General features: G+C 59.7%; 52 protein-coding genes and 1 pseudogene (1 of these 53 running past the window's edge). 15 read left to right on the top strand and 38 right to left on the bottom strand.

Going from position 1 to position 57,671, the window contains the following annotated elements; genetic code table 11:
- A partial coding sequence (locus tag N434_RS26130; protein WP_286172385.1) for a hypothetical protein occupies positions 1 to 371 on the top strand: 371 nt, incomplete at its 5' end.
- Between the two features lie 42 nt (positions 372 to 413).
- Here the strand turns inward: N434_RS26130 and N434_RS26240 are convergent.
- The 6 genes and pseudogenes from N434_RS26240 to N434_RS23170 all read right to left on the bottom strand — a co-directional run.
- A pseudogene (locus tag N434_RS26240) lies at positions 414 to 698 on the bottom strand (BapA/Bap/LapF family prefix-like domain-containing protein); the annotation flags it as partial.
- Positions 699 to 1,292: 594 nt separating this feature from the next.
- Positions 1,293 to 2,567 carry a TolC family outer membrane protein gene (locus N434_RS23150; RefSeq protein ID WP_286172379.1) on the bottom strand — a complete coding sequence of 425 codons (1,275 nt, stop codon included), beginning with the start codon at positions 2,565 to 2,567 and terminating at the stop codon, positions 1,293 to 1,295.
- A 551-nt stretch (positions 2,568 to 3,118) separates the two neighbouring features.
- Positions 3,119 to 4,618 carry an HAL/PAL/TAL family ammonia-lyase gene (locus N434_RS23155; RefSeq protein WP_110760502.1) on the bottom strand — a complete coding sequence of 500 codons (1,500 nt, stop codon included), beginning with the start codon at positions 4,616 to 4,618 and terminating at the stop codon, positions 3,119 to 3,121.
- On the bottom strand, positions 4,611 to 5,441 hold the full coding sequence (locus N434_RS23160) for a quaternary amine ABC transporter ATP-binding protein (protein ID WP_110760465.1): 831 nt from the start codon (positions 5,439 to 5,441) through the stop codon (positions 4,611 to 4,613). The genes N434_RS23155 and N434_RS23160 overlap by 8 nt, the downstream gene beginning before the upstream one ends.
- Positions 5,434 to 6,291 carry an ABC transporter permease gene (locus N434_RS23165; protein WP_065116601.1) on the bottom strand — a complete coding sequence of 286 codons (858 nt, stop codon included), beginning with the start codon at positions 6,289 to 6,291 and terminating at the stop codon, positions 5,434 to 5,436. Before N434_RS23165 ends, N434_RS23160 begins: the two co-directional genes overlap by 8 nt.
- Before the next feature lie 103 nt (positions 6,292 to 6,394).
- Positions 6,395 to 7,372, bottom strand: a complete 978-nt coding sequence (locus N434_RS23170; protein WP_286172383.1) for an ABC transporter substrate-binding protein — start codon at positions 7,370 to 7,372, stop codon at positions 6,395 to 6,397.
- Positions 7,373 to 8,065: 693 nt separating this feature from the next.
- Here N434_RS23170 and hutC point away from each other — a divergent pair.
- The 6 genes from hutC to N434_RS23200 all read left to right on the top strand — a co-directional run bounded on the left by hutC (position 8,066) and on the right by N434_RS23200 (position 15,047).
- Positions 8,066 to 8,806 carry a histidine utilization transcriptional repressor HutC gene (gene hutC / locus N434_RS23175; protein ID WP_065116603.1) on the top strand — a complete coding sequence of 247 codons (741 nt, stop codon included), beginning with the start codon at positions 8,066 to 8,068 and terminating at the stop codon, positions 8,804 to 8,806.
- Positions 8,807 to 9,135: 329 nt separating this feature from the next.
- Positions 9,136 to 9,633 (top strand): Csu type fimbrial protein, encoded by a 498-nt coding sequence (locus N434_RS23180; RefSeq protein WP_065116604.1) that lies wholly within the window; start codon positions 9,136 to 9,138, stop codon positions 9,631 to 9,633.
- Positions 9,634 to 9,654: 21 nt separating this feature from the next.
- Positions 9,655 to 10,374: a fimbrial biogenesis chaperone gene (locus N434_RS23185; RefSeq protein ID WP_110760467.1), complete on the top strand. Its 720-nt coding sequence runs from the start codon at positions 9,655 to 9,657 to the stop codon at positions 10,372 to 10,374.
- Positions 10,346 to 12,784 (top strand): fimbria/pilus outer membrane usher protein, encoded by a 2,439-nt coding sequence (locus N434_RS23190; protein WP_110760468.1) that lies wholly within the window; start codon positions 10,346 to 10,348, stop codon positions 12,782 to 12,784. Before N434_RS23185 ends, N434_RS23190 begins: the two co-directional genes overlap by 29 nt.
- Positions 12,781 to 13,731: a Csu type fimbrial protein gene (locus tag N434_RS23195; protein WP_110760469.1), complete on the top strand. Its 951-nt coding sequence runs from the start codon at positions 12,781 to 12,783 to the stop codon at positions 13,729 to 13,731. Before N434_RS23190 ends, N434_RS23195 begins: the two co-directional genes overlap by 4 nt.
- Before the next feature lie 551 nt (positions 13,732 to 14,282).
- Positions 14,283 to 15,047 carry a hypothetical protein gene (locus N434_RS23200; protein ID WP_286172384.1) on the top strand — a complete coding sequence of 255 codons (765 nt, stop codon included), beginning with the start codon at positions 14,283 to 14,285 and terminating at the stop codon, positions 15,045 to 15,047.
- Between the two features lie 61 nt (positions 15,048 to 15,108).
- Here N434_RS23200 and N434_RS23205 read toward each other — a convergent pair whose 3' ends face one another.
- The 5 genes from N434_RS23205 to N434_RS23225 all read right to left on the bottom strand — a co-directional run bounded on the left by N434_RS23205 (position 15,109) and on the right by N434_RS23225 (position 20,234).
- On the bottom strand, positions 15,109 to 16,389 hold the full coding sequence (locus N434_RS23205) for a TRAP transporter large permease (protein ID WP_065116609.1): 1,281 nt from the start codon (positions 16,387 to 16,389) through the stop codon (positions 15,109 to 15,111).
- Between the two features lie 2 nt (positions 16,390 to 16,391).
- Positions 16,392 to 16,958, bottom strand: a complete 567-nt coding sequence (locus N434_RS23210) for a TRAP transporter small permease (RefSeq protein WP_065116610.1) — start codon at positions 16,956 to 16,958, stop codon at positions 16,392 to 16,394.
- A gap of 124 nt (positions 16,959 to 17,082) precedes the next feature.
- Entirely contained in the window at positions 17,083 to 18,177 is a 1,095-nt protein-coding gene (locus tag N434_RS23215; protein ID WP_210206054.1) for a DctP family TRAP transporter solute-binding subunit, read from the bottom strand.
- A gap of 76 nt (positions 18,178 to 18,253) precedes the next feature.
- Positions 18,254 to 19,021 (bottom strand): SDR family oxidoreductase, encoded by a 768-nt coding sequence (locus N434_RS23220; RefSeq protein ID WP_110760471.1) that lies wholly within the window; start codon positions 19,019 to 19,021, stop codon positions 18,254 to 18,256.
- A 13-nt stretch (positions 19,022 to 19,034) separates the two neighbouring features.
- Positions 19,035 to 20,234: a mandelate racemase/muconate lactonizing enzyme family protein gene (locus N434_RS23225; RefSeq protein WP_110760504.1), complete on the bottom strand. Its 1,200-nt coding sequence runs from the start codon at positions 20,232 to 20,234 to the stop codon at positions 19,035 to 19,037.
- A gap of 217 nt (positions 20,235 to 20,451) precedes the next feature.
- On the opposite strand from N434_RS23225, the gene N434_RS23230 reads away from it, so the two are divergent.
- A complete protein-coding gene (locus N434_RS23230) occupies positions 20,452 to 21,171 on the top strand; it encodes a FadR/GntR family transcriptional regulator (protein ID WP_286172381.1) in 720 nt (239 codons plus the stop codon).
- Positions 21,172 to 21,341: 170 nt separating this feature from the next.
- Here N434_RS23230 and dgoD read toward each other — a convergent pair whose 3' ends face one another.
- The 3 genes from dgoD to N434_RS23245 are packed head-to-tail and all read right to left on the bottom strand — an operon-like array spanning position 21,342 to position 24,350.
- The gene (gene dgoD, locus N434_RS23235; RefSeq protein WP_110760506.1) at positions 21,342 to 22,490 is read right to left on the bottom strand and encodes a galactonate dehydratase; all 1,149 of its coding nucleotides are present in this window, start codon (positions 22,488 to 22,490) and stop codon (positions 21,342 to 21,344) included.
- A gap of 42 nt (positions 22,491 to 22,532) precedes the next feature.
- On the bottom strand, positions 22,533 to 23,306 hold the full coding sequence (locus tag N434_RS23240; RefSeq protein WP_110760472.1) for an SDR family NAD(P)-dependent oxidoreductase: 774 nt from the start codon (positions 23,304 to 23,306) through the stop codon (positions 22,533 to 22,535).
- A gap of 12 nt (positions 23,307 to 23,318) precedes the next feature.
- Positions 23,319 to 24,350 carry an L-idonate 5-dehydrogenase gene (locus tag N434_RS23245; protein WP_110760473.1) on the bottom strand — a complete coding sequence of 344 codons (1,032 nt, stop codon included), beginning with the start codon at positions 24,348 to 24,350 and terminating at the stop codon, positions 23,319 to 23,321.
- Positions 24,351 to 24,572: 222 nt separating this feature from the next.
- On the opposite strand from N434_RS23245, the gene N434_RS23250 reads away from it, so the two are divergent.
- Positions 24,573 to 25,334 (top strand): GntR family transcriptional regulator, encoded by a 762-nt coding sequence (locus N434_RS23250; RefSeq protein ID WP_065116617.1) that lies wholly within the window; start codon positions 24,573 to 24,575, stop codon positions 25,332 to 25,334.
- A gap of 45 nt (positions 25,335 to 25,379) precedes the next feature.
- Here the strand turns inward: N434_RS23250 and N434_RS23255 are convergent, their stop codons facing one another.
- The 5 genes from N434_RS23255 to N434_RS23275 form a co-directional block, all read right to left on the bottom strand.
- Complete coding sequence (locus N434_RS23255) at positions 25,380 to 26,540, bottom strand: ABC transporter ATP-binding protein (RefSeq protein ID WP_110760474.1); 1,161 nt, start codon at positions 26,538 to 26,540, stop codon at positions 25,380 to 25,382.
- 15 nt (positions 26,541 to 26,555) lie between these two features.
- Positions 26,556 to 27,386, bottom strand: a complete 831-nt coding sequence (locus tag N434_RS23260; protein ID WP_110760475.1) for a carbohydrate ABC transporter permease — start codon at positions 27,384 to 27,386, stop codon at positions 26,556 to 26,558.
- Positions 27,383 to 28,306 carry a carbohydrate ABC transporter permease gene (locus N434_RS23265; protein ID WP_174032536.1) on the bottom strand — a complete coding sequence of 308 codons (924 nt, stop codon included), beginning with the start codon at positions 28,304 to 28,306 and terminating at the stop codon, positions 27,383 to 27,385. Before N434_RS23265 ends, N434_RS23260 begins: the two co-directional genes overlap by 4 nt.
- A gap of 40 nt (positions 28,307 to 28,346) precedes the next feature.
- On the bottom strand, positions 28,347 to 29,591 hold the full coding sequence (locus tag N434_RS23270; RefSeq protein ID WP_110760476.1) for an ABC transporter substrate-binding protein: 1,245 nt from the start codon (positions 29,589 to 29,591) through the stop codon (positions 28,347 to 28,349).
- Between the two features lie 274 nt (positions 29,592 to 29,865).
- Positions 29,866 to 30,753 carry a LysR substrate-binding domain-containing protein gene (locus tag N434_RS23275; RefSeq protein ID WP_110760477.1) on the bottom strand — a complete coding sequence of 296 codons (888 nt, stop codon included), beginning with the start codon at positions 30,751 to 30,753 and terminating at the stop codon, positions 29,866 to 29,868.
- 107 nt (positions 30,754 to 30,860) lie between these two features.
- On the opposite strand from N434_RS23275, the gene N434_RS23280 reads away from it, so the two are divergent.
- Complete coding sequence (locus N434_RS23280; protein WP_110760478.1) at positions 30,861 to 32,114, top strand: aromatic ring-hydroxylating oxygenase subunit alpha; 1,254 nt, start codon at positions 30,861 to 30,863, stop codon at positions 32,112 to 32,114.
- A complete protein-coding gene (locus N434_RS23285) occupies positions 32,104 to 33,195 on the top strand; it encodes an FAD-binding oxidoreductase (protein ID WP_110760479.1) in 1,092 nt (363 codons plus the stop codon). Before N434_RS23280 ends, N434_RS23285 begins: the two co-directional genes overlap by 11 nt.
- 99 nt (positions 33,196 to 33,294) lie before the next feature.
- Here N434_RS23285 and N434_RS23290 read toward each other — a convergent pair whose 3' ends face one another.
- The 19 genes from N434_RS23290 to N434_RS23380 all read right to left on the bottom strand — a co-directional run bounded on the left by N434_RS23290 (position 33,295) and on the right by N434_RS23380 (position 53,835).
- Entirely contained in the window at positions 33,295 to 34,305 is a 1,011-nt protein-coding gene (locus tag N434_RS23290) for a GlxA family transcriptional regulator (protein ID WP_110760480.1), read from the bottom strand.
- Positions 34,306 to 34,337: 32 nt separating this feature from the next.
- The gene (locus N434_RS23295; RefSeq protein ID WP_110760481.1) at positions 34,338 to 35,336 is read right to left on the bottom strand and encodes a 4-hydroxyproline epimerase; all 999 of its coding nucleotides are present in this window, start codon (positions 35,334 to 35,336) and stop codon (positions 34,338 to 34,340) included.
- Between the two features lie 9 nt (positions 35,337 to 35,345).
- Positions 35,346 to 36,203 carry an ABC transporter permease gene (locus tag N434_RS23300; RefSeq protein ID WP_110760482.1) on the bottom strand — a complete coding sequence of 286 codons (858 nt, stop codon included), beginning with the start codon at positions 36,201 to 36,203 and terminating at the stop codon, positions 35,346 to 35,348.
- A complete protein-coding gene (locus N434_RS23305) occupies positions 36,203 to 37,048 on the bottom strand; it encodes an ABC transporter permease (RefSeq protein ID WP_110760483.1) in 846 nt (281 codons plus the stop codon). Before N434_RS23305 ends, N434_RS23300 begins: the two co-directional genes overlap by 1 nt.
- Positions 37,049 to 37,070: 22 nt before the next feature.
- Positions 37,071 to 38,162, bottom strand: a complete 1,092-nt coding sequence (locus N434_RS23310) for a quaternary amine ABC transporter ATP-binding protein (protein ID WP_110760484.1) — start codon at positions 38,160 to 38,162, stop codon at positions 37,071 to 37,073.
- A gap of 85 nt (positions 38,163 to 38,247) precedes the next feature.
- On the bottom strand, positions 38,248 to 39,099 hold the full coding sequence (locus N434_RS23315; protein ID WP_065116628.1) for a glycine betaine ABC transporter substrate-binding protein: 852 nt from the start codon (positions 39,097 to 39,099) through the stop codon (positions 38,248 to 38,250).
- Between the two features lie 78 nt (positions 39,100 to 39,177).
- The gene (locus N434_RS23320; RefSeq protein ID WP_110760485.1) at positions 39,178 to 40,524 is read right to left on the bottom strand and encodes an NAD(P)/FAD-dependent oxidoreductase; all 1,347 of its coding nucleotides are present in this window, start codon (positions 40,522 to 40,524) and stop codon (positions 39,178 to 39,180) included.
- Positions 40,521 to 42,038, bottom strand: coding sequence for an aldehyde dehydrogenase (locus N434_RS23325; RefSeq protein WP_110760486.1), 1,518 nt, complete (start codon positions 42,036 to 42,038; stop codon positions 40,521 to 40,523). The genes N434_RS23320 and N434_RS23325 overlap by 4 nt, the downstream gene beginning before the upstream one ends.
- Positions 42,031 to 42,945: a dihydrodipicolinate synthase family protein gene (locus N434_RS23330; protein ID WP_065116631.1), complete on the bottom strand. Its 915-nt coding sequence runs from the start codon at positions 42,943 to 42,945 to the stop codon at positions 42,031 to 42,033. The genes N434_RS23325 and N434_RS23330 overlap by 8 nt, the downstream gene beginning before the upstream one ends.
- A complete protein-coding gene (locus tag N434_RS23335) occupies positions 42,942 to 43,658 on the bottom strand; it encodes a GntR family transcriptional regulator (protein ID WP_110760487.1) in 717 nt (238 codons plus the stop codon). Before N434_RS23335 ends, N434_RS23330 begins: the two co-directional genes overlap by 4 nt.
- 672 nt (positions 43,659 to 44,330) lie before the next feature.
- Positions 44,331 to 45,278 (bottom strand): LysR family transcriptional regulator, encoded by a 948-nt coding sequence (locus N434_RS23340; protein ID WP_110760488.1) that lies wholly within the window; start codon positions 45,276 to 45,278, stop codon positions 44,331 to 44,333.
- 65 nt (positions 45,279 to 45,343) lie between these two features.
- Positions 45,344 to 46,846 carry a carboxylesterase/lipase family protein gene (locus tag N434_RS23345; protein ID WP_110760489.1) on the bottom strand — a complete coding sequence of 501 codons (1,503 nt, stop codon included), beginning with the start codon at positions 46,844 to 46,846 and terminating at the stop codon, positions 45,344 to 45,346.
- A 1-nt stretch (position 46,847) separates the two neighbouring features.
- Entirely contained in the window at positions 46,848 to 47,636 is a 789-nt protein-coding gene (locus N434_RS23350) for an ABC transporter permease (protein ID WP_110760490.1), read from the bottom strand.
- A 9-nt stretch (positions 47,637 to 47,645) separates the two neighbouring features.
- Complete coding sequence (locus N434_RS23355; RefSeq protein ID WP_020811707.1) at positions 47,646 to 48,521, bottom strand: ABC transporter permease; 876 nt, start codon at positions 48,519 to 48,521, stop codon at positions 47,646 to 47,648.
- On the bottom strand, positions 48,521 to 49,576 hold the full coding sequence (locus tag N434_RS23360; RefSeq protein WP_110760491.1) for an ABC transporter ATP-binding protein: 1,056 nt from the start codon (positions 49,574 to 49,576) through the stop codon (positions 48,521 to 48,523). The genes N434_RS23355 and N434_RS23360 overlap by 1 nt, the downstream gene beginning before the upstream one ends.
- A 20-nt stretch (positions 49,577 to 49,596) precedes the next feature.
- Entirely contained in the window at positions 49,597 to 50,670 is a 1,074-nt protein-coding gene (locus tag N434_RS23365) for an ABC transporter substrate-binding protein (RefSeq protein ID WP_110760492.1), read from the bottom strand.
- 30 nt (positions 50,671 to 50,700) lie between these two features.
- The gene (locus tag N434_RS23370) at positions 50,701 to 51,702 is read right to left on the bottom strand and encodes a dipeptidase (protein ID WP_110760493.1); all 1,002 of its coding nucleotides are present in this window, start codon (positions 51,700 to 51,702) and stop codon (positions 50,701 to 50,703) included.
- On the bottom strand, positions 51,699 to 52,343 hold the full coding sequence (locus N434_RS23375) for a 2-hydroxychromene-2-carboxylate isomerase (RefSeq protein WP_065116640.1): 645 nt from the start codon (positions 52,341 to 52,343) through the stop codon (positions 51,699 to 51,701). Before N434_RS23375 ends, N434_RS23370 begins: the two co-directional genes overlap by 4 nt.
- Positions 52,336 to 53,835: a SidA/IucD/PvdA family monooxygenase gene (locus N434_RS23380; RefSeq protein WP_110760494.1), complete on the bottom strand. Its 1,500-nt coding sequence runs from the start codon at positions 53,833 to 53,835 to the stop codon at positions 52,336 to 52,338. The genes N434_RS23375 and N434_RS23380 overlap by 8 nt, the downstream gene beginning before the upstream one ends.
- Before the next feature lie 379 nt (positions 53,836 to 54,214).
- On the opposite strand from N434_RS23380, the gene N434_RS23385 reads away from it, so the two are divergent.
- The 4 genes from N434_RS23385 to N434_RS23400 all read left to right on the top strand — a co-directional run.
- Positions 54,215 to 55,540 (top strand): LLM class flavin-dependent oxidoreductase, encoded by a 1,326-nt coding sequence (locus N434_RS23385; RefSeq protein WP_110760495.1) that lies wholly within the window; start codon positions 54,215 to 54,217, stop codon positions 55,538 to 55,540.
- 153 nt (positions 55,541 to 55,693) lie between these two features.
- Complete coding sequence (locus N434_RS23390; protein WP_110760496.1) at positions 55,694 to 56,689, top strand: aliphatic sulfonate ABC transporter substrate-binding protein; 996 nt, start codon at positions 55,694 to 55,696, stop codon at positions 56,687 to 56,689.
- Entirely contained in the window at positions 56,686 to 57,555 is an 870-nt protein-coding gene (locus tag N434_RS23395) for an ABC transporter permease (RefSeq protein WP_110760497.1), read from the top strand. The genes N434_RS23390 and N434_RS23395 overlap by 4 nt, the downstream gene beginning before the upstream one ends.
- A protein-coding gene (locus N434_RS23400; RefSeq protein ID WP_110760498.1) for an ABC transporter ATP-binding protein crosses the window boundary here: on the top strand, positions 57,552 to 57,671 show its start. It continues 609 nt past the right edge of the window; the window shows 120 of its 729 coding nt (coding positions 1-120); its start codon is at positions 57,552 to 57,554; the stop codon falls past the right edge of the window. Before N434_RS23395 ends, N434_RS23400 begins: the two co-directional genes overlap by 4 nt.

Genomic DNA, 57,671 nt, shown 5'->3' on the forward strand with positions numbered 1-57,671 from the left:
GCATCAGCATCCGCGTCAGCATCGGCATCCGCATCTGCGTCAGCATCGGCATCCGCGTCGGCATCAGCATCTGCATCCGCGTCGGCGTCAGCATCGGCATCCGCGTCAGCATCTGCATCCGCGTCTGCGTCAGCATCGGCATCCGCGTCAGCATCCGCATCCGCATCTGCATCGGCATCCGCGTCAGCATCGGCATCCGCGTCAGCATCCGCATCTGCGTCAGCATCCGCATCGGCGTCAGCATCGGCATCCGCGTCGGCATCAGCATCGCCATCATCATCAGAAGACCCGCCACCTCCGCCTGCGATAGCGCCGCCGGCAGCCAGCAGGCCCAGCGCAGCAAGGCCGAGAATGGAGCCGTCATTCGTTGACGCACCAACAAGTTGGTCTACGCCTTCAATCTGCGAAAAGCGGAAATCCGCCAAACCGTCACTGTGTTCGCCGAGCCAGAGATTGCCGTCCTCGTCTTCCAGCACCAGCTGGCTGTGGTCGCCATCGACCTCGCGATAGAAATTTCCGATCCGGATTGTCTCACCGGATCGCATGCGAAGCAGCAGATCGTCGCCATCACGCACGAAGTCGGAGACCTCGTTGCGGCTGGCGCGAATCTGCACAATGCTGGGCTTGTCTATGTTCAAGTTGTCGAGCGACACGGTCCGAGAACTTCCGGCGGCCTTGTCGGTTATTATCGCAACCATGAAACTGTCCTCCTGCAACGCGGCAACATCGGCGACAGAAATTCACTGTCGCCCGGAACACCAAGCAACATTCAAGAAACTGGATTTTTGCGAACGGCTAACCGCTGCGACGTACAGAGCCTGTAATCAAATGGCTCTCATCTCTTGTCTCAGGGGAATTTCCCTCTCAGGGGCCCTCTCCCATCCTCATAATTGCATAAAAACCAAACATCGCAAGGAAAAAACAACCGGGGAGAGCATTAGCATATTCTGTTGTATGGACTCCTCCGAAATCCCAGGGCTAACATCCCCTCAAAATCCATGGGGGAACTGAAGGGCGCAGCGCGTGGCCAGCCGTCGTCAAAATGCCGGGCTGCAGACCCTGTTCGCGACCGGAAAACCAGCCGGCATTTTTCCGCTGCACACGGATGTTTCGGCTTCGGCCGGTGCAAGTCCAGCTCCGCCCAAGAGGGCTGAAAAAGAGGGGGTATGTAGCCAGAAAGCGAGACGACGCAAAGCCCTCTTCAATCGGAACGCGAACGTCCCTATCGTTTAAAAATTGATAAAAATCAAATAGATAGGCCGTCACCCGCGAGGGGTCGCAACAAGTTGCGCCTAGAGCGATATGCCTTGAACGGTCTGGCCTTCGAGCGCGAAGGCTTCGCGCATCCGCCCGGCATTGAACGTGCAGTCGATGTTCAACCTATGCAGGTCATATTGGATGTTGCTGATATCGAACCTCGCGGCATGAAGTTCCTGGTCGGCATTGAGCAGATCGAGCAGGCTGCGTGTGCCCAGTTCAACATATTGTGTACGGTAGAGATCGCGGGTCTGTCTCATCGTCGATTGACGCGTCGAAAGCGAGCGGCGCAGACTTTCCTTGCTCGAAATCTGACTGCTGGCTTCCGTGAGGTTTCGCAGGATATCGACCCGCGCACGCGCCTCCGCGGCCTGCGATGCGCCGAGCGCCTGCACGGCCATGTTCCGTCGCGCGCTTGTCGCGCCACCATTGTAAAGGCTGCCGGTAACTCGCAATCCGACGCTATAGTCGGGATCGAAAGAACTCATCTCGGTAACATCGACGCCAATTCCCGCATCGAGAGACAGGGTCGGCAGGCCTTCGGCCTTGGCGAGATCGATCTGTGCGGCCGCGGCTTCACGATCCGCCGCTGCCTGCATGACCGCCGGCACACGCGACCAGTCCATTTCCCTGGCACCGCAGGCTTTTGACAGCCAGGCCGGTATCGTATCCGATACGTCGATCCGTCCCGCAATGCCGCTCAAATTCGCAAGCACCGCTTCCCATCGGGACAATTGCCCTTCGATTTCCAGCAATGTGGCCTCTGCCGCCTGAACACGCGCCTCAGCCTGCAGCAGGTCGGAACGCGTGCTTGCGCCCTTGTCCGTGCGTGATTTCACCAGCTCTAGAATGGCCTTCGTATCCTTGATCTGGTCTCGCGCGACACCCCGCAGGGAACGGTTGCGCTGAATTTCAATGACCGAATAGGCCGCCTCGCGGGCAAGATCATCCACAGCCATCAGAACTTGCGATTTCCGGCCCGCAATCCCGGCCGTGGCAATCTTGACCCGGTTGTCGACCTTGCCGAAATCATAGAGCATCTGGGAAACATTGAAGTTCAGATCCGGGCTGTAGCGATCCGACCGATTGGTATTGTAGGAGGAATCCAGCCCCCAGCTGAGATTTGGAAGATAACCGGCGCGGGCTTCGTTGACGGATTCGGTCTGCTGGCGCAGCCGGCCAATCGTCTCCGTCACGGCAGGGTGCCAGTCAACTGCCTTTCTGACCGCGGTCTCAAGCGACAGAGGCCCCTTGTGCTCGGCCCTTTCGCGCGTTTGGGATGTCACCGGACCGGCTATGGAGCCGGTCACACCCGGCAAATCCCCGCCATGCGTGCCACCTGCGTGGCTGCCGGACGTTGTCGTGCTTACGGCACCTGCCTGCTGTTTTCGAGCGTTTGAACCATTCGCGCAACCTGTCGCCAGGGCGCTGGCGGCAATGGTGCAAAGAAGGGCTGGAAGCCAATGAGACCGCATTCAACGTTCCACCTTCAAACGAGAAGAATGAGCAAGTTGCCAATACGCGAAACGGGAATCATGGCCCTGGATGCGCCGATAAAAATCCGGCGTTAACAGGCAGAACTAGGCCAACATGGTTAATGATGCGTTAATTGCATCCTGTGATTATTCATCAACGCAGGATAGAATATTGGGGGTTGCAATATCTGCAGACCGGTTTTTCAGGCTTCAAAAACCCCGGCCCGTGCAGCGTGGTTTTCCAATGACTTGACGCTGTTTGGGGCGACTATTTTCCTGTCCGAGCGGGAATTTATACGACAGGCGGCGGCAGGCTCATGGGCACCGGATACAGACCTGTCCAGCGCCCCATGCCATCTGCAGCAGCGCGCCATCCGCGCCTGTGGTCAACTTCCGATCCCGGCATCCGTCGTACGCAACAGCCTCTCCACCACGGCAAGCAGAGAATTGAGCGGCCGGTCATCCCGATAAAAAGGAACGCCGGCGCGGACACGCCGGTAGATTGCGCGGGTGCCGGGCGCCATGCCGGCGTCCCCCGGCTGCATGTCATAGGCCTGCGCCGCGCACATGATCTCGATCGAAAGAATGGTTTCCAGATTGGCGATGATGGAGAGCGCCTTGTCGGCCGCAGGCGTGGCGTGGGTGAGGATATCTTCCTGCAGGGCAGACGTAATGCCACCGTCCAGACTTGCGGGCGCGGCCAGCCGCCGGTTTTCCGCCGCCAGCGCCGCCGCCGTATATTGAATGATCATGAAGCCGGAGCAGACGCCGCTGCCTTCCGCCAGAAAAGCCGGCAGGCCGCTGACCAGCGGATTGACGAGACGGTCGATCCGGCGTTCCGCAATGCTCGCCAGTTCCGCAGCCGCCACGGCAAGACCATCCATGGCAAGCCCCAATGCCGCGCCGACCGCATGGGCCTGCGAATGCACCTGTGGCACATCGGGTGAGCCGGTAACGACCGGATTGTCGGTCACGCTTGCCAATTCGCGATTTACCACGCCGCCGATCTGCACGACGCTGTCACGAATGGCGCCATGGATTTGCGGCACGGCACGAAGACTGAGCGGATCCTGCGTGCGCGACCCCGCCGAGCGCGCCAGCAGGGGGCTTTCAGCCAGAAGATGGCGGAGATTGTTTCCCACAGCCTGAAGGCCCGGGGAAACGCGCAAAGCAAGCGGCGCTGCCGCGAAGGGATCGGATTGCGCACCGAGATTTTCATAGCTCATCGCAGCCGCCGCGTCGGCCCAGCCCAGCAGGTTTTCCATATGCGACAGCGCAAGGCAGGCAAGACCGGTGGCGCAGGGTGTTCCGTTGACGAGGCTCAGTCCCTCCTTGGCAAGCGGCACGAGCGGCGTAAAACCAACCGCCGCCAATGCGTGGCGGCCGGACAGCCTTTCGTCACCACGCATCGCCTCGCCTTCGCCGATCAGTACCAGCCCGATCGCCGCTGCATGGGTGAGATACCCGACCGAACCGCGCGAGGGAATGACAGGCAGAATATCCGCATTCAGCAGGGCCAGCAGCGCCTCGACGGTCTCCACGCGAATACCGGAAAAGCCATGGGAAAAATTGACGATCTGGGCAGCCATGACGGCGCGTGTCTTCTCCCGCCCCAGCGGTTCCCCCACGCCGCAGGAATGGCTGAGCAGGATGTTTCGCGACAGGGCCTGTTGCCGATCCCTGTCCACGATCACATCGCAGAGGGCGCCGACACCGGTATTGATGCCGTAACCACGCACGCCTTTCGACACCAGCGCCTCGACAATGTCACGCGCGGCGGCGATGCGCGCCCACGCCGCATCGGCAAGCTGGAGCCGCGCGCCTTTCGCAACCATGGCGACATCCCGCCACGACGCACCCTGATCGATGATCACGGTCTCAATCATGATGGGCGGCCTCGGCGCCGGTGCGACGCTGCACGAAACGGGCGACATAGTCATTGGCGGGACGATTGAGAATATCGTCCGGCGTCCCGACCTGCACCAGTTTCCCGTCCTTCAGAATGGCGATCTGCGCACCGATGCGCAGTGCCTCATCCAGATCATGGGTGATGAAGACGATCGTCTTCGAGAGGTTCTTTTCCAGCTGCAGAAGCTGATCCTGCATATCCGCGCGGATCAACGGGTCGAGGGCGGAAAATGCCTCATCCATCAGGATGACGTCGGTATCGGCAGCCAGAGCCCGCGCAAGCCCGACACGCTGTTTCATGCCGCCGGAAAGCTGGTGGGGCATCTTGTTTTCATAACCGGTAAGCCCGACGGTCTCGATCCACTGCATGCCGATCGGGTTCGCTTCCGCCTTCGAAAGCCCGCGCACACGCTGACCATAAACGACATTCTGCAAAACGCTGCGATGTGGCATCAGCCCGAAATTCTGGAACACCATGCTGACACGGCGATTGCGGAAATCCCGCAGGTCCTTGGCGTTAAGATCAAGCACATTGCTGCCGCCAACCAGAATTTCACCGCTTGTCGGTTCGATGAGGCGGTTGATATGGCGCACAAGCGTCGATTTTCCGGAACCCGACAGCCCCATGATGACGAAGATGCGGCTGCCGGCGATATCAAGGCTGACATTGTCGAGGCCGACGCTGCATCCGGTCTTGGCCAATATTTCGGCCTTGTCAGCGCCGTCCCGCGCCATGGCGAGCGCTGTCTTCCAGTTGCCGCCGAAAATCTTGGAAACGTTACGGATTGCGATATCAGTCATCGCCGCGCTCCTTCCGGCTGGATTGGCCGAAGCCCTGTGTAATACGGTCGAGGACGATGGCGAGAATGACGATGCCCAAACCCGCCTCGAGACCCTTTCCGACATCCAGTGTCTGAATTCCGTTCAGGACCTGCTCACCCAGGCCACGCGCGCCGATCATCGAGGCAACAACCACCATGGAAAGAGCCATCATGATCGTCTGGTTCAGACCGGCCATGATGGTGGGCGTGGCCAGCGGCAACTCCACTCCGAACAGGATTTGTGACGGGCTGCCGCCGAAAGCGGTTGCCGCCTCCACCACTTCGCGATCGACCTGACGGATGCCGAGATCGGTCAACCGGATCAGCGGCGGCACGGCGTAGATGATGGTCGCGAGCACCGCCGGCACCTTGCCGAGGCCGAAAAGCATGATTGCCGGGATCAGATAAACGAAACTCGGCATCGTCTGCATGACATCAAGGACAGGCAGCGTGATACGCCGCATGATCTGGCTTTTGGCAAGCCAGATGCCGACGGGAACGCCGATGATGACGGAGATCAGGCTGGCGATGAGCATCAGCGCCAGTGTCTGCATCGTCAGATCCCACAGGCCGAGAGCGCCGACGACCAGCAGCATGACGCCGACCATGAGAACAAGCGAGATTTTACGTGCGGCAAACCATGCAAGCACCAGGAAGGCGAGGAGAACCAGCCACCACGGCAGGCCGCGCAATATCCATTCCATGAACAGGATAACCTGCAGAATGGTCTGGGAAATCGCCTTGAACACGAAGCCGTAATTGACGACCAGCGACTGGACGAAGTCGTTGATCGGGCCACGAATGGAAATATGAAAAGTTTCAGGAAACATCGGGTGGCGTCCTCGCACTTTGCCGTCTTCCGTCCCCGACGGTCACGGTTCTGACGGGAAAAGAAAAAGCCGCATGCCCATCCGGCATGCGGCCCCGTGATTGCTACTTGATCGCGGCCTCGATACGGGTCTTGGCCTCCGGCGACACCCATGCGCCCCAGATATCGCCCTTGGTCTTCAGGAAGCGTGTTGCAGCGGCAACCGCGTCAGCCTTCTCGTCGACCATGTAAGCGAGGCTGGAATTGACCTCTTCGAGCGGGAAAGTGGCCTTGCCGAGGATTTCCATGATATCCGGCGCGGCCTTGGCGAAGTCACTGTTGACGCCATAGGCAACCTCGACCGCCGGGAAAGCGCATCCCGCCTCACGCTTGCCGTCGGCACTCGTCAGGTCCTTCCAGCACGCTTCGGTATAGGCCGGCTCGGAAAGCTGCACGAGCTTGTATTTGCCCATGATCGCGGTTGGGCTCCAGTAATAGAACAGCAGCGGCTCACCCTGGAGATAAGCGGCGCTGATCCCGGCATCCAGCGCCGTGCCCGTGCCGGGGCGGAAATTCACATAGGTTTGGTCGAGCTTGTAGGCCTGAAGCTTGGCCGTATTGACCCCCTCGCAGGTCCAGCCCGACGGGCAATTGAGGAAACGTCCCTTGGACGGCTCTTCAGGGTCCTGGAAAAGGGCGACGATCTTGGGATCGGAAAGCTGCTCGACACTTTTCAGGTCAGGGGCCTTTGCCTCTATGCCCTTTGTCGCGTCGCCCTTGATCAGATATTCGGGAACGAACCAGCCTTCGGAAGCGCCGACGAAAGTCTTGCCAACAGACGTTACCTGTCCTGCGGCCGCGGCCTTGTTCCAGACGTCGGAGCGGCCGATCCATTCCTCGGCGAAAATCTGGACGTCGTTATTGGCCGTGGCCTGTTCCAGCGTCACGGAATTGCCGGGAATGGAATCGACCTTGCAGTCATATCCCTTCGACAGAATGGCTTTCATGACCTCGGTGATGAAGGCGCCGCTCTCCCAGTCGATACCGGCGAAAGTAACGGTTTTGCCTTCTCCGCAATAGCTGGCGGCATGGGCCGAGCTCATCGGCAGCGCCGCAAACAGGGCAGTGGCGGCAAGCGCGAATTTAAATTTTGCATTCAACATCTTATTCCCCTTTTTGATTGATGGTTGGCATGGTGTCGGCACAAATTCATGCGGTGCCGGCGCGGGATCTCCCTGATGATATGATGAGAAACTGCCGATCTTTCCCCGGGATCAGCGGCGCGGATTGTCATGACACACGGTCGCGACTCCACATCAGCAAAACCCGGACAACAAAGATAAATCCTCTCAAGTTCACTATACAACTTCGATGAAATGGCTTCGATGCCACAGAACCGCAGGGAGAAGGGGCGGCGATGGGGAAACCGTCATCATTTTAAACTCTGATAACGCCAATCCAGCCATCCTGCGCCGTACTCCCTGCAGCCTTCTGCAAATCGACGGAAGCGCGAATGGCTCGCAAACCACGCATTCGCAGCTATTCCTTCCCGTATCGGCGGCGCTGGCCTGATTTCCCTTCCCGGAACCGGTCGGCACGCAAACATCCTCACCTCAGCCATTTACGCGAAAAATGCGCCTGCAAAAGATCGACCCGTCACCCTCATCGACATTTCGCAAGTTGTATATGTAACCTTGCATGGTTTTAGGAGACAAGCAAGTGCAAAGATGATATTTTGCATGTGCCCGCAATGCTGGTTATATTTTAGGCAATCCGCCGATTTTTAGGGAGTTTAAATGCCGTCCGTGATCGAAAGCGACCTTGCCACATCCAGCGAGTATCCTTCTCTGCCGCTTTATGAGCGCGTGAAAACGCAAATCAAGGCAAAGATCGCGAGCGGCGAATGGCCTCTCCATCACCGGGTCCCTTCCGAAAACGAGATGGTGGAGATGCTCGGCGTCAGCCGAATGACGGCAAACCGCGCCCTGCGCGAGCTTGCGACCGAAGGCGTCATCGTGCGCGTTCAGGGACGCGGTTCATTCGTCGCCTCGAAAAAAAGAAGCGCCGGCATGATGGGTGTGCGAAACATCGCCGACGAGATCAAGGAACGGGGTTCCTCCCATCAGGCGAGCCTGATCCTGGCGCAGACCGAGGTATGCGGTCCCGATCTCGCCTCGGCGCTCGAAATCGACGTCGGCTCGAAGATCTTCCATTCGATCATCGTGCATCACGAAGATGACGTGCCGATCCAGCTGGAGGACCGTTTCGTGAATGCCGAGGTCGCCCCCGATTATCTGCGGCAGGATTTCAGTTCCATGACGCCGAACGCCTATCTGACGGCGTTGGCACCAATCTCCCGGACCGAACAATTCATCGAGGCAGCCGCGCCGCAGCCATGGGAATGCAAATTACTGGCAATCGGCCGTAACGAGCCATGCCTGCAGGTTCGGCGGCGGACCTGGTCTTCCAGCCGCGCGGTAACATCGGTACGGTTATTATATCCGGGAAGCCGCTACCGGCTCGAAAGTCAGGAATAAAGATGCCAGATGACCATCGGCTGAACGGGCGGAACGAGGCGCCCTCATCCGCCTGTGCGCCACTACCCTTCCCAGCTCCTGCGGGATGTGTCCAAACATTTGATTATTAATTATTTTTCGATAATTTTCGCGTTTCTGGGATTGCCAGCTTCCCTGATTTCAAGGTTGTATTTCATACCGCATTCAGCCTGTGGTTTTTCGGGTCTCCGCCGTTAAGAATTTGTTAACCTAATCGAAGTGAATATTAGATTATTCTAATTACCCGCTATTGGGGTGATTCTGCGTTACGCACCGCGATAATCGGCAACGCAGCAGCTTGGGGAGAGAGCATGAAGTTCACAACATCAGGCTACCTATTGTCACTTGCGGCGTGCATCCTTGTGCCGGCATCAGGCATGGCGCAGGTCGCCACCTCGAATTTCACGGTACAGATCACCATTCAGGCGGCATGCCAGATCAACTCGGCCGGCAATCTGAATTTCGGCACGAACGGCGTCATCAGTGACAATGTCGATGCCACCAGCCAGATCGTCGTCCAATGCACGTCCAGCACACCCTTCAGCCTGGGCCTGAGCGCGGGTGCCGGTTCGGGCGCCACGGTCGCCGACCGTCTGATGACATCCCCGGCAGGCGCTACCATTTCCTACTCGCTCTACACGACTGCCGCACACACCACGGTTTGGGGAGATACCGTGGGAACGGACCGGCAGACTGGAACAGGAACAGGAGCGCCGCAAACATTCACGGTCTATGGGCGTGTGCCTGCCCAGACGACACCTGCGGTCGGCGTCTATACCGATACGGTGACGGCCACGCTCAATTACTGATCGCCATAGGGAGGATCGCGCATGCGTCTTTTTACCTTAGCGGCTGCGTTTATTGCCGGTTTGAGTGTCTCACCTTCGCACGCAGCATCCCTGCGCGTTGCACCCGTCATCCTGGACCTGAGGGCGCCGACGGCGGCGTCCAGCCTGCGCATATGGAATGACGCCAAAACTCCGATCAACGTTCAGGTGCGGATATTCCGCTGGACCCAGCAAAACGGTTCGGACATCTATACCGCAGCCGAGGATGTTGTCGCCAGCCCGCCGATGACGCAGCTGAAACCGGGGGCGGAGAACCTTATCCGCATCGTGCGGCTTTCCAAGGCGCCCGTCAGGGCAGAAGAAAGTTATCGCGTCATCGTGGACGAGTTGCCCGCTGCGGGAAGACCCCAGCCCGGCACGGTCAATCTGGTCGTTCGTCACTCGATACCCGTTTTCTTCTCCCCCGCATCCACAGGTGATGCCGAGCCGGTCTGGTCGATAACGCCACAGGGCAAAGGTTACAGGGTATCCGTCTCCAACGCGGGCCAGAAACGGATACGGATCGCCAATCTGAAAATTCTGAGCGGCAACGGACAAGCGATTGCCCAGCAGCAGGGCCTCGTGGGCTATGTGCTCGGCAAATCCGGCGCAAGCTTCCTTGTTCCGGCGACAGGCGGCAAAAGAGCCGGCGGCACGCTGAAGATTTCAGCGGATAGCGAAGGCGGCCCCGTCAATGCGACGGCGCGCGTCAACGGCGGCTGACCTTGCCGTTTTGACGATTGCAGGTTTGACGATCATTTCATCGAGCAGCGTCTCCGTGGCGCAGGATTTGCCCCCTGCGACGCCACTGGCCTCCTTTGCCGCAAAAGAGGCCGGACAATTGCAGCTTGAAGTCTACATCAACGATGTTTCAACGGAACTGATCGCGACATTTCGTCAAAACGACACCGGATCACTTCTCATCGAGCCGGAGCAGCTGAAAAATATCGGGATTTCTCCGGTTGAAAGTGCCGCAGGCGACGATGGCTGGATCGATGTTTCCAGACTGCCGGATGTGGTGGCGCGTTACGACGAAAGCACGCAGTCCATCCATTTCACCCTGCCCATGGCAGCGCGGGCAAGCAAGGTGATCGATGCATCCGGCAAGAGCCCTCAGGAGGAAGACGGAGATGCGCAGGAAAAGGCCACAAGCGATTTCGGAGGTCTGGTGAACTACACGATCTACGGCTCGTCCGGCGGCAGCAAATGGTCGGATATTGCCGACTTCAATGGTGTCTCGGCCCTGCTTGAAAGCCGGGTGTTCGGCCCGCTCGGCGTGCTGTCATCGTCTCAGGTTCTGAGCACCTCCCGTCTGTCGCAATTCGACACCCAGCGCCTCGATACCACCTGGAGCTATTCCGATGAGGACAGCCTGACGACCTATCGGGCCGGAGACCTGATCACCGGCGGACTGAGCTGGACACGCCCGACGCGGTTGGGTGGAGTGCAGGTCCGCCGCAACTTCGATCTGCGGCCGGATATCGTCACCATGCCGATGCCTGAATTCGCCGGCTCCGCGGCGGTGCCTTCAACCGTCGATGTCTACGTCAACAATATTCGCCGCCTGTCGCAGGATGTGCCCGAAGGCCCGTTCTCCATCACCAACCTTCCGGTGATCAGCGGCGCGGGAAATGCAAGACTGGTGGTGCGGGACGCGCTGGGCCGCGAAACCGTATCCGAAACGCCCTTTTACACGTCGCCGAATCTGCTGGCGCAAGGCCTGATCGACTTTTCCGCGGAGCTCGGTTTTGCCCGGCGCAATTACGGAACCTCCTCTTTCGACTACGATGAACGACTGCTCGGATCGGCGACGGTGCGTTACGGGCTATCGGACAGCCTGACGCTCGAAGGTCACGCCGAAGGTGGGGAAGATTTTTACAATATCGGCTTTGGCGGCGTCTTCACGCTTGGGGCCCATGGATTGGCAGCGGTTTCGGGCGCATCAAGCCATTTTGGTGCGGAAAGCGGCTATCAGCTGTCCGCAAGCGTCGAAGCGGAGTTGCTCGGCGTAAGGTTTAATGCGCGGTCACAACACACCTTCGGTGACTACAACGATATGGCCTCCGTCTCCGCCGATATTTCGAAGACCCGGACGATAGCCGGTCTGCTGAGCGCGCGACCGCCGCGTGCGCTGGACCAGATTTCTCTTTCCACCCGGCTCGGCTTTGATGAAACGAGCCTGAATTTCTCCTATACACAGCTGGAAACCTTCGATGAGAGGCGGTCGCGACTGCTGGGCTTCTCCGCAACGCGGCCCTTCGGCGAAAACGGCAATATCTTCATTACCGCCTATAAAGACCTTGAGGACAGCCATTCCTACGGCATCTTCGCCGGGCTGTCCTGGTCGTTCGGCGGCGGTGTTTCCGGTTCGGCCGGCATGTCGTCGGATGCCGATGGATATTCCCTGACAGCGGAGGTCGGGAAATCCGAAGAGCAGGCCGAGGGAAGCTATGGCTGGCGGTTGCGCGGTTCGACGGGCGGCAACGATATCGCCTCCGTGTCCGGCAGTTATCGCGGCAGCGTCGCGCGCGTTGCCGCGGGTGTCGATCAATTCAACCGCACAACGCAGGCCTATGCGCAGATCGACGGATCGATAGCGCTGGCGGGCGGCGATGTCTTTGTCGGAAACCGGATCGATGACGCCTTTGCGGTTGTGGATGCAGGTGCACCCGGTGTTGATATTCTGCTGGAAAACCGCCCCATCGGCCAAACGAACCGCCGCGGAAAGATATTGCTTCCCAACCTGCGGTCCTATGACGTCAACAATATCACGCTGGACCCCAGCAATCTTCCCGTCGATGCCCGCATAGACAGGACAAAACAGAGAGTCACACCAGCAGAGCGCGCGGGCGCAGTCGTCGATTTCAAGGTGGAAACCGGAGGCCAGGTAGCGCTGGTGACGCTGAAGGACGAGACCGGCGAATTCATCGAAACCGGATCGACCGGCAAGATCGACGGCAAGCGCGACTTCGTCGTCGGTTATGACGGACAGGCCTATCTCGACAATATCGGCAAAACCCATCGGCTTTCCATCACGCAACCCACGAAAGGCGAGTGCGAAGCGCAGATTACCATTCCCCCTGCCGCCAGGATCCGCGCCACCCTTGAGGCCATATGCAGGAGCGTCCAATGAAAGTTCTGACCCCCACCGCCCTTGCCATCACCGCTTTCCTGTCCGCATCACCGGTTCTGGCGCAAAGCTGCAGCTTCAGCATGTCGGACATGAGTTTCGGTTTCGTCAACCTTGCAAGCGGCAGCGCCGTCGATACAACCGCAACATTGTCGGTCACCTGCTCCAACCCCCTGTCACTGGCACTTTCCATCCGCATCTGCCCCAACATCAATGCCGGCAGCGGCGGACAATCGGGCGGCATCCGCCGGATGCTCCAGGGCAGCAACATCCTCAATTATCAGCTGTACCAGAACTCCGGACGCACGACGCCCTGGGGGTCGGTTACGCAGTCCGCACTCGGATCGCCTCCGCCGATCGACATGGCACTGCCACTTCTGCTCAACAGCACGACCCGCACGGTTTATGGCAGGATCAACGCCGGTCAGGCCGCTGCGGCCCGTGGCCCCTATCTCTCCAGCTTTGCCGGCGCCGAGACCAATTTCACCTATACGTCCTTCACTTTATTTGCACCGAACTGCGCCGACGTCACCCAGAACCCCACGCAGGTGCCGTTCAACGTCACGGCTGCGGTCTCGCCCACCTGCATTGTTTCGGCGCAGAACATCAATTTCGGCAGTCACGGCGTTCTCAATACCGCAGTCGATGCGGCCGGGGCCGTCACACTCACCTGCACCAGCAGCCTGAATTACAGTGTCGCGCTGAATGGCGGCCTGAGCAACAGCCCGCCGGCCGCGCGCCAGATGGTGCTGGCAGGTGCATCGATAATCTACGGGCTCTACCGCGACGCCAACCGCACGAATGTCTGGGGAAGTGCGGCCGGACAAACCGTCAGCGGTACCGGAACAGGCAGCCTGCAGACACTGAACGTTTACGGGCGCGTACCGGCACAGAACACGCCAGCACCGGGAAATTACAGTGACACCGTCGTCGTGACCGTCAGCTATTAGGCGAGGTGCAGTGGCACGCGGAGGCGACGAAGTGAAATCACGACAGCCGCGTCTGGGCCTTCACCACCTGTTAGCGGTCGACCGGATCACCACCAGTTCCCTCCGAAGATCACCAGAAGAGCCAGAAATATCCATACGAAAATTCTGACTTTCCTATGGATACGCTTCTCATCTGCAGTCCGGGGCTGTCTTGCCCCAAAGAGATTTCCGACAATCTCCTCAAAAATATGAAACATTGTTCCCTGCGATCTAAAGCTTCCTTCTTCCCATGACAGTCCAGCGGGCCTGAAAAGTAAAGAAGCTTTCCCGTTGCAAAGGCAGCGGCATCGACGTCGGAAAGGCCCTTTCAGCGGGCACACCATCTTCATACCAAATATTTCAGAGGAACTTACGCACTGGAATTCCCGCCAGTCCATGCTCTAGGCTATGGCGACGATAAGCACCGCGTTCCCATGGCCCGTCACGCGCGTACTGGAGTGACCATTGGTGACGTAGAAACAGTGTCTGCCCGCAGGCCTGACGTTATGGGGAGAATGACCATTTTGAAACATGTGCTTCCAGTGGTTTTATTCGCGTTTTCGCTTGGTCTGCCGCTTTCATCGGCCCGGGCGGATATTTCATCCACTCATCAAAACGAGGCCGCATCCGCATTCCAGGCTCTTGACGCGCTTGCACGAGACACCCGCGCGCAGGGGGATTTACCACGCTTGTCCAATCCTACCCATGCCAGGGTGCTCGACCGGTTGTGGAACGTCGAGGCGACACTTGGTGCGCCGCCTTATCAAGCGGCCGATGTTCCCGCACTTCTGACAATCGGCGACAGGGCCGGCGCCGTTTTCAAAACTTACGTGCTGTTTGCCCCACAGAACGGCACGGTTCCCGATACCGCCGCGAACACATTCAAATATCAGGATGAAATCGCGCGCGCCGGGGCCTATCTGCTCAATGTATATGCGGCAGAGCTGGAGGCCGCCACCGACTTCGTCAGCAAGCTGCCCGCCGATCAGATGAACGAGGCGCGCCGCATCGGCTTGCGCCAGATGCGGCTCGGGATCACGGAACAGGTCACGGGATTGATGCTCATGCTGCGTTCACCGGGCTTGCGCCCCGAGAACCGCCTGCTTTTGCTGGACGCACTCAATGGCAGCGCCATTCCTCTTGCGGCTGCCATATCGCCAGCGGACAGGAAAGCCGTTACAGCCCAGATCGACGCCGCCCTGCCCGGATTGTCCCAACCCGAGCATGACAGGGCACAGACACTGAAATCCGCTTTCACACCCCAGGAATGCAACGGCCTTTGCGCCTTGGGCAACTAGCCGCCGGGCGGCGCACCCCGCCCCCGGCTGCCCGGCTTGAGACGAAAGGCAGGGCACGGGATTACCTCGACATCATCGCCAACGGCCACAGGACGATCTGGGGGAAGATCACGAGCAACACAAGGACCGCGATCTGAGCGACCATGAAGGGCACCACACCCTTGATGACACCGGTCATCGGAACGCGTGCCACCCCACAGACGACATTGAGCACGGTGCCGACCGGCGGTGTTACTAATCCGATTGCGTTGTTCATGATGAACAATACGCCGAAATAGACCGGGTCTATTCCTGCCTGCTTGACGATTGGCATCAGCACCGGGGTCAAGATCAGAACCGTCGGTGTGAAGTCCATCGCCGTGCCGACGATGAGGACGATCACCATGAGGATCGCCATCAGGATAATCTTGTTATCCATGAACGGCTGGACCATGTCGGCCAATTGCTGCGGGATGTTCGCGGTCGTGATGAGCCAGGCGGAAACGCCGGCAGCGGCGACGAGGAACATGACGACGGCGGTGGTTTCGGCCGCGCGATACATCAGCCCGAACAGGTCGGAAAGCTTGATTTCACGATAGACAAAGACGCCGACGAACAGGGAATAGACCGCCGCTATCACCGCCGCTTCGGTCGGCGTAAAGGCGCCGATCTTCAGTCCGCCGATGACGACGACGGGCATGACGAGCGCCCACAGCGCCTTGCGTGTCTCGCTCAGCCGCTCGGCAAGGTTCCGTCTGGGTTCGACACCGGGATTATCGCGCCCGATGCTCCAGCGCCAGGCCAGCATGATGGCAAGGCCCATCAGGATTCCGGGCACGATGCCGGCCAGAAAGAGTTTGGTGATGGATACGCCGCCAGCGACACCAAAGATGATCATGCCGACCGAAGGCGGAAGCACCGGCGCGATGATGCCGCCGCAGGAGATCAGCCCGCAGGAACGATTGATATCGTAGCCGGCATTGCGCATCAGCGGGATGAGCACGGATGCAAGTGCCGCCGCATCGGCAACCGCCGAGCCGGAAAGCGACGCCATGACGATGGCGGCCAGAACCGCGACATAACCGAGGCCGCCGCGAATATGTCCGATCCACGCCATGGCCATGGTAATGATGCGCCGGGTCATGCCGCCGGCATTCATCAGTTCACCGGCCAGCATGAAGAAGGGAACGGCAAGCAGGGGAAAGCTGTTGGCGCCGTCCCACATGTTCTGGATGACGATCTGCGGATCGGTGATGCCCATATAGAGCATCATCACAAGACCGCATCCAATCAGCGCGAACGCAACCGGCATGCCGAGCGCCATCAGGCCAAGAAGCGACCCTATGAAGACAAAAACGATCATGATCAGCGCCCCTTCTGCTCGTCGGTCGCGCGTGCCGCCTGAAGCCCCTCATCGAGGCCCTCCTCATGCACGTCGATCAGTTCGTCATCGGCAATGTCTCCCATGACCAGCCGCACGAGGTTCGACAGGCAGATCAGGGCGATCGCCGCGCCGGTGACGTAGCTGACGCCATAGACCCACAACATGCTAATCTCCGCGACCGGAGATTCCGTGATTTTCAGGATGTCGTGCTGAAGCCAGGTGCCGTAAAAGATGAAGGCGGCGCAGATGAGCATCACCACCTGGCTGATTGCCCAGCACAGCTTTCGTCCAAGGACCGGCAACGTCTGCACGACGATATCGACACCCAGATGGCTGCGTCTGTGCAGGCCGATGATCCCCCCGAGGAAGGTCATCCACACGAAGGCAAATCGTGGAAGCTCCTCCGAAATGTCGATCCCGGTGTTAAAAAACAGACGCAGAACGACATTGCCGAAGACCATCACAAGCATCGTGGCCATGCAGAGTACAAGGATGATCTCAATCGCGCGGTAAAAACCGCCGACGCCTGCATCCAGAAATGCGCGCATTTTCATCTCCCCGGCGAGATGGCCGCCGCATTCGATGTGCGGCACCCCTCGCAGATTTCACAGTCCCGTCCGCAGCACCATCGTGGCGAGCCGGCACTCAGCCGGCCCGCTGGCGATAACGGTTTTATTTTCTGTGTTTGGCGATCTCGGCATAAAACTGGTCGACGAACTCGACGCCGATCACGTCCCTCGCCTTGGTAACGACCGGCTCGATCGCCGTGCGGATCGCATCGAGTTCCGCTGGCGGCATTACCGTCGCCGCCATGCCCTCGGCCTCGAGTTTTTTCAGGGCTTCGCCGGCATCGCGCAATTCGGCCTCACGCTGGAAGGTGCGTGTTTTCTCCGCTGCAGCCTGAACGGCACTCTGCTGTTCCGGCGTCAGCGAATCATGGAACTTCGCGGAAGAAAGCAGCGCCACCGGCGTATAGACGTGATTGGTGACTGTCAGATATTTCTGCACCTCGAACATCTTGTTCGCATACATGTCCACGAAAGGATGCTCATAGCCATCGAGCGCCCTTGTTTCCAGCGCCGTGTAGACCTCGGTGAACGCCATTGGCACGGCGTTCATGCCAAGCGCCTTGAAGCTTGCGAGCGCCATGGGGCTTTGCATGACCCGAACCTTCAGCCCCTTCATATCGGCGAGCGATGCCACCGGGTGCTTGCTGTTCGATAGATTGCGGAACGCGCCGCCGGCCCAGACAAGGCCGTGGATTTTCATGTCGGCAAGGTTGTCGAGCAGGCGTTTTCCCTGTGAGCCGTCAAGCACGTCCGCCGCCTCAGCATCGGTCGCGAAGAGGAAAGGAATGTCAAAGATCTGAAGTTCCTTCTCATGGGTGGCGATTGGCGCGAGTGCACCCATGTAGAAGTCGATGGTTCCCGACTGGAGCGCCATCAGCATCTTTTCTTCGGAGCCGATTGCGGAATTGCCGAAGACATCGACTTTGACGCTGCCGCCGGTTGCCTTCGCCACTTCCTCGGCAAAATATTTCATCGCCGCCGAGCGTGGATGGGTGTCGGCGAAGCCATGGCCGAGCTTTGCCACCTTGACGTCCTGGGCCAGGATCGGCGTCGCCGGCATGGCGGCAAAGGCAATCGCCGCACACAGGCCGACACCGAAGCCGCGCCGCGCCATATCCTGCGTGACGCCCGTGCCGAAGCACGATGCCAGATATTGTTTTCCCGCGCCGAATGCGCGCTTCATCGATACGAGTTTCATGTTGCTCCTCCCCTTGGTTTTACTGGAACCCGTCACGCTCTCCCCAAGCGCGACGAAACGAATTGCGGGCGCTCGCCTACAACACGGAAATCATGCCGCCATCGGCATAGACGATCTGGCCATTGACGTAGTCGGACGCTGCGGACGCAAAATAGATGACGGTTCCCGCCAGTTCTTCGGGCCGGCCCCAGCGCCGCGCCGGCGTGCGCGCCTTGACCCAGGCGTCAAATTCCGGGTTGGCGAGCAGGGCCTCGTTCATATCCGTGATCATGTAGCCGGGGCCGATCGCATTGGCCTGAATGCCCTTTTCGGCCCACTCTGCCGCCATGGCCTTGGTCAGCATCTTGATGCCGCCTTTCGCCACGGTGTAAGGCGCAACCGTTGCCCGGGCGAGTTCGGAGGTCAGCGATCCGATATTGATGATCTTGCCGGAACCGCGCTCCGCCATCCGCCTCGCCGCCTCCCGGCCAACAAGGAAGGCCGAGGTCAGATTGGTATCTATCACCCGGCGCCAGTCGGCGGTCTCCAGCTCAAGCATCGGCTTGCGAAACTGGATACCGGCATTGTTGACGAGGATATCCACCCGGATACCGTCCCGGTCGAGCCGCTCGAAGGCTGCGATGACAGCGGCTTCGTCGGTCACGTCAAACGCCGCCGTCAGCACGTCGCGGCCGGCCGAGCGCATCGCCGTGGCCGCCTCTTCCAGTCGCTTGGCGTCGACGCCATTGAGGATAACCCGGGCGCCGGCATTCGCCAGCCCCTCGGCAAAGGCCCGCCCCAAACCACGGGACGAACCGGTGATCAGCGCCGTCTTGCCGCTCAGATCAAATAGTGAGACGCTCATGACGATTCCCCCCTCAGAGTTCAGAGACGCGCACGGACAGATCCGAGCGTTCGAAGAAGGACGGTTGCAGTTCAGTGCCGAGACCGGGGCCTTCCATTGGGTAAACGAAGCCGCCCTCGATACGCGGAACCTCCGTCACCAGTTCGCGATACCAGCCCTTGTAAAAGGCACGCACGCTTTCCTGGATGAGGGTGTTGGGTTGCGAAAAGCTCATGTGGATGGCCGCAGCGAACCCGACCGGGCCGATGCAGTCATGCGGGGCAAAAGGCCGGTGATAGGTTTCCGCCATGGCCGCGATCTTGCGGCCCTCGGTCAAACCGCCCGTCCAGCACAGGTCGGCCATGACGACATGGGCGGCGTCGCGGTCGAGATAGTCCTTATAGGCAAAACGTGTCCCGAGCGTTTCGGAAGCGCAGGTCCACACATCGGTGGAATGCGCGTATTCGGCAAGCGCCTGCGGCGAATTCATCCGTATCGGATCTTCGTACCATGTGGGCTTGAACGGTTCGAGCGCCCGCGCGATCTGCTTGGCAACCGGCAGGTTCCACAGCGAGTGGAACTCGACCATGATATCCATCTTGTCGCCGACGGCCTTGCGGATCAGTTCGAACGGCTTGATCGCCGTCTTCATCTGTTCCGCCGTGATGAACAGGCCGCGGTTTTCCATCGCCGGAGGATCGAACGGCCAGATCTTCATGGCCGTGATCCCGTTCGACAGGAGATCCTCCGCCAGTTCGCCCGCCCGGTTCATGAAACCGTCGAGATCCTCGTAAGGACCCGCCTCTTCCCCCAGGTTCCATGTATCGACCGGCTTGATCTTCTTCGTCCGCACATAGCGGCTTCCGGCGCAGGTATTGTAGACGCGCATCTTCTCCACGCAGAGCCCGCCCAGCATCTGGTGAACGGGCTGCCCGCACACCTTGCCGAACAGATCCCATAGCGCGATGTCGATTGCGGAGGCGGCCCGATGTTCCGCCCCCGTCGAAGCATGTGCCATGGGCAGGTTGAGCATTTCCCGGTGAAGAGCCTCTATATGAAGCGGATTGCGGCCCACGAGCCGGCTTGCCAGCGTATCATGGATGTGGGCCTCAACGGCCGCCGCCCCGTAAAAGGTTTCGCCGAGGCCGGTAACGCCCTGATCCGTCTCCACATGCACCCAGAGAACATTGGAGAACTCCTCTGCACGAAAAGTCTTGATCGCAGTTATCTTCATCATCGCTTCCGTTCAATCCGCCCGGCTTTCGCCAGGTCGCCATTTCAGCGGGAGAACCGCAGAGACAAAGGAAATCCATCGATCGCATGCGAGAGCATGCGGCCCTGTTTCTCCATCAAGGTCTGACTGACGATTCTCTCCGCCCGATTTTTATGGCAGAATTTCTGCCAGTCTCTTATAATGTTGTCAACCGAAATTATGAAAGTAGTATTCCGAAATGACAAAAGCTGTAGGACAAGTTTTCGAAGAAGATATAGGTCTCGTTGAGCGAGCCATAGTCGACGTGCGCGCCTATATGCGCGAAAACCAGCTTCGGTCGGGCAGTCCCATGCCAAGCGAAACAGCCATGGCCGCCAAGCTCGACGTTTCCCGGTCCGTGGCGCGGGAGGCCTTTCGTGCGCTTGCCGCGCTTGGAATCCTGGAAGTCAGCTCCGGTCGCCGGGCGCGTGTTGCCGCACCGGATGCGATACCGCTCAGCATGATTCTCGATCATACCGTGACAACGAAGCAGCTCAGCGTTCAGCAGGTTCTCGACGTTCGGCGCACGCTTGAGCTGCGCACGGCAAGCCTTGCATCGCTGCGCCGGACGGACGCGCAGGCGCGGGAGCTTCTCCAGATCGTGGAAGACATGTTCAACGCGCTCGAAACACCGGAGGCGGTGATGGAACTCGACATTCGTTTCCACGAACTGATCGCCCAGGCTTCCGGCAACTCCCTTTATGGAATCATCGTCGGCTCTTTCCGCGTCGTAACGCAGCAGACCTGGCATATCGGCTGGCGCAGCCGCGCCACTCTGGAGAACCGCACGGAAAACATCCGCTGCCACCAGAGGATCGCTGAAGCGATCAGCCTGCAGAATATGGAGATGGCGGAGGCTGCCATGACCGAGCATTTCGACTCGGCCGTCGGCGTCCTGCTTCGGGCGGGCGTCAACTGACGAAGCCATAAGGTGAACATCGCCTGCCGCCGCACCCGGACGTTTGCCCGGCATGGCTCCGTTTCGGGATCGCCTCCTTCCCGGCCGTGAGCGACACGGAGGCCGATGCGGTAGTTGCGGCGAGGCGCACCGCACCGCCACGGGTCGCGTCTGCTTGGTCAAAACAGGCGTTACCATTCGGCGACACTACCATCCTGATGGCGCCATAGCGGATTACGCCAGCGATGGCCTTGCCTCGCCATTTCGATCACATGCGCCTCATCAACTTCAATACCCAGGCCGGGACCCTGCGGTATTTCGACAAACCCGTTCTCGTAACGGAAGACATCCTTGTTGGTGATGTAGTCCAGAAGGTCGCTGCCCTGATTGTAGTGAATACCAAGGCTCTGCTCCTGGATAAACGCGTTGTGGCTGACAGCATCGATTTGCAGGCAGGCGGCCAGAGCAATCGGCCCAAGCGGGCAATGTGGCGCAAGGGCGACGTCATAAGCCTCCGCCATCGTCGCAATCTTGCGGCATTCGGTAATTCCGCCCGCATGCGAAAGATCCGGCTGGATGATATCGACATAGCCGCCGGCGAGAACGGATTTGAAATCCCAGCGTGAGTAAAGCCGTTCGCCGAGCGCGATCGGCGCCGAGCAATGATTGGCAATTTCCTTCAGCGCCTCGAGATTTTCCGAAAGCACCGGCTCTTCGATGAACATCAGCTTGAACTGCTCGAGTTCCCGTGCCAGCACCTTGGCCATCGGCCTGTGAACCCGGCCATGGAAATCGGCGCCTATTCCGATATGCGGCCCCACCGCATCGCGCACGGCGCCTATCGTCGCGACGATGGCATCGATTTTGTCGTTGCCGTCGACAATCTGCAGCTCTTCAGCGCCATTCAGCTTGATCGCCTTGAATCCCGCGGCAACGACGTCCCGCGCATTCTTCGCGACGTCACTCGGGCGATCACCGCCGATCCATGAATAGACCTTGATCCTGTCGCGGCACTGGCCGCCAAGCAGCGAATGGACCGGCTGGCCGAGCGCCTTGCCCTTGATATCCCAGAGCGCCTGATCGATCCCGGCAATGGCACTCATATGGACCGCGCCGCCCCGATAAAAGCCACCGCGATACATGACCGTCCAGTGATCCTCGATCAGGAACGGATCCTTGCCGATGAGGTAATCCTCCAGCTCATGCACGGCAGCCTGAACCGTCAGTGCCCTGCCTTCGACCACGGGCTCGCCCCAGCCGGTAATGCCCTCATCCGTCTCGATCTTGAGGAACAGCCAGCGTGGTGGAACGATATAGGTGGTGAGTTTTGTGATCTTCATGGTGTTCTCCTCCGCACCTGCGCCGGCGGTTCGAGCCATTATTTAGCCGGATATTGAATATCCGCCATCGACGGGGATGGCGGCACCGGTGATGAAGCCTGAGCCGGGACCGGCAAGAAAGGCGGCAATGCCCTCGAAATCCTCCCCGCGCCCCCAGCGCCCGGCAGGCGTGCGGGAAAGTACTTTCTGGTTCAGCCCCTCCACCTCCTGCCTGGCCGAAACGCCAAGATCCGTGTCGATCCATCCCGGCAGAACGGCATTGACCTGAATGTTGTCCGGCGCCCAGGCAACGGCGAGCGATCGGGTCAGCTGGACGATACCGCCTTTGCTCGCCCCATAGGCGGGTGCGAAAGAAGCGCCGAATATGGATGTCATGGAGCCGATATTGATGATCTTACCCTCACCGGCTGCCTTCATCGCCGGGTAAGCCGCCTTTGAGCAGACGAATGCCGCAGTCAGATTGGTTTGAATGATGCGGTTCCAGTCGAAGAGATCAAAGATTTCCGGCGCGCGGCGGACATTGATGCCGGCATTGTTGACGAGGATGTCGAGCCGGCCTTCCGCCTGCACCAGATCTCCGATGGCCTGTATGTTGGCGTTATCATCACTGATATCCAGTTCCAGAAACCGGCCTGAACCTCCTGTTGCATCAAGAAGCCGGACGGCATCCTCGCCCTTGCGCGGGTTGCGCCCGGCAATCACCACCCTTGCCCCGGCCTTTGCCAGACCAACGGCCATTGACAGCCCGATCCCGCCATTGCCGCCGGTAACGAGGGCTACTTTTCCCGAGAGGGACATGGTTGATACAGAATTCATGCCTGACGCCTTTCAGAACGACAATTGTACCTTCATCGCCCGCGACCGGTCGGTGGCCAGCATGAAGGCCTCATCAGCCTCCTGAAAAGGCAATGTGTGGGTTACGAGTGGCTTCAGATCGATGCGGCCGGAGTTCATCAGGTCGACGGCCTGCCGGAATTCACCGTCGAATCGGAAGGTGCCGCGCAACTGCAATTCCTTGGTGACGATCGCATTGATCGGCAGGGTCACATCACCGCCAAGTCCGAGCTGGACGATGATGCCGCCGGCACGAATGGCCGCAAGCGCGCCATTGAGTGCAGCCTGATTGCCCGATGCCTCGAACAATATGTCGATCGTACCCTTGCCCGTGGCGTAGGGCGCAAGCGCTTCCGGTGCCGTCCTCATGTTGAGAACCTCGGTAGCACCGAGTCTGCTGGCAACCTGCAGCGGGAATTCGCCCACATCCGTCGCGACGATCTCCGCAGCGCCTGCATTGCGCGCGACCAGCACACACAAAGCCCCGATAGGACCGCAGCCCGTTACCAGCACACGCTTGCCCAGAAGCGGCCCTGCCTGTTTCATGGCATGCAGAACGACCGCAAGCGGCTCGGCCATGGCCGCTTCCGCCATGGTAACGGTGTCGGCGATCGGAATAGCCTGGGCAGCACTGACGGTAATGCTCTGGCGAAAACCACCCTGCGCATGCGGCAGGCGCATGGCGCTGCCCATGAACTGCATGTTCATGCACTGGTTATGGGCGCCTTCACGGCAATATTCACACTCGTAGCACGGTGAACTCGGATTGACCGATACCCGCATGCCCGGCACCAGATGCGAAACGCCGGCGCCGCATTCCTCGATGATGCCCGCCATCTCGTGACCGAGTGCCATCGGTTCGCGCACGCGGATGCTGCCGGAGCCTCCATGCAGATAATAATGGAGATCGGAACCGCAAATGCCCCCGGCCTTGACCGCTATTCTAACCTGACCGGCAGCCGGGGCGACGCTTGCCACGGGCTCGATCCGCAGATCCTTCTGCGCGTGAATGATAACGCCTAACATCGAATTTTCCTTCCTGATTTCGCCATGACGGAGCCTGAGCAGCCTTCAAGCGAGACATTTTCTGGTTTGATGGAGCCGCTTACTGGCGAAAAGCTCCCCTGCCGCCCCGGCACTTCCTTTGAAAACTCTGGAAATCTGAAATATTGAGAAATTTCCTGTCATTGCATTTTGCAACTGACGAGACGGAACGGTAACCTCAGGCAGAATCTCGAGGAATGAAGCATGACCGGTGAAGACAAGAACGGGACGAAAGATGAGGACGGCAATCCGCAGGAGAAAAAGAGACGCAACAGCGTCAACCTGACGGAACTTGCCTATGAGCGCATCGAGCACCTGATCATTACCTGTGAGCTCAAGCCGGGCCGCTTTCTTTCCATTCAGGATTTGCAGAGAGAAACCGGATTGAGCCGCACACCCGTGCATCAGGCGGTCAGCCGGCTGGCCGCAGATACGCTCGTGATCATTCAACCCCGTCATGGCCTGCAGATCGCGCCCATCGACCTTGCCCGCGAGCGAATGCTTCTGCGCTTGCGGCGCGACCTTGAGCGTTTTGTCGTGTCGCTGGCCGCCGAGCACTCCACGTCCACGCACCGTTCGCAGATGCTGCACATCACCCGCATTCTGAAAGACCAGCGTGACACCATGGCGATCGGCGATTTCAATATTTTCGACCGCCGCATCGACAGGCTGATCCTGCTGGCGGCGGGAGAGCCCTTCCTCGAGCATACGCTGCGGCCGCTCCACACCCTGTTCCGACGTATCGGCCTTATCCACCACCGCAATATAGGCGGCGCGGAAAGCCTTGCCGGAAGCATCCAGAGCCATATCGGCATACTCGAGGCAATCGCCAAGCGGAATGTCGCCCTCGCCGTCGAGGCGTCCGACCAGCTGATCGACTATGTCGATCGGATGTTTGATGCCCTGGAGAGGGACATCGACCCGTCCATCCTCGATTCCAGCCTGGAATCGCTGATCTCGCTTTGAAGTATCGCCCCTTGCGTCCTTCATGATCCGGCTCCGGTGCTGAGATTATAGGCGCAGCCGCAGACCGGTTTCAGCCGAAAACAGAACGGCTTCATCAAGGTTGAACGCCAGCGAAACCGGATCACCGACTTTAAGCCCGGTGTAGCCCTGTTCGGTGACCATGACGGCGTCCAGTTCACCTTCCTCGCGATGCGCCGTGCGGGCATTGCTGAGCGTGACCGCGATGACGGATTCGGCCCCGATATGCTCGACCAGCGTCACCGTTCCGTCGACGCTGCCGGGTTGACGTTCAGGCGTCAGCCGGATCGCATTCGGGCGGATGCCGAACAGAACCTTGCCGTTCTCCCTGACCGCTGCCGACAGGCCCTGCGGCAATGCCAGCGTCGTACCACCGACGCTGACGACACCACTTGCCGCATCGGCTTCGATAAGGTTCATCGGCGGCGTGCCGATAAAGCGCGCGACATAGGTATTGGCAGGATCGCTATAGATTTCGCGGGACGAACCGAATTGCTGAACCACGCCGTCGCGCATCAGCGCGATCTTGCTTCCCATCGTCATGGCCTCGACCTGGTCGTGGGTCACGTAAACGAATGTACCGCCGATATCGGCATGCAGCTTGGAAATTTCCGCCCGCATCGACGTCCTGAGCTTGGCATCCAGATTGGAGAGCGGCTCATCCATCAGGAAGACTTCAGGCTGCCGCACCATCGCCCGGCCCAGCGCGACACGCTGCCGCTGCCCGCCCGACAGGGTGCGCGGAAACCGGTCCAGCATCTCGGTCAGGCCCAGTATCTTCGCATTGCGCTGTACCATCTCCTTCACCTGCGGCGAATTCTCGATCCGCCGCCTGACAAGGCCTCCGATGACCGGAAGGTGATGCCACCAGCGGAACTGTTTCATCACCAGCGGAAACGTCATGTTCCTGCGCACGGTCAGATGCGGATAGAGCGCATAGGACTGGAAAACGAAGGCCATGTCGCGGTCGCTTGGCGGCAGATTGTCGACGCGGCGGCTGCCGATCAGTATTTCTCCGCCGGAAATGCTTTCAAGACCGGCCAGCATGCGCAGAAGCGTCGATTTTCCGCAGCCCGAAGGGCCGAGCAGTACCAGAAACTCGCCGTCCGAAACGGCGATATCGATATTGCGGATAACGTCCTTCGCGCCGAAACTCTTGCTGACGCTTTTCAGGGTAATGGATGCCATTTCAAATATCCTTTATCAGCCCTTGACGCTGCCGGCCGTCATACCGGCCACGACATAACGCTGGACAAGAAGGTAAAACAGGACAGCGGGAAGCGTGTAGATGAAGCCGACGGCCATGACGGAATGAACCGGCGTCGACAACTCGCCGACGAAACCGGCAAGCCCCACCGAGGCGGTGCGCAGACTTTCGCTGCTGATAAGCGTCTGGGCGAAAACATACTCGTTCCAGCCATTGAAGAATGCGATGACCGAGGCGGCGGCGAGCGTCGGCCCGATCAGCGGCACCACGATCAGAAGCACCACGTCGAGCTTGGAGCACCCTTCCATGCGGGCGGCCTCCTCCACCTCGATCGGCACTGCGTCGACGGCGCCTTTGAGAATCCAGGCGATGACCGGCACCGTAAAGGCGGTGTTGGCGAGGATCAGGCCGGTCAAAGTATTGAGCAACCCGAGGTCGCCGAAGATGGCGTAAAGCGGCACGACCAACATGGCTTCGGGCAGCATCTGGGTGGCAAACAGCACGAAGCCGAGAAGCGCAAGGCCGGCGAACCGGAAACGGGAGAGCGCATAGGCGGGCAGGATCGCCAGCACAATGCTCAGCACCGTCGTGCCGGAAGCAACGATCACGCTGTTTTTCAGCCATGTCGCAACCGGTATGGTCTTGAACACGTCCTGATAAACATTCAGTTCCGAAAACGACGGCAGGAACTGCGGGGTTGCAGCAAATAGCTCCGAAGACGTGGTGAGCGATGTCACGAGCATCCAATAGATCGGGAAGACAGCAACGCCGAGAAGGGCGAGAACGCTGATCATGCGCAGGCTGTGCTGCCAGGGAGAGGTTTTCATGCGCGTCTCCCCTGCGCACGTTCGGCACGCTGCGATATCTTGAAGTAGATCATTGTCACGACAAGCGCTATGGCGAGGCCCACCATGCCGATGGAGGCGGCACTGCCAAGCTCGCGATAGACGAAGCCCTGGCGGTAAAGCTCGATCACCAGCGTATTGGTCGCACCGATCGGCCCTCCCTGCGTCATCAGCCAGATCAGATCGAAACGGCGCAGCGACCATATGGTGACGAACAGCGCGAGCAGCAGCACGGTCGGCTGGATGGTTGGCCACACAGCCGTCTTGAAGACGTTGAACCGGTCGGCCCCGTCGATGATCGCGGCTTCGCGCACTTCCGACGGAACGCCCTGCAAGGCTGCCAGAATAACGACCGAAGAAAACGGAAATATCTGCCAGATGGTCGTGATCATGATGGCAGGCAGGGCAAGCGAGGGATTGTCCAGCCAGTTTTCGTTGGAAAACGGCAGGCCCAGCACCCGCAGCGCATAATTGAACACGCCATATTGCGAGTTGAGCATCCAGGTGAAGATCAGCGCAACGGCAACCGGCGGCGCCGCCCACGGCACCGTTACCAGAGCGCGGGCAATGCCGCGTCCGGTAAAGGGGTTGTTGAGAAGCAGCGCCGTACCGAGACCGAAACCGATCGCCAGCACGACGCAGAGGATCGTATAGATCAGCGTGACCCACAGAACCTGCGCGAAATCGCTGGTTTCGAAGATGTAGAGATAGTTTTCGAAACCGACAAAGAGCTGGTCGTCGGGAGACAGCAGCGAAGTCGATGTGAAGCTGAGCTTCAGCTCCTGCAACAAGGGGTAGATTTGAAACAGCAGAAGATAAAGGGCGACAGGCGCGGCGAACCAATAAGGTGTCCACCGGCTGCCCTCGATCCCGCTTCGTGAGCCGGATGATCGCATCGACATTACTCGCTATCTGGAAATTGCAGGCAAAGTCTGCGCCGCATCAGCGGCGCAGTACCCGTCGCTCGATCAGCCGCTGCGCGGCATCCATGGCGTCCTTGGGATTTTCCCCGCCCTGAAGAACCTTCAGCACGCTCTCAAGCACGATCTGCTGGATTTCCGGCGTCTTCGTCTCAAGCCCCATGACCAGTTGCGGGACCGCGGTTTCGACCTGTTTGTCATAAACGGTGAGCCAGGGCTGCGCCGCCAGATCCTCGGCGGAATATTGCGTCACCGTACCGACGATGGTTCCCATGGCCTTTTGCAGGCCCTGCTGATTTTCCGGCTCCAGCGCCCATTTCAGGAAGGTGACGGCCGCATCCTTGTGCTTGGTATTGGCGTTGATCGACAGCATGGTCATGATCAGGCCCTGGGCGGGCGTCGGGAAGGGCGACGGTGCCGCCGCAAAGGGAAGGTTCGGCGAATTCTGGTGGAAGATCGCCGCAACGCCGCCATTGTCGACATTCATGGCAATCTTGCCTTCCCAGAACATGCGCCGGTAGGTGGCGGCATCGGCGCCTTTCGGAGTGACATCGAGATCGTAGACCGCCTTATAGGCCTCGATACCCTTGATGACCTCCGGGCTGTTTACCGTCAGATTGCCGGAAGCGTCGCTCCAGCGGCCACCAAATCCGTAGACGAAATTGCAGACGTCCTGCCAGAAACCGGCCCGCTCGGCCATCGTGGCGCGGTATGCGTAGCCATATTTGCCATCACCCGTCGTTTCCTTGGCGACCTTGAGGAAATCCTCGAATGTCGTCGGCGGCGCGCCCTTGACGATATCCTTGTTGTAGAGAAGCCCGTAACCGGTGGAATCGAAGATCACGCCATAACGCTTGCCATTCACGGCCAGATATTTGTCCGGACCGATGAATTTATATTGCGATGGATCGACAAGGCCTTCGAGGGAAAGAACGCGCCCCGACGGGACGGCTGCGAAATAGTCGATCTGGTCGAAGCGGACCAGATCCGGGCCACCGCCGCCGCCCATCTGCGTGAAGACCGTGTTGGCGAAGCTGGAGAACGGGATCGCAATCGGCTCGACCTCGATCTTGTCCTGACTTTCGTTGAATTTCTGAACCCACGCCTTGGCGCGGTCGCCGCGCCCCGCCTCGGAGAACATCGCCGCAGCAAATGTGATTTTCTCTTTCGTCTGCTGCGCGAAGGCCGTGCCCGACAGGGCCGAGACCAGCAACGCCGACGCCAGAACGCCGCGAACAACTCCGCGTCTTGAATGCAGATAAGCCATTTGGATCCTCCATCCTTATACGCATATCCGGCGGACGTTTCCTCCACCGCCGGACATGCCTCCTCATCCGCAAACTAGAATGTTGTGATATTTCACGAAAGTCAATGCCATTGCTGGCCGATTGTGACCGGAGAAAACCACACCGCCACATTGCCCATGATCTCAGATATTTAGACGCCGGCTCGGCGCGCTTCCGTAAGTCAAACTGTCATGCCGGCAAGGGCTCGATACTTCAAAGGTAAAGTAGCCACCGCCCAGGTGGAGACGATTCCACTCAGCCATGCAGCGCGGCGGTAAGCCAGGCCGCCGCGCGATCGGTCGCCATTGTCCTTCGCGATTTGGTTGGCAAGACAACGTTGTAGCGCGCGCCTGAAGGCATTCTGGTGTCATCAAAAGGCACCAGTGTCCCGTCATCCAGAAAGGTCTTCACAAGAAGTCCCCACCCCAGCGCCAGCCCCTGCCCTTCGCGCGCGGCAAAGATGGTTTCGGTATAGTGATTGAAGCGCAGGGTCGGCTTTATCTCGAAGCGGAGATCGAGGCTGGAAAGCCAGTGGCTCCATGAAAGCCAGGACCTGTCTTCAACATCCGTTTCTATCAGTTCATCGGCAGCCGCCAGAGACCCTGCCCCGCGCTTTTCCAGATAACCGGGTGAACATACCAGCATAAGCACATCGTCGCGCGACGCGATGACCGTTCCGTCACTGAACGGAGGAACGCCGTACCGGATGACTATATCGATATCGCCGTCATCAAGGTTGATGCGTGTATCCTGTGAAACGACCCGGATCTGAATTCCGGGGTTCTGCGCACGGAAATCGGCAAGGCGCGGAAGCAGCCAGAAAGACGAAAACGCGACCGTCGCGCCGATGGTGACAACGTCTTTCGCCGATCCCTTGATAGCATCGATCGTCTCCGCGATGTTGACGAAGCTTTGCGCCAATGACGCTCCCAGAGCCTCGCAGGCGGTGGTGGGCTCAATCGCCCGGTGCTTGCGGATGAACATCGGCACGCCCAGCTCATCCTCCAGCAGGGCGATCTGTCTGCTGACCGCCGCCTGGGTGACGCCAAGCTCCCCGGCAGCCGCGGTAAAGCTTCTCCGACGCAAAACCGCCTCGAGCATGATCAGCGCCGTAAGCGACGGCAGGCGTTTGCGAAACTGCATGACACCCTCTTTGCATTACATTTCATTATACAAGCTTGATAATTAATGCCGTTGAGAAACAAGGGATGCAAGCGCAATCTCCATGCAAACAAGCATCAGGGGATATCATGCTAAACAAGCTCGCATCATCCATTTCGTCATTGCTCGATGCCCGCACCAACGGGCATTCCCTGCCCGCCGGTCTCTATACGCGCGACGACGTGTTCGACGCCGACATCGAGGTATTTTTTCACAAGCACTGGATCTGTGTGGGTCTCGACTGCGACGTTCCGGAAGCCGGCGACGCCACGGTGGTCGACATCGGCAGGACCAGCCTCATCCTACTGCGGGACGACGAAGGTGAAATCCGCGTGCTGCACAATGTCTGTCGCCATCGCGGTGCGCGTCTGCTGGACGCCGGCAGCACGATTATCTCGAAGCTCGTCTGCCCCTACCACACCTGGACCTATGAACTGACCGGCGAGCTCAGCTATGCACCGCATATGGGCAAGGACTTCGACAAGAATTGTCACAGCCTGCGGCAGGTGAACTTCAAATCGATCGGCGGCCTGATTTACGTCTGTCTTTCCGACAATCCGCCAGAAGATATCGACCTCCTCGAACGGACGATGGCAGAGCGTCTCGCCCCCTATGACATCCGCAATGCGAAGATCGCACATCAGACCGACGTCATCGAGGATGGCAACTGGAAGCTGACGATGGAAAACAACCGCGAGTGCTATCATTGCTCGGCAAACCATCCGGAACTCTGCGTTTCCTTCGTCGATCTCGACTTCGGTTTCGACCCGGAGACATTGAGCCCCGAAGACCGGGAACAGGCCGAGGAACATTTCCGGCTTTATGAAGAGCGGACAAGGGCATGGGAAACGGATGGCTTTCCCTCCTCGGCCGTCGAACAGCTTACGGATTGCGCAACCAACTTCAGAACGCAGCGTCTGATCATTTCCGGCGCCGGCGAATCCCAGACCCATGATGCGACGGCCGCTTCCGCCAGACTTCTCGGCCATATGACCCGGAAGGATCTGGGCGACACACATCTCTGGGGACACAATTCCTGGAACCACTTCATGGGAGACCATGCGGTTGTTGCAATCGTCATTCCGCTCTCGGCCGGAAAAACCCTCGTGCGCACGAAGTGGCTGGTTCACAAGGATGCCATTGAAGGCGTCGACTATGATCTCGACAAGCTGACCGATGTGTGGATCGCGACCACCGATCAGGATGCGGATCTGGTCGCCCGCTCCCATGCCGGCGCCCTTGATCCCGCCTACCGGCCCGGCCCCTATTCCCGTTTTTCCGAAACCAATCTCGACAAGTTCGCGACGTGGTACATCGACCGGATGCGCGCCAATGGATATTGATCTCGCAACAAGGAAAAGCGGTGCGGTTGCAGATCGCGGCGTGTGGGATCCGGAGCATGACGACACGCTTGTCTGCATCGACGTTCATCAGGAAACCCATGATGTGAAGAGTTTCACCTTCGCATCCCCGCATGGAAAGCGGTTCGATTTCGAAGGCGGCCAGTATTTTCTCTTCGATTTTCCGATGGGGAACGATGCCGAAGCGCGCTGCTACAGCATCTCGTCATCCCCCCACCGGTCGAATGCTTTCAGCGTCACGGTCAAGCGCGTGGCGAACGGTCGGGTATCGAACTGGCTTCACGACAATCTGGCCAGGGGCATGACGGTCAGCGCGCAAGGCCCGCTTGGGCAATTCATCCGCCCGCATGCCGTCTCTTCCAAACTGCTTCTTCTCTCCGGCGGTTTGGGAATAACCCCGGTGATGTCGATCCTTCGCGACCTCGCGGATTGCTGTGAACCCGCAGATGTCGTCTTCATGCACGCGGCGCGGACGCCGCTCGATCTGATATTCCGCGATGAACTGAACTGTCTTGCCGCTCGAATGAAGGGGCTGCGTCTGCAATTTCTTCCTGAAACAGTGCTTGGAGAGCCGTCATGGCCGGGCCTCACCGGCCGCATCACAGCCGAATTCATGAAGCTTGCCGTACCCGATATTGCTGATCGGACCGTCATGTGCTGCGGCCCGGCGCCTTTCATGGCGGCAGCCCGTTCGATTTCATCGGCGCTCGGGGTTCCAGCGCAAAACTATATCGAGGAGAGCTTCGACGCGGCGGTGATCGATGAAACGAGGCTTCCAGCAGGGGAGGCCGCAGCGAGCAGGGTATGGCAGGTTGAATTTCAGAAGCAGGGCCGAAACATTGAAGTGGGAAGCGACCAGACCGTTTTGTCGTCAGCAAAAAAGTCCGGGGTTCGCCTGCCCTCGTCCTGCTCCAACGGCGTCTGCGGCACATGCAAATCAAAGCTGGTGTCCGGCACCGTCGACATGAACCACAATGGCGGGATAAGGCAACGCGAGATCGACGCCGGAATGTTTTTGCCTTGCTGCTCGCGGCCGCTTAGCGATCTTGTCATCGACCGCTAAACACCGGCATGGGTTGAACGGCATCACACACAAGGATGCCGTCTCCCGTTCTTGCAAGCCCCCGGTAATATCGATCATCGGCGCTTCTGACGCACGGAATCAGCGCGCGCCCAGAAAAGTGGAACGCAGGTGTGACGGGGTCTGCCCGAATTCCTTCTTGAATGAGCGTGTGAATTGCGAGGCCGTGTGAAAGCCGAGATCGAGCGCAATATCGGTCAGTGGCAATTTCGTCTGCGTGAGAAGCACCTTGGCACGCTCAAGGCGCACCCGCACATAAGCCCGCGCCGGCGAAATGCCCGCCTCCTTCTCGAATATCCGCTCCAGCTGCCTGCGCGTCACCCCCACGAATGCCGCAAGCTGAGCAATCGGCATATCGCCGTCCAGATGCTGCTCCATCATGATCATGACCGCCCTGAGACGCGTGTCACTGTACTCCTCGTAAAGCGGTCTTCTTGGCTGGATTTCCAGATGGGAGCGCGCCTTCTCGATCTGCAACACTTCAAGGGCGTTTCGCTCCGCATCGGGGCTGATGTGGCGCCGGACGAGAGCTGCCGCCATATCGGCGGCACTGCTGCCTCCGGCGCAGGAACCCCGGCGTCTGTCGAGATTGAAAATCCTGTCCGGCCGGACTGACAGCCCCGGAAACCGCTCCCTGAACGCCTTGGCATGAAGCCAGCTCACGCAGACGTCGTGGTTCTTCATCAACCCCGCTTCAGCCAGAATGAAGGTGCCGGTGCAGATACCGAGCAAGGGAACCTTCCTCGCATCGGCAAGCTTTAAAAACCCTATCGTCTCATGATCGACGGGATCTTCCCTGTTCAGCAATCCGCCGATGACGGCGATATAATCGAACCGGGCGGGATCGACAAAATCCGATGTTGGGGCAACCTGCACGCCGCAGCTTGAGACGATGAGATGGCGGGTACTGCCCAGCACCTGCCAGTCCGCCTTCACCCGTCCCGAGCGATCCTGCTCGTCGCTCGCAAGGCGCAGGGTATCGACGAACATCGCAAAGGCAGACAGCGTGAATGAGCGCGCCAGCACGAAGCCAACCTTGAGCCGGTTTGTCTGGTCCGTTGCCTCACCCTCTTTGTGCTGTTCCGGACGCATCGCCTCGCTCTCCTCGCCGTTGCCTCACCCATTCACGAAATCTGAAACCCGTGGGCGAGCGGGTCGCGATCATCGACATAGATCGTGTTGTGTCCGATGACGCGAGCCCAGGCGCCAATGCTTGGGATTATCCCTTCAAAGGGACCGATATTTGCGGCGCTTTCGACACGCCCTTCGAAGATCGTGCCGATGATGCTCTCGTTTCTATAGGTTGAACCGACCGGCAGGCGTCCTTTTCCATGGAGCTGCGCCAAGCGTGCGGATGTGCCGGTGCCGCCCGGAGATCTGTCAATCGCCTTGTCGCCATAAAACACCGCCGACCGGCCATCGGCACCGCTATCGACAGGCACATCACACCAGATGGCGTGATGCACGCCCCTGATGCGCTCGTCATCGGGGTGGACGGGATCGCAAACACTCTTGAGAGAATGACGAAGCTTCTGGCTGTATTCGATAATTTGCGATGCGGTCATTCCTTCGAAGCCTTCCCAGTGTTTCTGGGGCTCGATGACGGCGTAAAAATTGCCGCCATAAGCGATATCGACGACAAGCCGGCCGATACCGGGGACATCGACCTCGATGTCGCTTTGGTGAAGGTAGCTCGCGACATTATGGAGCCGGACCGCATCAACGAAACCATCCTTCATCGTGTAGGTGACATCGACCCTGCCGGCGGGCGTCTCGATTGCAACGACACCCGGCGTGCGAGGTTTCACCAGACCTTCTTCAATGGCGGCGGTGACGACCCCGATCGTTCCGGCACCGCACATCGGCAGGCAGCCGCTGACCTCAATGAAAAGGACGGCGAAATCACAATCGGCGCGATGCGCGGGATAGATGATGGCGCCCGACATGATGTCGTGCCCCCTCGGCTCGAACATCAGCGCCCGACGGACCCAGTCATGCTCGCGAATGAAGATTTCCCGCCGCTCGCCCATTGGAAGATGCGGCAGTATCGGTCCACCGGCTGCGACGAGGCGGACCGGATTTCCGCAGGTATGGGCATCGATGCAAAAGAACGAATGTCTCACGGGCTTTCCTCAATCCAGTGCGGGTCTCACGACCGTGTTACGATCAAGCAGACCGCGGCTCAGCCGATCGAGAAGAAGTGCGACGGCGACAATCGCAAGGCCGGCACGCAGGCCAAGACCCATTTCCATTCGCGTCAAACCACGTGTGACTTCCGCGCCGAGCCCCCCCGCTCCGACAAGACCGGCAAGCACCACCATGGCCAGAGATAGAAGGATGCACTGGTTGAGCCCGACGAGAAGCGTCTGTCTGGCGAGCGGAATTTCGATCTTCCACAGCACCGAGCGGGGATGAGCGCCGATGGCGCTCCCGAGCTCCAGGAATTCCCGCGGCACCTGATTGAAAGCCAATGTCGTCAATCGCAGCATGGGTGGGATACCGTAAACAATCGTCGCGATGATCGCCGGCACGCGCCCGAGGCTGAAGATCATCACCGCCGGGATCAGATAGACCCAGGGCGGCACCGTCTGCATGACGTCGAGAACCGGGCGGACGATTGCTTCCAGCGTCTTGTGCCGGGAGCACAGGACGCCGATCGGAAATGCGATCGTGACCGAGATCAGGACGGCGACGGTGACCAGCGCCACCGTCTGCATCGACGCCGTCCACAGACCTACGAGCAGGCAGAAACCGAGACACAGGCCGGCAAGGATCGCCGCCCTGACGCTGACGGCAAAAAACGCGGCGATAAAAACAATCACGATCAACGCATAAGGCGGTACCGAAAGCAGCGTCGCCTCAAGGGCCGAAAGGACGGCCTCCACCACATAGCCAATTGCCGCAAAAAGCGGATGCAGGTTGGTGTTGAGCCAGTCGACGGCCGGAGCCAGGAAGGCACCGGGTGAAAACTGCAGGGTTGTATCAGCCATCACTTCCTCCCTGCCCCGATACGGGCGGCACTCTGGGTAATGCGATCAAGCACCATCGTCAGGACGACGATTGCAATCGCACCGTTGATCGATGTGGCGATATCCAGCGTACGGATTGATCCATAGATCGTCTCGCCAAGCCCGCCGGAACCGACGATGCCCGCGATCACCACCATGCCGAAGGCCATCATCAGGCTCTGGTTGACACCGGCCATGATGCTCGGAAGCGCAAACGGCAGGCGGATCTTGAAGAACATCTTGCGCGGCGTCATGCCGATTGCCTCGCCCAGCTCGAGAAACTCGTTTGGTGTCATTCTGATGCCGAGCGAGGTCAGGCGGATCGCAGGGGGAATGGCGACGACAACGGTGGCGATCAGCGCCGTGGCGGGGCCATATCCGAGAAGCGCAATGGCCGGCAGCAGATAAATATAGGGCGGCAATGTCTGGATCAGGTCCAGCCCCGGCTCCATGAACCTGTCGAGCGCGGTGAAGAAACCCGCCGCAATGCCGATCGGAATACCGATGGCCAGCGCCAGCACGGTGGCGGTCAGCACCAGCGCCAGCGTGCTCATGGTTTCCGGCCAGAGACCCATCGCGTAACAGAGAACAAGAGCGAGGCCGCTCAGAACCGCGAACCAGCGATTGACAAGCCGCCAGCCTACCAGCGCCACGATGACCGCCACCAGATAAAAAGGCGGCAGCTCCAGCAGCCAGAGAATACCATTATAGAGACCTTCGAGAACCAGCCGGACATAGTCGAAAAGGGATTCGCCATTCTCGCTCGCCCATTCCAGCGTTGCATCCGTCCATTCATCGAAGGCGTCTGTGAAGCCTGAAGTGTCCATTTCACGAAGCTCCAGCTAAAGATCACGCCGCCGCGCGGTCGTTGTTGGAGGAACCCTTGACGCCCATGAGGAGACTGCGGGGGGTGACGATGCCGACAACCTGCTCGTTATCGACCACGGCGATCGCATCGCGTTCCGACTGCATCGTCAGCGAGATCAGCTCATCGATGTCGGCGTCCGGCGTCGTGCGTACCAGCGTCGAAAGGTCCGAATTCGGTTGGTCCTTCCTGTAGTCGCTGACACTGTGCATGACCGAATGCGCCTTGATCAGATGGAGACGGGAAATACCGGCCACGAATTCCGCAACATAATCATCCGCCGGATTGAGAATGATGTCTTCGGCAGTCCCGGTCTGAATGATCGCACCGTCTTTCATGATCGCGATGCGGTCGCCGATGCGGATCGCCTCATCGAGATCATGGGTGATGAATACTGCGGACTTGCCGAGCTGCTTTGTCAGCTGGCGGAATTCGTCCTGCAGCTGCCGCCTGATCAGCGGGTCAAGCGCGCTGAAGGGCTCGTCCATGAGAATGATTTCGGGATCGGAAGCCAAAGCGCGCGCGAGACCGACACGCTGCTGCATTCCGCCGGACAGTTCCGCCGGGTACCGCTCAAGCCAGTCGGCCAGACCAACCTTCTCCAGAGCCTGCTTTGCCGTGCTGTTGCGCTCGGTCTTTGATATGCCCTGAACTTCAAGGCCGAAGGCAGCGTTTTCAAGGACCGTTCGATGCGGCAGGAGTGCTACGTTCTGAAACACCATACCGATATTCTTCGCCCGCATTTCACGCAGATCGGGCGGCGACAGGGCAGCGACGTCCCGTCCCTTGACCAGCACCTTGCCGGCGCTGGGCGTAATGAGCTTGTTCAGCATGCGGATCAGCGTCGACTTGCCACTGCCTGAAAGGCCCATGATGCAGAAGATTTCGCCGCGCCGAACCTGCAGGCTGGCATTGTTCACACCGACAACGCAGTTGAATTGCTGTAACACTTCCTTCTTGCCAAGCCCGCGTTCGGCAATCGATCGCATCGCGGCGCCCGTCTTGTCGCCGAAGACCTTCCAGAGAGACTGGCAGTCGATCAGGATTTCGCTCGATTGAGCAGCGTCGATTTTCATGGCGGTTCCCTTGAGCCAATTACGCTGGCTTCTCTGGTTGCTTTGACAAAAGCCGCCCGACCGGTGCCGGGCGGCCATTGCGCGATCAGTTCTTCTTGATATTTTCCCAACGCTTGATCAGGTCGGCATGGGCGCCGATCCAGTCCTGCACGGCCTGGTCCATGGTCTTGCCGTCTTTGACCGCACCATTGATCGCGGTGATATCGGCAATCGGCACGTAGACGCTGGCCATGACTTCGCGGGCATGCGGATTATCGGCGGAGAAACCCTTCTGGCCGATCCAGTAATATCCCTGCGGCGGCGGGAAGACGCCCTTCGGATCCTTGAGATATTTCACTTCATATTTCTGGACCATCCATGACGGTTCCCAGACCGTCACCGCGATCCATTCCTTGCGGTCATAGGCCGACTTCAGCGCCGCCGTCATGGCCGCGGTGCTGCCTTCCACCAATTGCAGCTTGATGCCGTAGTCCTTGACGGCGTTCGACGCGTCCTTCATCAGGCCGGAGCCCGGCTCGATACCGATGATCTTGCCGCTGAACTTGTCGCTGTTCTCATTGAGCTGTTCGAGGCTGTCGATCGGCACGTATTTCGGAACCGCGATGCCCTGATAAAGACCGTGCGAAACCGGCGAGATCTTCTCGAGGCGGTTCTTGTTCTTGTTCCAGTAATCCTGGGCCACATAGTCGGTCTGCGAGGCCAGAACCTGAATGTCGCCCTTTGCGAGAGCGGCGTAAGCGATGCCCCATTCGGAGAATTCGGTGACCTTCACGGTATAACCGGAATCTTCAAGGACCTTTTTGGTGATACCGGTAATAGGTGTCAGATCCTCCCAGGACAACGTGCCCATGTTGATGGTCTTTTCTTCCGCACGGGCGGGAAGCATGCTCATTCCAATCATGGCGGCGGCGCAAAGCGCCTTCCACATCGTCTTCATCGCTCTTACTCCTGGTTTCTTGTTCCCATCTTTATTGAAGCCGCGCCCGGCGCGTGCCTCTTATTGCGCGGCGAAGGTTCACCCCTCGCGGCCTGCACGCAATTCCTGCAATCGGATCACGCCATTGATGCCCAGCCATGCAAACGGCTCGGGCGGTATTCGCGAAGGCTGCGGGTGATCCATGTATCGGCTGAGTTCCGGGGATGTCGTCCCGGTCGCAAGATCGGCGGCCATGATACCGGCCAGAGTGCTTTTTACCGTTCCAAGACCGTTCTCGCAGCAGGCGGAGAACAGCCCCTCCTCCACCTCGCCGAAGGCGGGCGCATGGTTGCGGCTGAGGCAGAGACGCCCGGCCCAGCTATGCTCGAAACCGATCTGCGCCAGTTCCGGGAAACGGGCATCGAGCGAACGGCGATGTTCCTCTTTCATCCTGGCCATCCGGTGCTCACCAACGGCAACCTTCGTCTCGTAGGTGTACTTCGTGCGGATGACGATCCGCGAAACGCCATTGGTGGTAATCTTGCGAATGGTTGCTCCCATCGCGTCTGCGGGAAGCAGCGCCCAGCGATCCCGGCCGGAAGCCGAAGAGCCGGACGCACCAGCGGGGAAGCCGGCCGTCATCGAGGCATAGGCGAAGATATGCATCAGCCGGCCGCCGAAATGGCCGAAATCGTCGATATGTCCGTTGACGCCGAGAATAACCTTTGTGGCACTGACCGATCCGGCAGGAGACGAAGCAGTCCAACGTCCATCCTTCCGTGTAAGCGATGTGACTGGCGAGCGTTCGAAAATCTCGATCTTGTCCGCAAGGCCGGCGGCGAACTGGCGCACATAATCGGCGGGCTGGATCAGCACTGTTCCCGGCGTATAGAGCCCGCCGAGATAATAGCTTGACCCGGTAAGTTCCCGCATTTCCTGTGCGTCGAGAAACAGGTGTTTCTCACCGGCCGCCTTCAGCGACTGGCCAAAATTCTCGTTCAGCTTCATGCCGCGCCGGGTGGCCGCCGCATTGGTCTTGCCGGCCGGATCGAAGGTCTCGCGCGACATTCCATAGTCCTGCGCCGCGTCTTTCGCGAAAGCGATGGCAAAGCGGTTCTGCGCCATCTCCACCCGCGTCGCCTCGGCTCCGCCGCTGGAATATTCGCTTGCGGAAAGATTATGCGGAACATCGATCATGAAACCGGAATTACGGCCTGACGTGCCCTTGCCGATTTCACCCGCATCCACCAGCACGATTTTTTCACCGGGGCGAAGCGCCTGCAGACGCCGGGCCGCCGAAAGGCCGGCAAAACCCGCGCCGATAACCAGCCAATCTGCCGATACGGCGCTTTCAAGCTTTTTAAGCGGGAAAGGGCGCTGGCTGATCGCCTCCCAACCGGAGACGCCGTTTTCGACTGGAAGACGTCTCACGGTTCCTGTTGTCATCTGACCGTCTCGTCCACGGAGCGCTCGGAAACATCGATCCAGATCGTTTTCAGCTCGCAGTAATTGTCATGGGCGAAGATCGACTTGTCGCGACCACCGAAACCGGATTCCTTGTAGCCACCAAATGGCGTGCTGGCGTCACCTTCCCCGAAGCAGTTGACGGTGACGACGCCGGCACGGATTTCACGCGACAGCTTTATGGCGTGCCGCAGACTGCCGGTATAGACCGAGGCCGTCAGTCCGTAATTGGTGTCGTTGGCGAGCGCGACAGCCTCGGCCAGCGTGTTGAACGTCGTCACAGACAGGATCGGACCGAAGATTTCCTCCTGGAACAGCCGGCTTTTCGGCGTAACGCCATCAACAACGGTCGGCTCCACAAAGGCGCCATTCTGTGTATCGCCGCCATGGACGACCGAGAGTTTCTCCGCCCTGGCGTCCTCAAGGAACGAGGTCACCTTGTCGAAATGCGCCTTGTTGACCAGCGCGCCGATGCGGTTTTCCGGATCAAGCGGGTCGCCTGTTTTCCACTCCCGCAGATAAGCGCCGATCCTGTTCAGAAGATCGTCCTTGACCTTCGAATGGACGATCAGGCGCGAGGTGGCCGAGCAATTTTCGCCCATGTTCCAGAAGGCGCCGTTGACGACCTGCTCGGCAACCAGATCAAGGTCCTCGGCATCATCGAGAACGACGGCCGGGTTCTTGCCTCCGCATTCGAGAACGACCTTCTTGAGGTTGGAATCGGCGGCATAACGCAGAAAGCGGCGCCCGGTCGGTGTCGAACCCGTGAAAGCGACCATGTCGACATCCATATGCATGCCGAGAGGTTCGCCCACATCCTTGCCGCTGCCGGTGACGACATTGAAAACACCGGCCGGAATTCCGGCTTCATGCGCGAGTTCCGCAACCCGAAGCGTGGTGAGTGTCGTGTCTTCCGCCGGCTTGACGACGACGGAACAACCGGCGGCCAGCGCCGGGCCGATCTTCCAGGCCAGCATCAGCAGCGGGAAGTTCCATGGCAATACACATCCAACGACGCCGATCGGCTCGCGCAGGATCATGGTCAGCGCATTGGAGCCGACAGGGGCAGTGTTGTCGTAGAGCTTGTCGATCAGCTCGGCGTGCCAGCGCAACGTATGAATGGTGTCGGGAATATCGACCGTCTGGCACTCGCGCACCGGCTTGCCACTATCGAGACTTTCCATGACCGCCAGCTCGTGACGGTTCTCTTCGATAAGCTTTGCGAGCCTGAGGAGTACGGTCTTGCGCTCGCCCGGATGTTGCAGACGCCAGCGACCGTCATCGAATGCATCGCGTGCCTTGAGAACCGCGAGATCGACATCCGTGCTGTCGCATGCCGCAATCTTTGCAAGCGTTTCGCCGTTTGCCGGGTTCTTGGTCTTGAATGTCTTGCCGGAACTGGCCGGACGGAATGCGCCATCGATAAAAGCGCCCGTCGGAAACTGGAGATCGGCGGCAATCGCCTTGTATTCGGCGGCGGTCAACGGTTCATGCATGACGATTGGCTCCCGACGTGATCTGGCCGACGGTGCGCTTCAGCGTGGCGACAACCGTTTCTAGGGTTCGTTTTTCTTCGGAATTGAGCGGACGCAGCGGGGCGCGAACCGGCCCCGACTTGAGGCCAATGATCTCGCAACCATGCTTGATCGACTGAACGAATTTGCCACATTCAAGGAAATCCATGAGCGGCAGCATTGCGGTCATGATCGCCCGCCCCTTGTCGAAATTCTTTTCGATGACGCAGGCCTCATAGAGCGCGACATGTTCTTTCGGCAGGAAATTCGAGCCGGCGCAGACCCAGCTTCTCGCGCCCCAGGCGAAGAATTCCAGCGCCTGATCGTCCCAGCCGCAGGACAGGGCGATATGCGGGAACTTCCGGGCAAGCAGATGAAGGTTCGCCATCTCGCCGGAGCTTTCCTTGATGGCGACGACATTCCGGGACTTGCCGACGCGCGAGAAATATTCCTCACCCATCATCACGCCCATGCGTGCCGGATAATTGTAGAGCATGATCGGCAGATTGGCGGCGCGGTCGACGGCAAGCGCGTGAACCGCGTTCTCGCGCTCGGTCGGCAGCGCGTAGGGTGGGGTCGAAACCAGAATTGCATCGGCGCCGATCTCTTTGGCCGCCTTGGCATATTCAACGGAATCTTCCGTCCGCGTCGCGCCGGTCCCGATGATCAGAGGCAGCCGGGCGCCGATGACCTGCTTGGCGTGGGCCGCAAGCTCGAAGCGCTCCTGACTTGTCTGGGCATAATATTCACCGGTGGAACCGCCGACAATGATGCCGTGAACGCCCGCTTCGATCAGCGATTCCAGAACCGCGGCAAATGCTTTCCGGTCGATCTGTCCACTTTCGTCGAGCGGCGTTATCGCCGGCGTGTAAATCCCCTCAAACTTCACGATGACTTCTCCAGTGATTGCATGGTCGGACCACCGAGAACCGCATCGGCCTTGATCCCCTGCGGCGCGATGAACATTTCCATGTTCTCGCGCGACAGCTCCCAATGTTCGAAAACGAGGTCGACGACTGCATCCTCGTCGTGAGCGCTGAGTGCCTCGATGAAACTGTCATGATGTTCGACCGCCAATTGCAGGCGCCGTTTCATGTCCTGATTCCGGGGCCGAAAGAATGTGTGACCGATGCGCGCGTGATCGATGAGAAGACGGCCAAGGCTCGGCTGAAGATAGGCGTTGGCCGACATTTCGCCGAAAATCTCGTGGAAGCGATTGTTCTGCAGAACCATGCCCAGCGCATCCTCGTCGCCGCTGGCTTTGCGGAACCGCTCCTGGGTCTCCTTCAGGTCGGCAAGCTGGACCGGCTTGAAATTCTGCACCGCCAACCGCCCGATCGCGGCATAAATCATCGGCGCGACCTGGAAGAAGTTGCGAAGCGTCGTGTGGTTCATCGGGATGACACGCGCGCCCCGGTTCTCACGAATATCGATATATCCCTCGCCGGCCAGCCGACGAAAAATGTCACGCACCGGCGTCCGGGACAGGCCGTAATGTTCGCTCAGGGACACTTCATCGAGATCCGCGTCCGGATCGAGCTCCATCGTCAGAATCTGCCGCTTCAGATCCTCATAGAGACTGCTCTTAACGGTCTTCGCCATCGCGTAACTCCGAGCTTCCTGATGTTGATGAAGCGAAGATTGCACGGGGAAAACGGAACGTCAAGCGATTGTGTACTTAAAGTACACATTAGGTGCAATTTAAAAATACATTTTGAAAGTGGCGTAGCGAAGACCAACGCTGGACCTCGTTGAAAACAATCAAAAAGAGATGCGGTGACGGCCTCTCCAGCCAGTACTCAAAGGGATATCGTGCCGCTACAGCCAGATCTATCGTATCCACGGCGACGTCTGCACGCCTCTCGATCGAAGCCATGATATCCGAGACCCACGCGTGCCGTGCGGGACAGTTGTTTTACACCGCCGCATACGCCCAATATGTTCATGGCCTGCCTCATTGGCAGTCAATTTGTAATTCCCATCCATTTCATGGCTTCAAAAGATGCATGTTCCAAAGTGACCCGACTTTGGGGAAGGTAGTCTTGCAAGGCTGCGTTTCAACGCAACGTCGGGAGCCTCATGCCCGGAATTGACCATTGCCATTCAGATCGGAGCGGAAGGGAGGGTCGCGACCAGCAACATCGGCGAGGCGACATTGCTGGTGATCTCGCAGTACGAGATACGGTCTTGGAAATATTCTGATCAACGCTGAAGCTGGGAGCAACGCTCCTTCGGCATCACGCGCGACCGGCCGCGTCAATTATCCAAGAAAATTCAGTCGAACAATTGGACCTGCGAGATTTTGTCGTACACCACCGCATGCGGAATATCTGCCGCCATTCGTCTGGCTGTGGCCACCAGTTGCTCCACTTCGAAGATGACCGGCCGGCCAGCCGCCGTTACGAGGCCCCACTGGAACGGTATGTGGAATGAGAGAGGCAGAACGCGGACACCCTCCACCGGCAGACCCCAGAGGGTGATCGATTCGACTATTGCGACACCGATCCCCATGCGCGCCAGCGAGAGGGAAACATAGGTGGCGTTGCTGTCGATCACGGACGAAAGGTCTACGCCGAGACTGGAGAGTACATTGTTAATCCGCATGCGGAGGCGGAAGGGGTTTGCTGAAGCGATAAGCCGGTTCCCGGCAAGGTCTTCCGCGGAAATCATCGCCTTTTGCGCCAGGGGATGATCCTGCGCCACCACGGCCACGCACGGTACTTCGCCCAGCCAGTGGATGTCAATGCCGGGATTATCGAGCGGAAGGCTGACCGCGCCCAGATCCGCCGTGCCCGCCATAACGGCCTGAACGACATTTTCCGAGGAGATGCTTTGCAGATGCACATGATCGGGAAACCGGTCCACCGGCAAGGCGGCCAGCGCCCTTGGCAAAAGGCTGGATGCAATCGCCGGGATGGCTGCCACCTCGATGGCTGTGCGACGCGCGGCCTGAATGCGCCTCGCGCTTTCGCTGATTGTTCTAAGGCCCCCGAGGAACAGTTCCGCCTGGGCAAAAAAAGCCACGCCCTTTTCGGTGGGGTTGATGCGGGGGCCATTGCGATGCAGCAGCGCAAACCCGATTTCGCTTTCAAGGTCCTGAATGAGACGCGTCACGACGGGTTGAGACTTGCCCAGCGCCTTTGCCGCTCCCGTTATGCTACCGATCGAAACCACGGCCACGAAAGCTTCGAGCTGCCGTGTATCGAGATAGTCAGATACCATTTTCCACTCCGCCCCGAGACATGTGCTTCTTCCGTATCATCAACGCGCTATACCGGCCCGCGATCTCAATGGCCAGCCGGTTCGCCGGTCTCCAGCCAAAGCGCCTCACGCCCGTCAAAGGGGTCGATAGTAACGCCAAACCCCACCGGACCCGCTCGCAGAACCATTGGTTTTTCGGCACGATAAAGCGGCCACTCACCATTCGGAGCGGCGGGCCGCTCATCCTTTATAAATGAGGCCCACAGATCGTGGATCGCTGTTGCAAAACCCGCGTCCGCCACCCGCTGACGCTGAGGCAACTCGCGGCAGTCGAAGCCACCGCGATACCAGACCGGGCCAACCTCCGCCCCGTGTGGCGCGCCCAGTTCATCGGCACCCAGCGAGCCGTAGAGATATTTATAGACAGGATTGAAACGGGCATGCAGCTTGGCAAAACGAATGGCTGGAAGCTGGAAGACCAGATCGCCGGCCACCGCCCGCCATATGCCGCGAGGACTATGGTTCGGCAGGATGCGGCGATAACGTTCGACAATGCCGGAACCGCTAAAACCGCAGGGCAGCACGCGTTCATGCAGAAGCTCCGCACAGAGCACGAAATCCATCTCTGGCTGCGCTGTCCCGTGGGTGACATATTCCCCCGTCGTACAGCCGATCATCATCGGCACGGCGGCGGTGCGCCCCATATGCGCGGCGGTTTCAGGATGTTCCGGCAGGCTCACGCCATCGATGACCGGAACAAAAGGCACACCGAGCATCGACGCCGCTCCGTCTCGGGCAAAATCGTGCTGTTCATAGGACTGGTTGCAGAGATCGCGCTGGATTTCGAGCAGCCGGTGCATGGGCAGGGCCTCAAGCGCGGCATCGCCGGTATTGGCAACCGCCAGAAACCGCTGCCTCAGCTTCCCGGCATCCTCCATGCAGGCGACCCCCGTACTTGCCCCGCTTTGCGGCATGGCCCGATGGAAAAGCCCCTGGGCTTGCGGCATGGCCATCAGCGTCGCGACCGCGAAGCCGCCCGCCGAGCGCCCCGCCAGCGTCACCCGATCGGGATCACCTCCGAAGGCGGCAACATTGTCGCGCACCCATCCGAGTGCTGCGACAAGATCGAGCAGACCGCGATTGTCGGGCTTGCCTTCGACATGAAGGAAACCGAGCGCACCCAGGCGGTAATTGACCGTGACCTCGACAATGCCGCTGGCCGCGAAAGCGCCGCTCTGCAGCACCGGTTCATTGGCCGAACCGACCGCATAACCGCCGCCATGGATCCAGAACAGCACCGGCGCCCTGCCCGCCGGATCGGGCGTGCGGATATTGACGGTGAGGAAATCCTCGCCGAAGGCCAGTTTCGAGGTCGCGGCAGCGCCCACCGGGCCGTAAGTGGGAATTTGCGGACAGACTGGGCCAAGCCGGGTCGCGTCCCGCACGCCCTGCCATGGCGACACGGGCTGCGGCGCTTCGAAGCGGCGTTCGGACGTGACGGGCGCGGCATAGGGCACACCGAGAAAGGCGTGAATTCCGTTTTCCAGACTGCCCCGCAATGTACCGGCTGCCACTTTCACCATCGTCATGTCACAGCACCTTGCGCAGCCCGATCAGCCGCTCGACCGCCACCACCACCACAACCGAAATCAGGATGAGGATGACGGACAGAGCGGCAATCTGCGGATCGGTGGAATATTCCAGATAATGGTAGATTTCGGTCGGCAGCGTCGAGGATTTGACCGAGACGATGAAAAGCGAGATCGTCGCCTCGTCGAAAGAAATCAGGAAGGCGATGACGGCACCGGCGATGAGGCCGGGCCGGACCAGCGGCAGGGTGATGCGCCACAGCACCATGGCGGGCGATGCGCCGTGAACGCGCGCCGCCTCCTCGATACGGCGATCCACCGCCATCAGGCTCATGGTGATGGTGCGCACCGTATAGGGCGTGGTGATGCCGAGATGCGCGAGGAAAATGCCGGTATAGCTGTCCAGCAGGCCGAGCGGCCCAAGCACCAGCATCACGCCGACGGCGAGCACGATATGCGGCACGAGGAAGGGTGCGAGGATGAGGAAATTGATCGCGCCCTTGCCGCGGAATTCGTGCCGTGAGAGCGCCAGCGACAGAAGCAGCCCCGCAAAGATCGAGACGAAACCGACAAGCAGGCCGATGCCGAGGCTGCGCCAGAAGGCAGAGATGAATTTGGCATTGGCGAAAACCTTGGCATAGGAGCCGAAGGACAGGCTCTCCGGCGGAAAAGCCAGATATTGCCGCGTATCGAAGGAAATGATCAGGACGACGATGATCGGCGCCAGAAGAAACAGGTAAAGCAGTGTCAGCAGAAGCGCGTGGGCGAGGCGTCCGAATTTTGTGTCCATGGCCCGGCCTCACGTCTCAAGCGCGCGCATGGCGCGCTGATAAATCACGATCACGCTGCCGAACAGCACGAGCAGCAGCACCGAAAGTGCAGCCGCCAGCGGCCAGTTCAGCGTCACCGTCGCTTCGTTATAAACCTCCGTACCGATGACGAAAACGCGGCCGCCGCCCATCAGGCGCGGCGTGACGAAGGAGGAAATCGCCAGCACGAAGACGAGAAGCGCTGCGGTGAGAACGCCGGGCAGCGAAAGCGGCAGCACGATGCGGGTGAACACGCGCAGGCGGTTCGCGCCGAGCATGGCGGCGGCTTCCTCCAGCTGCGTGTTCAACCGGCCGAAACCGCTCAGCATCGCCAGGATCGCATAGGGCATCAGGATTTCGATCAGCGCGACGGTCGCGCCGAAATAGTTATTGGTGAGCCGTATGACACCGTCCGTCAGCCCGGAGGATTGCAGCGCCGTGTTGATGACGCCCCGATCCCCCAGAATGACCATCCAGCCATAGGTACGCACCACCGAGGAGGTGAGAAGCGGCGCGACGGCAAGCGCTGTCAGCACCCCGCGCCAGCGGCTTTGGGTGCGGGCGAGGAAAAGCGCGATGGGATAGGAAAGAACGACCGCGAAAATGGCGACATTCACCCCGAGATAAAGCGTGTTCCAGGCGATCTTCCAGTAAAACGGGTCGAACAGCACGGTTCTGTAGGATTCGAGCGTCCAGTCGCCGCCGCGAAGGGCGGCCATGGACGAGGATGCGAAGGACGCGCGCACCAGCCAGATAAGCGGCAACAGAAACGTCGTCAGCAGTGCGATGAGGCCGGGCAGAAGCAGGAGAAGCAAAACGCCGCGATGCGACGTGCCGCCGCCGGAAGCATGGCTTGCCGCCGCCATCAGGCCGCCTCCCCGATCAGCGTCACATCCTCGGGCGCAACGGAAAGCGTCACGCGCTCACCCTTTGCCGGCAGAGTGGCGGCATGGGTGGGCAGGTCGGCCTGAAGGCGATGATCGCCGGCGCGCACGCCGAGCGTCAGCATCTGCCCGCGATAGGTGACGTGCTCGACAATGCCGGAGAAAGCATTGACGCCATCGCCAAGGAGAAAGCGATGCGGACGAACCAGAAACCGCGCTTTCTGGCCGACCGGGACAGCGCCCGAGAAATGCAGGAAGCCGAGACCGGGAATCTCCGCACGGCCCGGCGCAACCACGGTGCCCGTAAGGAACGAGCCGGCGCCGATGAAGGAAGCGACGAAATCGGTTTTCGGCCGGTCGAAAATCTCGCGCGGCGTGCCGATCTGCTCCAACCGGCCTTCGGACATGACGGCGAGACGGTCGGCCATCGAAAGGGCCTCATCCTGATCATGGGTGACGAAAATGCTGGTGACACCGGTGCGGTTCTGGATATCGCGGATTTCATCGCGCATTTCATCGCGCAGCTTGGCATCGAGATTGGAAAGCGGCTCATCGAACAGCAGCAGAGCGGGTTCGATGACAAGCGAGCGGGCAATCGCCGCCCGCTGCTGCTGGCCGCCGGAAAGCTGGGAGACGCGCCTTTCGCCGAAGCCGGAAAGCTTGACCAGATCGAGCGCCTTCGCCACCCGCTCCTTGCGCTCCGACTTCGCAACGCCGCGCATTTCCAGCCCGAAGGCGATGTTTTCGGCGACATTCATATGCGGGAACAGGGCATAGGCCTGAAAGACCATGCCCATATTGCGCCTGTGCACCGGGGTTGCGGAAATATCGCGGCCATCCAGCCGGATTTCGCCCGAGGTTACCGGAATGAGGCCGGCGATCATGCGCAGGATCGTCGTCTTGCCGCAGCCGGAAGGCCCCAGCAGCGCCAGCATTTCCCCGCGCGGCAGGGAAAGGCTGACGTGATCCACGGAGGGCTTGAGGGCGCCCGGATAGGTCTTCACGAGATTGTCGATCTCGACATGATGATCGGCCATGGCGTCCTCTGCTTCCTGTCTCAATTCGCCGCGATGACCTCGCGGTTGATCCGCTGTATCCACGCCGAATATTTGTCCGCCACGAAGTTCCAGTCGAGGGAAGACTGCGCGGCCTGGGCTTCCTTGCTGCCATAGATGCGGGCGGCAACGGGTTCGCTCAGGGAAACCTTGCCGTTGACCGGACCATAGAAGCTCTTTTCGGCGAATGTCGCCTGCGCCTCGGCGCTCAGCGCGTAATTGACGAAGAGTTCGGCGGCCTCCTTGTTGGCGGAGCCTTCAACCAGACCGATCGTGTTCGTCTGGCCGATGGAGCCTTCCTTCGGCAGGGCGATCCCGATCTTGCCGCCCTGCGTGTCGTGCAGATATTGCGCGCGGCCGTTCCAGCAGATGGAAAGATCGACTTCGCCGCTCTGCACCACCGCATAACAATCCGGTGCGGGCTCGAAGGTCGAAACGCTCGGCGCAATCTCCTTCAGGAAATCGATACCCGGATCGATGGAGGTCTTGTAGTCGCCGCCCTTCAGCTTGGTGAGGATCGGCAGCAGAATGACGCCGCGCGTATCGGAAAGCTTGGCGGCAATCTTGCCCTTGTATTTCGGATCGGCGAGATCGGCCCAGCTGGTCGGCGGCTCCTTCACCGCCTCGGTATTATAGAGGATGGCGAGATTGTCCTGTGAAAACGCGATGGCGCGGTCGTCATCGATGCGCGCCCATTCCGGCTGTTCGGCAAGGTTCGGCACCCTGGCGGGATCAAGCTTGGTGAACAGCTCTTCCTTGTTCGCCTTGATCGCCACCGAAACGTCGATCAGGGCGACATCGACCTTCGGCTCGGCGCGCTGAAGGGTGAGAAGCGCCAGCGTTTCGGCCGAATTCTTGCTCTGCTGATAATTCACCTCGATGCCCGGATGTTTGGCCTTGAAGGCATCGATGATGAATTTCTGGTAGTTATCGGCAAAGACGCCGGAGAAGCCGACGATGTTGACGGTGCCCTTCGTCGCATCCTGCGCGAAGACGGTGCCCGAGAGCGATGCGATCCCGGCGGCAACGATGCCGACGACGAGAGCGGCCTTGCGGCGCTGATGAGCATTTTTCATTTCAGTTGCCTCCGTTTGTTTTTGATATTGTCAGTTTGCGGGCCGCCAGGCGGCATCCAGCACGCGCAGCCAGTTCTGGCCGAGAAGTTTGAGAACGAGCGTTTCGCTCCAGCCGCGCGCCAGCATGCGGGCGGTGATATTGGGCACCTCGCCGATGCGCTCGATGCCCTTCGGCTTGGAAATCTTGACCGTCGCGAATTCCGTCAGCGTGCGGGCCGTGCCCTTGTCGCGGTTGGCCCAGAGCTGCCAGGGACCGGGACGCGGCCGCTCCTGCGAAAAATCCGTGCCGATGCCGACATGGTCCTCGCCGACGAGATCGATGACATAGGCCATGGCGTCGAGATAATCTTCCACCGTCGCATCGTTTCCGGCAGCAAGTCCCGGCGCAAAAAGGCTGATGCCGATGATGCCGCCCTTTTCCGCGCAGGCCTTGAACAGTTCATCCGGCTTGTTGCGCTTCACATCGCGCAGCGCCCGCGGCAGCACATGCGAGATGCAGACCGGCGCTTGCGAGCGGGCGATGACATCCGCCGTGGTTCTGTCGCCGACATGGCTCAGATCGCAGAGCACGCCGACGCGGTTCATCTCCGCCAGCACCTCGCGGCCGAAACCTGTCAGGCCGCTGTCATTTTCCTCAAGGTACCCGGCACCGGAATAATTCTGGGTGTTGTAGGTCAATTGCATGATGCCGACGCCGAGATCCTTGAAGATTTCGACGTAATCGAGCTTGTCTTCCAGTGGCGAGGTGTTCTGCCAGCCGATGATGATGCCGGTCCTGTTCTCGGCCTTCGCCGCATGAATATCGGCCACCGTCCGCACCGGGCGGATCAGGTCGTCGTTTTCCCGCAGGAAACGCTTCCATTCGCTGACATAACCGATGCCCTCGCGAAAATTTTCCCAGATCACGCTGGAGACATTGACGGCGGTAAGGCCGCCGGCGCGCATGTCATCGAATATCGACCTGCTCCACTGACAGGTTTGCAGACCGTCGATGACGATGGCCTGATTATGGAGTTTTGCGGCATCGGTCATGCGGATGTCCTCACTGCGGATTGTGAAAGCTGCTGCTTGAGCGCCCCAAGGGCGCGGCTTGCGAATTCCAGACGGTCCTGCCCCCAGAAGAGTTCGCCGTTCACCACATAGGTCGGCGTTCCGAAAATCCCGAGACGTTCGGCCTCTGCCAGATTTCCCTGCCATTCCGCCACGATGTCTTCCGGCTGCGGATCGCGCACGAGGGCAGCGCCTTCCGAGCCGAGGACTGCCTGCGCGATGACGCGGAGCGTCTCGGGATCGGCAATGTCACGATCTTCGCTCCACAAGGCGCGCTGGATGGCGAAGGACAGGCCGATCGCATCGAGCCCGGCCTTCTGCGCGGCGATGACGAGCTGCGCGGCGCGTTCGATGGTGGCGCAGGGGTAAAACTTCGGCGTCAGGTTGAGCGGCATGTCGAGATAACGCCGCCACCGGTCCAGTTCCACGGCATGATAACTCTGCCGGGCGTCCGGGCGGCTGCGTAGCGGAATGCCGCCATTGGCCTCGATGATGCGGATGGGCCGCAGGACGATTTCGGCACCATGCGTGCGGGCGACGTCCACAGCCCGTGGCGCACCGAAATAGGCCCATGGCGAAGAAATCCCGTAAAATATCTCCAGTTTCAGCGCCGCTTCAGCCATTGGCATGCTCCTTGATCCTGTCCTGCGCGTCCGCGTCGCGCCATTCCTCGCCGGTGATTTCAGCGGTGTCGTGGTTCATGAAAGTCTCGAAATGACGGGCGCGGTCTTCGACGAAGAGAGACCGGGCGATGCCCTGCGCCAGACGCTCCGCCCCCTGGCTGACGGCCGGAATGCCGCTGGTGATTTTTCCGTGGGAAGGAACAGCCGGATAAGCGAAGCAATGAATGCGGGAAATCGGCTCCGCCACGGCAGCTGGAAGATCCGGTTTCGGCAGAAATTCGAAGGCCGGCCCGAGATAGGGATAGGACCCCAGCGCGTCATTCTCCTCACCGGCGGGCGGCTGGTAGGTGTCGCACCAGAGCAGGACACGGTCGCTCAGGGCCGCAAATTCCGGCCGCCTGGCGAAATCGACATCGAAGCCGGTGGCGAAAATGATGAGATCGGCTGGATAGTGCCCCTTCGGGGTCTCGATTTCCATAGCATCGCCCACCTCCGTAAGACTGAGGACGGGACTGCCCAGGTGGAAAAACGCATTGTCATGACGCGAGACACGAAGGACGCTGTGGCGCGGCGGCGGGATCTGTGTGCGCTCTGCCTCGACCATGAAGGCCCAGCGGTCGGCATCGGGCAGGCCGATATAGCCGTGAGTCATGCCGAGACTGGCGATACCGCCGAATTTTTCGACCCGGGGGATATCAGGCCTGCGAATGAAAAGATCGACGCGGGCGGCCCCCGCCTCCAGTGCCGCGGCTGCATTGTCCATCGCCGAAGCCCCGGCACCGACCACCGCGACACGCTTGCCACGCAATGCGCTCACATCGAACACATCGCCGCTGTGGCGCACGAAACGGGCGGGAACCGTTTTCGCCACATCCGGCAGGCGCGGCGCACCGAGACCATCGAGCCCCGTCGCCAGGATCACCCGACGCGCCAGAACCCTTGCTGGACCTTCCGGCCCCAGAAAATCGAGAGAGAGCAGGCCATCCTCGCGCAGAACAAGACCAGCAAGTTCCGTATCGTTGCTCACCGGCAGCGCCAGCACATTGCGGTACCAGACCATGTAAGCCATCCAGGCCTCACGCGGTATGAGCGCCATCTCCTCATAGGCGCGCGCGCCGAACTGCGCCTCGAACCACGCGCGGAATGTCAGGGAGGGTACGCCGAGCGCCGGCCCGGCCAGTTCCTTGCGGGTGCGCAGCGTTTCCATTCGTGCACTTGTCACCCACGGCCCTTCCAACCCGCTCGATGCCCTGTCGAAAGCGCGGATATTGTCGATCCCGGCAAATGAAAGAGCGGCAAGCGCGGTCAGCCCACAAAGCCCCGCACCGATGACAGCGACATCCAGCACTTCGACACCGTTGAGATGGGTGCGCGGCACCCACGGCCTGGCCGGGCGCTCAAGCAGGGCGAGTTCCTGCGCAAGCCTCGCCTCCAGCGCCGGCAAGCCGCCCGCATCCACGGACATTGCATCGGTTTTGTGATCTTCAATCATGTTATTTCTGAATTAATGCGCGTTAAAAATTCTATTTAAGCATTATAAGAAACACAGAAGCGGAGATCCGGAAAGCAAAATTCTTCTAATCATTGGCAATTTTCGGCAAATTTTGGCGCAGGCAGCGAGAAGTGAAGTTCGGCCTTCCGATTCTCCCGCTCAATGGGACTGAAACAAAACCGGCATGGGTGACGCAATCACCACCAAATTCAGAATTTCAGCAAAAATCTTTCGGTTCGGGAATCATAATCGGAATAGTCTTTGCCGCACCAATCCCCCGGCAGGGATATCGTCGCGACAAGCGAAGGCCTGCCTGCGTCTGCGAATTCACCAGCAACGCGTCGTGCGGACCAAACCATCAACGGGAAAGTAGAGCCCAATGGCAAATGACCGCAAACTGCATCTCGGCGCCTTCATGCGGCCCGTCAGTCTCCATACGGGCGCATGGCGTTATCCGGGCGCCTTCCCGGATGCGAATTTCAATTTCGCTCATCTGGCGCGTTTCGCACAACAGCTGGAAGCCGCGAAGTTCGATGCCTTCTTCATGGCCGATCATCTAGCGGTGCTGAACATGCCCACGGAGGCGCTGCGCCGCAGCCATACCGTCACCTCCTTCGAGCCCTTCACCCTGCTTTCGGCGCTCGCCGCCGTCACCTCCCGCATCGGGCTGGTCGCCACCGCCTCCACCACATTCGACGAACCCTATCACGTCGCCCGGCGTTTCGCCTCGCTTGATCACCTCAGCAACGGCCGCGCCGGCTGGAACATCGTCACCACGTCAAATCCCGACGCCGCCCGGAATTTCGGCCGCGAACAACAGCCTGACCATGCCGAGCGCTATGGCCGCGCGCGGGAATTTTACGATGTCGTCACCGGCCTCTGGGACTCCTTTTCCGACAACGCCTTTATCCGGGATGTCGATAGCGGGCTGTTCTTCGATCCCGAAAAGATGCATGTGCTGGACCACAAGGGACCCGAATTTTCCGTGCGCGGACCGCTCAACATCGCGCGCCCGGTGCAGGGTTGGCCCGTCATCGTGCAGGCCGGAGCGTCCGAGCCGGGACGCCAGCTTGCCGCCGAGACGGCAGAGGTGGTTTTTGCGGCAACACCCACGCTTGCGGCGGGCAAGGCTTTTTATAAGGACGTCAAGGACAGGACTGTCGCGGCGGGCCGTTCGCGCGACGGAATTGTCATCCTGCCGGGCGCTTTCGTTCTCGTCGGCGACAGCGTGGAAGAGGCGAAGGCCAAACGCGCCAAACTCGACAGCCTTGTCCATTATGACAGCGCGATCGCCTCACTCTCGATTGCGCTCGGCCACGATGTTTCCGGCTTCGATCCCGATAGTCCCCTGCCTGATATTCCCGAGACCAATGCCAGCAAATCCAGCCGTGAAAGGGTGATCGAACTTGCCCGAAACGAGGGCCTGACGGTGCGCCAGCTTGCCCAGCGACTGGGCGGTTATGCGGGTCTTGCCTTCGTCGGCACACCAAAAACCATCGCTGACGAAATGGAGCAATGGCTCCATGAGGAGGGTTCGGACGGTTTCAACGTCACCTTCCCTTTCCTGCCCGCCGGCCTGGACGACTTCACGACGCAGGTGGTGCCGGAGCTGCAAAGGCGCGGGCTGTTCCGCAAGGACTATGAGGGGCCGACATTGCGCGATCATCTTGGCCTGCAACGACCGGCCAATCGATTTTTCACCTGAATAACGCGCCGTCGCGCCGATTGCGCTCCCGGTAGGGAGATTTTCCACGCGGCTCGCAAAGTTTGGCATGAGGTTCCAGAAGGGCGGATTGACCTCAAAAACACCCGCCCATACCCTTTAAATACACAAAATACATAAATTAGGTGAATTAATATGAAGGCTGAACATTCCCGCCGCCAGATCCTCAAATTCGGCATTGCCGCCGCTCTTGCCGCACCGCTTGCCACGGGCAAGGCGCTGGCCCAGAATTCACAGGAGTTTCCTGCCGAGCTGAAGCTGGACTGGGGATTTTACTCCTCCCATACGCTGCTGATAAAGAACAAGGGCTGGCTTGAGGAGGCTTTCAAGGATGTCGGCACGAAGATTACCTGGGTGCAATCCCGCGGCAGCAACAATTCGCTCGAATTCCTGAAGGTCGGCTCGACGGATTTTGCCGGCTCGGCTGCCCTTTCCGCCTTTCTCGCGCGCGCCAATGGCGTGCCGCTGAAGGTGATCTATGTGGCGAGCTGGGGCGGTTCCTCCATCATTCAGGTGCGCCCGGATTCGCCCATCAAGACCGTCGCCGATCTCAAGGGCAAGACCATTGCGGTCACCAAGGGCACCGCGCCCTATTTCACACTCGTGCGCGCGCTTGACCAGAACAAGCTGTCCATCGACGACCTCAAGGTCGTGAACCTGCAGCATCCGGAAGGTTTCAACGCACTTCAGCAGGGTCAGGTGGATGCCTGGGTCGGCATCGATCCGCACACATCCCAGGCCGAGCTTGCCGGCGACCGGGCGATTTTTGACGAGCGCAGCTGGCGCGACGGCAGCGTCTTCAGCGTCTCCGAGGCGTTTCTGGCGAAGTACCCGAAAGCGGTCGACAGACTTCTCGGCGTCTGGGTGCAGACGCAGAAATGGATTCGTGAAAACAACGGCGAATTCATCGATTTCGTTACGCAGGTTACCGGTAACGATCCCAAGATCACCAAGCTGACGATCGAAAAGCGCGACTGGAAGGACCCCGTGCCGGGCGAAGAGCTGCTGAACTCGATCCGCATCGTCACGCCGCTGCTCGGCGACGATGTTCTGCGTCCGGGCGTCAATGTCGACAATGTCCTGTCATCATTGATCGATCCGGCGCCGGCGAAAAAGGCACTTGGCGCATGAATTCCCACCCGCGCGAATTCCGGCGCGTGAAACAGACTGCAGGACAATTCCCCTCCCGATTGCCGCTTGCGCAAAGGGTGGGGAATTTCCTTGGCCGTTTCGACCTGCGCGGCGCGATCGTGCCCGTCGGGTCGCTGCTGCTGCTTGAGCTTTTCGTTCGCCTCGGCTGGGTCAGTCCCTATGTGCTGCCGCCGCCTTCCGAACTTTACGACACCTTCCTGCGGCTTGCGGAAGGTCCGCTGTGGACGAATGTTGCGGCCAGTACCGCCCGCGTCTTCGTCGGCTTCGTCATCGGCTCCCTGCTCGCCATCGTCGTCGGTTCGCTCGTCGGTCTGGTGATTGCCGCCGAACGTTATCTCGAGCCGACATTTCAGGCACTGAGAGCGGTTCCGAGCCTTGCATGGGTGCCGCTGCTGATGATCTGGTTCGGCATCGGCGAGACCTCGAAAATCGTGCTGATCGCCAAAAGCGCGTTTTTTCCGGTCTATCTCAACCTCTTTTCCGGCATCAGAAATGTGGACCGCAAGCTGGTGGAGGTGGGCGAGATGTATCGCCAGCCGCTGCCCGTGCTGGTGTGGCGGATTTTCATTCCCGCCTCGTTGCCGCATCTCTTCACGGGCCTGCGTTACGGGCTGTCGCTCGCCTGGCTGAGCGTCGTCGCGGCCGAACTTCTGGCCGCCTCGGAAGGTATCGGCTACATGCTGTCCGACGGGCGGGAGCTTTCGCGGCCCGATCTCGTCATGATCGCCATCATCTGCCTTGCGGTGCTGGGCAAGATTTCCGACAGCCTCTTCAAGATCGTCGAGGAGCGCTGCCTGCGCTGGCGTGACACCTATGCGCTTCACGAAGGAGGAGGTCTGCGATGAGCCTGCTCAATGTCGATGTGCGCGAAAAAGCTTTCGGCGACACGGTCATCCTTCAGGACATCCAGCTGACGCTCGGTGATGGCGAAGCGGCAGTTCTTCTTGGTCCCAGCGGTTGT

Source organism: Rhizobium sp. UGM030330-04 (assembly GCF_003208455.1).
Taxonomy (GTDB): domain Bacteria; phylum Pseudomonadota; class Alphaproteobacteria; order Rhizobiales; family Rhizobiaceae; genus Agrobacterium; species Agrobacterium rhizogenes_A.

Excerpts from the sequence above, each read along its gene's own strand:
- N434_RS23350 (WP_110760490.1), bottom strand. The coding sequence starts at position 47,636 with ATGGACACAAAATTCGGACGCCTCGCCCACGCGCTTCTGCTGACACTG.
- N434_RS23160 (WP_110760465.1), bottom strand. The coding sequence starts at position 5,441 with ATGACTGATATCGCAATCCGTAACGTTTCCAAGATTTTCGGCGGCAAC.
- N434_RS23300 (WP_110760482.1), bottom strand. The coding sequence starts at position 36,203 with ATGGCTGATACAACCCTGCAGTTTTCACCCGGTGCCTTCCTGGCTCCG.
- N434_RS23375 (WP_065116640.1), bottom strand. The coding sequence starts at position 52,343 with ATGGCTGAAGCGGCGCTGAAACTGGAGATATTTTACGGGATTTCTTCG.
- N434_RS23185 (WP_110760467.1), top strand. The coding sequence starts at position 9,655 with ATGCGTCTTTTTACCTTAGCGGCTGCGTTTATTGCCGGTTTGAGTGTC.
- N434_RS23310 (WP_110760484.1), bottom strand. The coding sequence starts at position 38,162 with ATGAAAATCGACGCTGCTCAATCGAGCGAAATCCTGATCGACTGCCAG.
- N434_RS23385 (WP_110760495.1), top strand. The coding sequence starts at position 54,215 with ATGGCAAATGACCGCAAACTGCATCTCGGCGCCTTCATGCGGCCCGTC.
- N434_RS23190 (WP_110760468.1), top strand. The coding sequence starts at position 10,346 with ATGCGACGGCGCGCGTCAACGGCGGCTGACCTTGCCGTTTTGACGATT.
- N434_RS23220 (WP_110760471.1), bottom strand. The coding sequence starts at position 19,021 with ATGAGCGTCTCACTATTTGATCTGAGCGGCAAGACGGCGCTGATCACC.
- N434_RS23205 (WP_065116609.1), bottom strand. The coding sequence starts at position 16,389 with ATGATCGTTTTTGTCTTCATAGGGTCGCTTCTTGGCCTGATGGCGCTC.
- N434_RS23395 (WP_110760497.1), top strand. The coding sequence starts at position 56,686 with ATGAATTCCCACCCGCGCGAATTCCGGCGCGTGAAACAGACTGCAGGA.
- N434_RS23210 (WP_065116610.1), bottom strand. The coding sequence starts at position 16,958 with ATGCGCGCATTTCTGGATGCAGGCGTCGGCGGTTTTTACCGCGCGATT.
- N434_RS23250 (WP_065116617.1), top strand. The coding sequence starts at position 24,573 with ATGACCGGTGAAGACAAGAACGGGACGAAAGATGAGGACGGCAATCCG.
- N434_RS23305 (WP_110760483.1), bottom strand. The coding sequence starts at position 37,048 with ATGGACACTTCAGGCTTCACAGACGCCTTCGATGAATGGACGGATGCA.
- N434_RS23255 (WP_110760474.1), bottom strand. The coding sequence starts at position 26,540 with ATGGCATCCATTACCCTGAAAAGCGTCAGCAAGAGTTTCGGCGCGAAG.
- N434_RS23225 (WP_110760504.1), bottom strand. The coding sequence starts at position 20,234 with ATGAAGATAACTGCGATCAAGACTTTTCGTGCAGAGGAGTTCTCCAAT.
- N434_RS23365 (WP_110760492.1), bottom strand. The coding sequence starts at position 50,670 with ATGAAAAATGCTCATCAGCGCCGCAAGGCCGCTCTCGTCGTCGGCATC.
- N434_RS23320 (WP_110760485.1), bottom strand. The coding sequence starts at position 40,524 with ATGACAACAGGAACCGTGAGACGTCTTCCAGTCGAAAACGGCGTCTCC.
- N434_RS23380 (WP_110760494.1), bottom strand. The coding sequence starts at position 53,835 with ATGATTGAAGATCACAAAACCGATGCAATGTCCGTGGATGCGGGCGGC.
- N434_RS23370 (WP_110760493.1), bottom strand. The coding sequence starts at position 51,702 with ATGACCGATGCCGCAAAACTCCATAATCAGGCCATCGTCATCGACGGT.
- N434_RS23260 (WP_110760475.1), bottom strand. The coding sequence starts at position 27,386 with ATGAAAACCTCTCCCTGGCAGCACAGCCTGCGCATGATCAGCGTTCTC.
- N434_RS23340 (WP_110760488.1), bottom strand. The coding sequence starts at position 45,278 with ATGGTATCTGACTATCTCGATACACGGCAGCTCGAAGCTTTCGTGGCC.
- hutC (WP_065116603.1), top strand. The coding sequence starts at position 8,066 with ATGCCGTCCGTGATCGAAAGCGACCTTGCCACATCCAGCGAGTATCCT.
- N434_RS23155 (WP_110760502.1), bottom strand. The coding sequence starts at position 4,618 with ATGATTGAGACCGTGATCATCGATCAGGGTGCGTCGTGGCGGGATGTC.
- N434_RS23335 (WP_110760487.1), bottom strand. The coding sequence starts at position 43,658 with ATGGCGAAGACCGTTAAGAGCAGTCTCTATGAGGATCTGAAGCGGCAG.
- N434_RS23215 (WP_210206054.1), bottom strand. The coding sequence starts at position 18,177 with ATGAAACTCGTATCGATGAAGCGCGCATTCGGCGCGGGAAAACAATAT.
- N434_RS23195 (WP_110760469.1), top strand. The coding sequence starts at position 12,781 with ATGAAAGTTCTGACCCCCACCGCCCTTGCCATCACCGCTTTCCTGTCC.
- N434_RS23265 (WP_174032536.1), bottom strand. The coding sequence starts at position 28,306 with ATGTCGATGCGATCATCCGGCTCACGAAGCGGGATCGAGGGCAGCCGG.
- N434_RS23180 (WP_065116604.1), top strand. The coding sequence starts at position 9,136 with ATGAAGTTCACAACATCAGGCTACCTATTGTCACTTGCGGCGTGCATC.
- N434_RS23230 (WP_286172381.1), top strand. The coding sequence starts at position 20,452 with ATGACAAAAGCTGTAGGACAAGTTTTCGAAGAAGATATAGGTCTCGTT.
- N434_RS23275 (WP_110760477.1), bottom strand. The coding sequence starts at position 30,753 with ATGCAGTTTCGCAAACGCCTGCCGTCGCTTACGGCGCTGATCATGCTC.
- N434_RS23240 (WP_110760472.1), bottom strand. The coding sequence starts at position 23,306 with ATGAATTCTGTATCAACCATGTCCCTCTCGGGAAAAGTAGCCCTCGTT.
- N434_RS23165 (WP_065116601.1), bottom strand. The coding sequence starts at position 6,291 with ATGTTTCCTGAAACTTTTCATATTTCCATTCGTGGCCCGATCAACGAC.
- N434_RS23355 (WP_020811707.1), bottom strand. The coding sequence starts at position 48,521 with ATGGCGGCGGCAAGCCATGCTTCCGGCGGCGGCACGTCGCATCGCGGC.
- N434_RS23270 (WP_110760476.1), bottom strand. The coding sequence starts at position 29,591 with ATGGCTTATCTGCATTCAAGACGCGGAGTTGTTCGCGGCGTTCTGGCG.
- N434_RS23245 (WP_110760473.1), bottom strand. The coding sequence starts at position 24,350 with ATGTTAGGCGTTATCATTCACGCGCAGAAGGATCTGCGGATCGAGCCC.
- N434_RS23325 (WP_110760486.1), bottom strand. The coding sequence starts at position 42,038 with ATGCATGAACCGTTGACCGCCGCCGAATACAAGGCGATTGCCGCCGAT.
- N434_RS23280 (WP_110760478.1), top strand. The coding sequence starts at position 30,861 with ATGCTAAACAAGCTCGCATCATCCATTTCGTCATTGCTCGATGCCCGC.
- N434_RS23360 (WP_110760491.1), bottom strand. The coding sequence starts at position 49,576 with ATGGCCGATCATCATGTCGAGATCGACAATCTCGTGAAGACCTATCCG.
- N434_RS23285 (WP_110760479.1), top strand. The coding sequence starts at position 32,104 with ATGGATATTGATCTCGCAACAAGGAAAAGCGGTGCGGTTGCAGATCGC.
- N434_RS23315 (WP_065116628.1), bottom strand. The coding sequence starts at position 39,099 with ATGAAGACGATGTGGAAGGCGCTTTGCGCCGCCGCCATGATTGGAATG.
- N434_RS23290 (WP_110760480.1), bottom strand. The coding sequence starts at position 34,305 with ATGCGTCCGGAACAGCACAAAGAGGGTGAGGCAACGGACCAGACAAAC.
- N434_RS23345 (WP_110760489.1), bottom strand. The coding sequence starts at position 46,846 with ATGACGATGGTGAAAGTGGCAGCCGGTACATTGCGGGGCAGTCTGGAA.
- N434_RS23170 (WP_286172383.1), bottom strand. The coding sequence starts at position 7,372 with ATGAGCTCGGCCCATGCCGCCAGCTATTGCGGAGAAGGCAAAACCGTT.
- N434_RS23390 (WP_110760496.1), top strand. The coding sequence starts at position 55,694 with ATGAAGGCTGAACATTCCCGCCGCCAGATCCTCAAATTCGGCATTGCC.
- dgoD (WP_110760506.1), bottom strand. The coding sequence starts at position 22,490 with ATGAAGATCACAAAACTCACCACCTATATCGTTCCACCACGCTGGCTG.